The organism is Enhygromyxa salina (genome assembly GCF_000737335.2).
Classification (GTDB): Bacteria; Myxococcota_A; Polyangia; order Nannocystales; family Nannocystaceae; genus Plesiocystis; species Plesiocystis salina_C.
The window spans coordinates 1-57,324 of sequence record NZ_JMCC02000058.1; the positions used below are offsets into that span (position 1 = coordinate 1).

The following is a 57,324-nucleotide window of genomic DNA, read 5'->3' on the forward strand; positions in this document are numbered from 1 at the left end:
AATGATATTATTTGGTATGATCCACACAACGGTGAGATATCGTCGTGGCGGTGGACGGACCAGACCTTCAAGTTTGTTGCTAAAGGGCCCTCTGACACCGGATCGCTGGGTCACGACAAGGGTGTCGAATACATGCCGATCGTCGGGGACTTCAACGGGGACGCGCTGACCGACATCTTCTGGTACTCGGCCGGTGATGGGGCTGACCTCATGTGGTGGTCTCAGGGCGACGCAGACGGAATTTTCTTCGCGGCCTCAAGCGCCCAAGTTGCACATGATTATCGGCCATTTGTCGGCGACTTTGATGCCAACGGGATCGATGACATCCTCTGGTTCGCTGCCTACGCGGAGACCGTACACGTGACGTCGAAAATCTGGTACTTCACCGAAGACGAGACCTACACGTCTCGCGTCTTGTCGACTCACCGGGACTACAGCCCCTATGTAGCCGACTTCGATGACGACGGCTGCTCCGACATTCTATGGTACAAACCCGACGACCCAAACTTGGAGAGCCCGCTGTGGAGGTGCCTGCCCAACGACCTCGATTTCGCGTGCGAGCCACCACTCACCACGCCAGCTGGCACCTATCCCGTCGGTTTCGGGGGAGCGTACTGATGCGGCGTGATGCTCTGATTCTGTTGACGCTTCTGGCGGCGTGTAGCGCCCGCCCAATCGACTCCGACTGTGACGGCATGTGCCAACCCGCCGGGCCCAACTTCCCAGGCGTCGGTGAGTGCAAGGCCGGCGCCTGCACCCCAACCTATGCCGAATGCTCCGTGATGAGTGACATCTCGACCTGCGCCGAGGCTTGCGAGGCGCAAGGGAGCTCGTGTGTCGCCAACGGGTGTGGGGGGTATACGTACCGGCTCTACTACGACATCACGTTGTGCGAGGATCCTGATCGCACCGGACTTCTGTTCGAACGCGAGTGCGACGAGCCTATCGAGTGGCAGCTCAACGACACGGTCAAGTGCTGCTGCGAGCAGGAGTAGGGGCGGATGGTGAGCAGGCAGACGATTGCAGTGTTGAGCCTCCTGGTGGCGGCGTGCAGCGCCCGCCCGATCGACTCCGACTGCGACGGCATGTGCCAACCCGCCGGCCCCAACTTCCCGGGCGTCGGCGAGTGCAAGGCCGGCGCCTGCACCCCAACCTATGCCGAATGTTCCGTGATGAGTGACATCTCGACCTGCGCCGAGGCTTGCGAGGCGCAAGGGAGCTCGTGTGTCGCCAACGGGTGTGGGGGGTATACCTACCGAATTTACTACGATATCTCCCTATGTGAGGATCCAGATCGCACCGGCATCGAGATCGAGCACGAGTGCGACGAGCCCATCGAGTGGCAGTTCAACAGCACGGTCAAGTGCTGCTGCGAGCAGGAGTAGGGCTCAGCGGACCCGCACGCGGTACAGCGGCACCGCTTCGGTCACGCCCTTGAGCGCTCGCAGCTCGCGGTGCAGCTCGCCAAACTCCGTCAGCGAGGCCGCCACCGCCTGATCCTCGCGCACGTCCTCCCAGATCGCTTCGGTCAGGCACAGCTCGTTGCCCGCCGCCTCGTTCTGGACCCGCGCGGCGATGTTCACGGTCTGACCAAAGTAATCGACCATGTCGTTTTGATTGACGACAATGCACGATCCGCGATGCAGCCCCACCTTGGGCTGCAGCTCGCCGTGGTCGTTCAAGATGATCTGCAGCCCGGCCCGGACCCCGTCGGCCGGATGATTGAACGAAGCCATGATCGCGTCGCCCATGGTCTTGACCACGACGCCCCCGCAGCGGGTCACGATCTGCGCCATCGACTCGAACGACTCGGTCACCAGCTCGAACGCGGCGTTGTCACCGATCAGGTCGTACATGGCCGTGGAGCCGCGCAGATCCGTGAACAGCAAGGTGCAGTCCTTGACCGGAATCCCCGTACCCGGGCGCACCACCTCGGTGCCCAAGCAGCGCCGAAACTCGGGGTTGTTGAGCAGCCGGCGCCCGTTGAGGTGCGGCAGGTAGTCAAAGTAGGTCACGATCGGCGTGAAGTACTTCAACACCCGGACCCGCGCTTGGGTTGAATTGCGCAAGGTCAAGCGCACCGGCCCAGGCGCGAGCTCTGGCCGGGGCTCGAACGCGCGATCACGATAGTCGAGGGTGAGCTCGCGGACCTCGGTGGTTGGCGCGCCGAATGTCGTGATCATCGTGCGCGGGTGCCCGACCACCCAGCCTTCTTCGGGAATGTCGAGCTCGAACACTTGCTCGCTGTTGGGCTCGAGCCAGGTCAACACCAGGACTTGCTCGCGCAAGAAGCTGGTCAGCGTCTTGTCGAGCCCGCGGATCACGATGTCGCGCGAGAACCGAAACCGAAAGAAGTAGTCCTCGTGCGAGAGCGAGTCGGGCGCGTGAAACCGCAGCGCCCGGATGCTTGGGACCACCGTGAACGCGATCTCCACGTTCTCGTCGAGGTTGGCCGCCGAGCTGCGCGCGCACGAATCACAGTAAAAGTCGCGATCGAGCTGCGCGAGCCCGCCACGATTGGCCACGAGCTCACCGCAGCCACAGCAGCGCAGGCTCCAGTCGATCTGCATCAGGCCCGCGCGCGCGGCGTGCAAGAACAGCTCGATGCCAAGCTCGGGGGTGTGGCCGCGGGTGGTCGCGTAGCTGACCGGGTTGATCTGAAACACCGCCTCGTCGGTGCCTTCGCGGATCAGCTCGCCCAGCTGCTCGATCAGCCCGGCCGGCCACGCGCGCGCCCCCTCGAGCTGGGAGAGCGCCTCGCTGAGCTGCGTCGTGTCGACCGTGATGGACATGATCTCACGCGACCATATCACCGCTCGCCGACTCGCTCGCGCACCAACTCCGCGAGCGCCGCCACGTGATCATCGGGCCCGCCCATCTCGTTCAGCGCGTCGTGCAGGCGCAGCAGGTACTCGACGTTCGCGCCGCTTGGCCCGACGCTCGCGAGGATCTGCGCGGCGATCTGTTCGAGCGGCGCGTCGCCAAGCCACTCGGGGTTGCTGGGGGTCGCCAGGTACACCAGCACGTCGCGGATCTGCCCGCCCGCGTGGGTCACCGCCACGCGCTCGCGCGCGTAGCCGCCCTGCTCGCGGTGGTCCAAGCCCGCGAGCACCTCGCGCTCACTGCCGGGCTCGACCCGGTACACGGTGCCCCAGCAGCGCTGGTCCGGGGCGGCGGGCAACAGCGTCACGACCCGTCCAGGCGCCCCAGGTACGCCCCGATGGTCCGTCGACCCTTGCCAGAACCGCCGGGCAAAGCCGCGCACGAAGCCCGGGTGGCGCTCGACGTGGGGAAACGCGGGCCGCCAGACCAGCGAGCCGTATCCGAAGATCCAAAGCGGTGCTGCGTCGGCGGACATGGACCAACATCTTAATCTACACTCCGCCCATGCCCCACCGTCGCAGGCCGCCCACGCCGGTGGCGCTGGTCTTGGCCCTCGCTTGTGGCGCGCTGTTCAGTGGCTGCCGCCGCCCGCCCACGACCAGCGAAGAGCCGGATCAGTCCCCAGTCGAGGTCGCGGACGAAAAGATCGACGCGCCCGGGATCTGCTCGGCGGGTTGTCGTCGGCTCGAGCGCTGCGTGCCCGAGCTCGCCAGCGACGTCGACAGCGACCCCACCGAGATCGTCGCGCGCCTCGCCCAGGCCTGCGAGCCAGCGTGCGCGAGCTTTGAAGATCGCAGCTCGAGCCTGGCCCTGCGCGACTGCCTGAAGCTCGACTCGTGCAACGCCTACTGGGGCTGCGTCGGGACCCCCAGCGTGCGCTCGTGGCTGGCCGCGGTCGCGCCGGTTGGCGATCGCAGCTGCACCAACTTGTGCAGCCAGGCCAGCGCCTGCGCGATCGCCAAGGTCTGCGAGTCGGACGCTGGCGCCCGCAAGCCCCGAACCACCAAGCCAGACGGCGGCGAAGAGCTCGCGCTCGATCCCGTGTGCATGCAGGACGAGGCCCACCGCAACGAGCTCGACGAGACCTGCCTGCTGCAGTGCGAGACCACCCCGGAAGCCAGCCAAGCGCGGGCGGAGCTGATCGGTTGCATCGACCACGCCTCGTGCGAGGGCATGCTGAGCTGCCTCAACAGCTGGGCGGAGACCGACTACGGCGATCCCGGCGGGCTGACCCCGGGGATCAGCAAGACCTGCGACGCGTTTTGTACCCGCGCGATCGTCTGCGGCGCCGAGCAAGAGAGCGTGGAGCTCGAGCCCGAGGAGCTCGCCGAGCTCAAGCAGGTCATGACCAGCACCTATGTGGAGTGCGCCGTGCAGTGCGGCAAGGATCTCGACAGCGGCGACGAGCCCGTGCGCGCGTCGTTCGAGACCTGCACGGCCTCCGAGACCTGCGAGGCCTTCACCACCTGCGCGCTCGAAGTTTAGGTCGAGCCCAGGCAAGCCCAGACTGCTGTAGGGCCGCCAGGCGAGCGTTTGGGCTCGCCTGCCAGGTTCGGAGCACGGCCCCCGCGAGCGCTTACGGTACGATGCCGCCAACGATGCAGGTTGAAGCATGGATCGAGCGGCTGTTGGCAGACAGCCCATGCCTGACGCGAGCGCCCCACACCCGCGCGCTCGCCCACGTCGCCGCGCACGCGCTGGCGGCCGTCGACCCGCGCGCCTGCGTGCTGCGCCACACCCATCGGCTGATCAAGCCCCACGGTGAGGCGGCGGTCGTCGGCGAGTTCGTGTTTGATCTGGCCGCCAACCCCAGCGCGCCGGGTGAGGCCGAGCATGGTCGCATCTTCGTGTTCGGCGCGGGCAAGGCGAGCGCGGCGATGACCGAGGCGATCGTCGAGCGCTTTGGTGATCGGGTCGCGGGCGGGGTCGTGATCGTCAAGCACGCCAGCGCCCACCCGAGCGGTCGGATCGGCCCGGTCGAGATCGTGGTTGGAGATCACCCGATCCCCGGCGCCGCCACGGCTGCGGCCACCGCCCGCCTGCGCGCCCAGGCTCGCTTGGTTGGGCCGCGGGATCTGGTCTTGTGTCCGATCTCGGGCGGGGCGTCGGCGCTGCTGAGCGAGCCAACCTTGGCGGGCGCCGACTGGAGCGCGCTGACTCACCACCTGCTGGGCCGCGACGTGTCGATCCAGGCGATCAACAAGCTCCGCCGTCGGTTCGACACGCTCAAGGCCGGCGGGCTCGCGCGGCTGCTGTGTCCGGCGACCGTCGTCAGCCTGATCGTCTCGGATGTCGTTGGCGACGAGCTCGCGCTGATCGGCTCGGGGCCGACGGTCTACGCCGAAGCCGACGACGATCAGGCCCACGCGGCGCTGCTGGTCGAGCTTGGTGATCGGCTGCGGGGCCTGGACGCGCCCCTGCTCGCCGCGCTGCGAGAGCCGCCACCGCTGGCCCCATGGCCCACGACGCCAGCGGGTCGTCCGCAGGGCGTGTACCAGGTGCTCGTCGCCCGCAACGGCGACGCCCGCGAGGCTGCCTGCAGGGCCGCGCGTGCGCAGGGGCTGGACAGCATCGTGCTGCTTCCCATGCTCGGCGGGCCAGCGGCCAACGAGGGCCGAAGGCTCGCGCAGCTGTTGGCCGACACGCCCGCGGATCTTCCAGTCGCGGCGCCGTTTTGTCTGATCACCGGTGGCGAGACCACCGTCGAGCTGAGCACCGCGAACAACTCTGAGACTGGGACTGAGACCGGGGCGGGCGGTCGCAATCAAGAGCTCGCGCTCGCGGCGATCGAGGGCCTCGCGGGCCTGCCGGGGGTCGCCCTGCTCACGCTGGCCACCGACGGCGAAGACGGCCCCACCGACGCCGCAGGTGCGCTGGTCACCGGCGAGTCGCTCGCCCGCGCCCGCGCGGCCGGGTTGGACGTCGCAGCCGCGCTCGCGCGACACGACAGCCACGGCGTGTTCGCGCCGCTCGGTGACCTGGTGCGCACCGGGCCAACCGGCACCAACGTCTGCGATCTGGCGTTCTTGCTCCGCACTTAGGCCGCGGCTGCGCGCCGCTCACTGGCGCCGAAGGGGGTTGCTGGGTATACCCCTGCGCTCCCCCGACGCCATCGAGTAGGGCCCCATGGAAGACGCAAGCCACAACGACCTCTCGGCCGAAGAAGCCGAACTCTACCGAATTCGCCACAGCCTCGCGCATGTGCTCGCGCAGGCGGTGCTCGAGCTGCGTCCGGGGACCACCTTGGGGTTTGGCCCGCCGATCGCCGACGGCTTCTACTACGACTTCGTGCTCAGCGAGCCGCTGACCGAGGCGGAGCTGCCCGAGCTCGAGAAAAAGATGAAGCACATCATCAAGCGCGGGCAAAAATTCGAGCGCGAGGATCTCCCGGCGCAAGAGGCGTTCCGCCTGATCGGCGAGGACATGCAAGAGCCCTACAAGCTCGAGTACGCCCGCGAGCTCGTCGAAAAGAACGGCCTCGAGACCCTGTCTTTCTACAAGAACGGCCCATTCCTCGACATGTGCGAGGGCCCCCACGTCGACAGCACGCGGCAGCTCCCGGCCGGGGCGTTCAAGCTGCGCAGCATCGCCGGCGCCTACTGGCGCGGCAACAGCGACAACGTGCAGATGACCCGGATCTACGCGTGGGCCTACAAGACCCCCGAAGAGCTGCAGGCCCGCATCAAAGAGCACAAGCTCGCGCTCGCCAACGACCACAAAAAGCTGGGCCGCGATCTAGATATTTTTCACATCGACGACGAGATCGGCAAGGGCCTGCCGCTGTGGCTGCCCAACGGCACGGTGATCCGCGATGAGCTCGAGAAGCTGGCCCGCGAGCTCGAGTTCAAAGACGGCTACGAGCGCGTCGTGACCCCACAGTTGGCCAAGGTCGGGCTCTACTACCGCACCGGTCACCTGCCCTACTACGCCAATGGCATGTTTCCCTTCCTCGAGCTCAAAGAGCGCCACGAGGTCGAGGGCGGTGAGGTCGAAGAGGTCGTCGAGCAGTACGCCCTCAAGCCCATGAACTGCCCGCATCACCACAAGATCTTCGCCGCCCGGCCGCGCAGCTATCGCGACCTGCCGCTGCGCCTGGCGGAGTACGGCAATTGTTATCGCTACGAAGAGTCGGGCGCGCTGTCGGGCCTGCTGCGGGTCCGCGGCATGTGCATGAACGACGCCCACATCTATTGTACCGAGGAGCAGATCGGCGACGAGTTCAAGAAGGTCATGGATCTGCATCGTCGGGTCTATGAAATCCTGGGCTTGCAAGACAACTATTGGATGCGGCTCTCGACCTGGGATCCCGACGATCCCAAGGGCAAGGACAAGTACGTCGACATGCCCGAGGCGTGGGAGGCCTCGACCCGGCACATTCGCGCGGCGATGGACGAGATCGGCATGCCCTACCGCGAGGTCAAGGGCGAGGGCGCCTTCTACGGGCCCAAGATCGACGTCCAGTTCCGCACGGTCACCGGCCGCGAAGAGACGGCCAGCACCAACCAGCTGGACTTCTGCGTGCCCGCGCGGCTGGGGCTGGTGTACACCAACGCCAACGATGAAGAGGTCCACCCCTGGGTGCTCCACCGCGCGCCGCTGGGCACCCACGAGCGGTTTGTGGCGTTCTTGATCGAGCACTATGGTGGCGCGTTTCCGACGTGGCTGGCGCCGGAGCAGGTCCGCGTCATGCCGGTCGCCGCGCCGTTCGCCGGCTACGCGCAAAAGCTGGTCGACGAGCTGCGCAGCGATTTCGTGCGGGCCCGCCCGGATCTCTCGGCCGACACGCTCAACAAGCGAATTCGCACCGCCCAGACCAGCAAGATCCCCAACACGCTGGTCGTCGGTGAGCGCGAAGAGCAAGACGGCTCGGTGACCCTGCGCCGCTACGGCAGCCGCGAGCAAGAGTCGATGCCCTTCGAGGAATTCCGGGCCCGGCTGCGCAAGGCGATCGCCACCCGCGCGATGGTTCTGGACTAGTCGCTTCGGTGCGCGAGATGGACCGCCTCACGATCACCCAGCCCGACGACTGGCACCTCCACCTGCGCGATGGGGATCGGCTGATCTCGGTCATCGCCGACACCGCCGCCCGGTTTGGCCGGGCGGTGGTGATGCCCAACCTCAAGCCTCCGGTCGTGAGCGTGGCCATGGCGCTCGCTTACCGCGAGCGGATCTTGGCTGCGCGGCCGGCAGGCTCCGGGTTTGATCCCTTGATGACGCTGTACCTGACCGCGGACACGACCCCCGCGCAGATCCAGCAAGTCGCGGCGACGCCCGAGATCATCGGCGTCAAGCTCTACCCCGCGGGCGCAACCACCAACTCCGAGGCCGGCGTGACCAGCCTCGACGCGCTCGCGCCGGTGTTCGAGGCGATGGCCGAGCACGCGGTCCCGCTGCTGATCCACGGCGAGAGCATTGACCCGGCCGACGACGTGTTCGATCGCGAAGCCCGGTTTGTCGACGGCGCGCTCACGCGGCTGCGCGCCCGCCACGGCGCGCTGAAGATCGTGCTCGAGCACATCACCACCGCCGACGCGGTCGCGTGGGTCAACGAGACCGGGCCGCTGACCGCGGCGACGATCACCGCCCACCACCTGCTGCTCAACCGCAACGCGATCTTCAACGGCGGGCTGCGGCCGCATCACTACTGCCTGCCCGTGCTCAAGCGCGAGCGTCACCGCGAGGCGCTGGTCCAGGCCGCGACCTCGGCCGCCAACACCGGCAAGTTCTTCTTGGGCACCGACAGCGCGCCGCACTCGATCGCGGCCAAGCACAGCGCTTGTGGCTGCGCGGGGATCTACACGGCCCACGCCGCGATCGAGCTCTACGCCGAGGTGTTCGAAGACGCCGGCGCGCTCGACCGGCTCGAGGCCTTCGCTAGTTTTCATGGGCCGGCGTTTTATGGGCTGCCCCGCAACCGCGCGACGCTGACCTTGGTCCGCGAGCCGTGGACGGTGCCGGACACCCTGAGCTTCGGCGACGAGCTGCTGGTCCCGCTGCGCGCCGGTGAGCGGGTTCGCTGGCGGGTCTGATCTCCGCGTCTGCTCCTTGGCGCCTGTCTACAAATGCTCGGCCAGGCTGCGCTCGAGCCCCGCGCCCCCGTCGGCGCGCCCGGCCGCTGCCTCGCGCGCGCGCGCAGCGAGATCCCCCAGCTCGCGGTAGACCCCCAGCGCCTCGATCGCACCGCGGGCCAGCCCCTCGGGCGCTTCGGCCACGAGCTCGAGCAGGTAAGCCCACGCCTCCTCGGTCCGCAACATGGCGATCGCCAGCAGCCCAACCCGACGCGGCTCAAGCAAAGTGGACTCGACGAACGCACGCAACGCCGCCAACGCCCCGGCCGGCCGCTCCTGCCCGAGCGCGAGCGCGGCCGCCTCGACGACCAGCTCATCGCGCCCGCGCAGGTGCTCGACGACAAACCCAAACGTGTCCGCGGCGTCGAGGGCCAGCAGCGCCGCGAAGCAGGCCCCGAGCACCTCTGGCTCTGGATCCCCGGCGCGGATCCGCAGGATCAACAACGGCACCCCCGCCGCCACGTCGCCGCTGGCTGCGACCGCGTCGGCGGCCATCCTTCGGGCCTCGCGCTCGGGATCAGCGAGCAGCCGCGCGAGCTCGATCATCGCCTCGGGGTTGCGGCGGTTGACCAAGGCCATCGCCGCCATCCCACGCAGCGCCACCGCGGAGTCCTGCGAGCCGCCCCAGACCGGCTCCGGTTGCACGTGGCGAACCGCGGCCAAGAACAGCTCGTCCGCGGGTTCGCTCAGCAGGTCCAGCGCCTTGACGACCCCGACCTTGGTCCGGCACCCGGGGTCGGTGCGGACGGGGTCGGTCATCGCCTTGTCAAAGGCCGCGCGCATGCTGGCTTCGAAGCCGCTGAGCTCGTGCTCGCAGATGACCTCGAGCGCGGCCGCGACCACCAGGTTGGAGCGAGCCCCAAGCGCCTTGCTGAGCGCCGCGCGGGCCGCGGGTGCGTGCGGATCCGTCACGGCCTCGGCGAGCCGCTCTAGAGCCTCCAGGGTACGGTCGCGCTTGGCCATGATCTTGGGTTTCTAGGACTCCCGAGACCCCGACCGCCGCTGCTCGTGGGCTTCTTGGTCACGCTCGCTCGGAAACGCTGCGATGTGGGCCATCACGCCAAGGGCGGTCAGCGCGTAGGTCCACTGCATCTCGGCGCCGAGCATCGCCAGCATCAGCCCGAAGATCGTCACCGACTCGGCCGCAGCCAGGCGCACGATCAGCGCGGTGACGTACAGCTGGTCGCGGGTGATCAGCGGCACGGCCAGGGCGCTGCCAAGCGCGACGATCACACCCACGCTGGTCAACACGATCGACAGGGTCTGGAGGTCGCCCGCCCCGGCGTCTTGCCCGTGGGCCACGTGCGCAATGACGAGGAACAAGATGTGACTGACCAACATCGCCCCCCACAGGAGCATCGGGACTTGCAAACCGGGGGGCTTGGACGCGCTCGTCATCCCGCCCAGAGTAGCAAAGCCAACAGCCCGCGCCCGAGCGGAGACCAGGCTCCCCTACCCTTGCCTTCGGGGCCGTGCTTAGATCGGCGCCAATGGGTCCCCTCCGCCCCGTGTTCCCCCTCGCCGCGCTCGCCATGCTCACGCTCGCGTGCCGTACGGTGCCGGCGACGCTGCCCGAGCCCGACACCGGCGCGGCTACCCGCACCAGCAATACCGTGTTCGTCGAGTCGCAGCCCAAGCCCGAGGGCGGCCGCCTGTTCGAGCCGCTGTCGGCCGACGCCATCCAAGTGTTCCGCTGCTGGTTCACCGATCCTTACGAGTACATGTTCACCTACGACGGTGAGCCCTTCGAGTTCAACGACCGGGCCTTCGGCACCTTCATGGCCGGGATCAGCGGCATCCTGTACTACGGCAACCTCAACAATTGCGTGGGCGACATCATTGGCGAGCCCCCGCGCAGCTACAGCGATCTGCAACCGATCGAGCGGTTCGCGGGCGTCAGCGCGACCTTGCCCAACAGCAGTTTGCCGTTTGAGACCGTCAACCCCGAGATCATCCATTGGGCCCGGGCCAAGCTGCTGCCTGCCCCCAATCAGTACATTGATGGGATCCCCGTTCAATTGGCCTATGATCGGGTGTTCCACCGATTCTTTCGCGTGATGGCCGTGAGCCTGTTCGAGCTGCACCAACAATACGCGATCGCAGCGGAGGCCCAGACCTACCTGCGCGACACCTCGAACGGCGACCAGGGGATCGACTGGCTCGAGCGTCGCTACACCCACAGCATGCCCGCGTTCAACGGCAGCTGGGACGGCACGACCATGACCACGCCGATGGCCGCGGGGTTCTGGCTGCGGCGTCAGCTCGATGGCTCGATCGGCCCGTGCTGGCATGGGCTGCGCGACGTGCTGGAACGCTATGATCCGCGGTGGTTGGCCGAGCAGCTGAACCACTACCCCAACGCCCAAGTCGCGCTCGCGCAGCTGCCCGACACCATCGGCGGATCCGCGCCATGACCCACCTGGTCATCGTCCCACCCGAGGTGCCCCGCGAGTGGCTCGCGCGGCTCGACCAAGCCCAGGCCGACTGCGAGGTGATCGTGGGGATCGACGCCGTCCCGAGCCCGCGGCTGCCCGAGGTCGTTGGCTTGCTGTCGCTGCTGACCATGCCTGTCGACCTCGAGCTGCTCGTGCGCCTGCCTGCGCTGCGCGTCGTCAGCAACATGGCCGTTGGCTACGACAACGTGGTGCTGCCAGCTTGCGCCGCGCGGGGCGTGGCGCTGGGCAACACCCCGGGCGTGCTGACCGACGCGACCGCCGACCTCACGATGGCGCTGCTGCTCGCCGCCGCGCGGCGCCTCGATGTCGCCGCGCTCGATGCCCGCGAAGGTCGCTGGCACGCGTGGAGCCCCGATGGTTGGCTGGGCGTCGAGCTGCGCGGGGCCACCCTTGGGGTCGTTGGGCTCGGCAAGATCGGGTTCGCGGTCGCCGAGCGGGCGCGCGGGTTCGGCATGCAGATCTGCTATGTCGGGCGCAGCGATCAGGATCATCCGCAGGCCAAGCAGATCGGCGCGCAGCGGCTGAGCTTGGACGAGCTGCTGGTCCGCGCGGACTTTGTCAGCCTGCACGTGCCGCTCACCGACGAGACCCAAGGTCTGATCAACGCGGCCGCCCTGGAAAAAATGAAGGCCGAGGCGATCCTGATCAACACCTCGCGCGGGGCGATCGTCGATCAAGACGCGCTGCTGGCCGCGCTCACGCAGGGTCGCCTGCGCGGCGCTGCGCTGGACGTGACCTCGCCCGAACCGCTGCCGCCCTCGCACCCATTGTTCGCCGCCCCCGGCTGTCTCATTTTGCCACACATCGGCTCGGCGACTCACACCACGCGCAGGCGCATGGCCGAGCTCGCGTGCCTCAACCTGCTCGCAGGGATTCGCGGCGAGCCGCTGCCCCACCCCGTCACATGCTAGCCTGCCCGCGATGGCTCCTGCGAGAGGTTGGGGTAGTTCGGGCTCGGCCCTGCTGTTTTTGTGCGCGAGCGTTGCGTGCGGATCCGATACAGAGCTCCCCGAGCTGACCTATCATGGCGACCAGATCGCGGTGGGTGTCGATTTCGACGCGCCGATCTGTGCGGGCGACATCGCGGATTTCGACAGAGAGATCCGGCGAATCGACGCGACCTTCGAGCTCCAAAGCAAGGGCGTCACGCAGCTGTATATTCTGGGCAGCCCAACACTTTACGAGCACTACTGCGCGGACGGGAGTGCCGGGTGCGCGAAGTATCGGCCGCCGCGTATATTTTCTCGCCGCAGGTCAAGCTCGATCTGGCACGAACTCGTCCACGATCGCGCCGGTCGAAGCTCGAACGCGAACCTCCGGCACGCGCCAGCGCTGTTCACCGAAGGGTTGGCCGTCGCTATGGGCCGGCCGGTCTGCGAGCCCGTGGTCCCCTGGTCGCTGCCCGATGTCGACAGTCTGCTGGCGGCGCGCGGCGGCGGCGATCTTCCCACGCACGGCTACTTCCTTGGTGGTGAGCTGATCCGATGGCTGCTGAAGTCCCGCGGCCCCCAGCCGATCAAGGACTTCATGGAATCGGTGTATTGGGGCGATTCGCCCGACAAGCTCCGCACCATCTACACCGAGCACTTCGGCAGCTCGATCGACGATGATTTGTTCGCGAGCATCAACTGGGGCAGCGAGGGCTACAGCCCCGCAGAGCTCGGTTGCCGCGGCGAGCACCCGAGCATCGACGCCGAAGGTCGTATTCACCACCTCCAAGCAACCCTCGACTGCAGCTCGCCGCGGGTCCGCTCGCAGTTCCAGGACCGCGATTCCGAAGGCCTCGGTTATGTGGAGTGGTTGCTCGAGGTCGAGGGCAACGACGATGGTCTCGAGCGCTTCGAGGTCGCGGGCGAGATTCCAGCTGGCACCGAGCTGAGCTACGCCCGCTGTGACTGCAGGACGACGATGCCGGAGGAGCAGGGTCCCCACTTCCTCGACCCCACGGACGCGCGGCCGGTCGGCTCGGGCGGCAGGATGTACCTTCGGCCCGGAAGCTATCGCGTGCTCTGGTCTGGCCCGCTCGACGCCGGTCACAGCCTCGACGTCCGTCTGGTCGGTCCGTGTGACTTTGACAAACAAGACTGTCCGAGCGGCGAGCAGTGCACCCTGTGGTCGGAGTGCATTCCCGAGATCCCCGAGCCCGCGCAGTCCGGTGAACCATGCGTACAGATCGACCATGAGCCGGCCGTGTGTGTCGCTGGCAGTGTCTGTCTAGGGGGCGAGGGCGGGGGGCAGGTCGAGGGCTGGTGCACGCCGCAGTGCGAGAGTGGCAGCGACTGCAGCAGCGGACAGGCGTGCAGCGTCTGGGGGTTTTGCGGGGTTCCCTGCGACGTGCTGGCGCAGGATTGTGCGGATGGCTACGGCTGCCATCCACCGCTAGCCGAAGGCGTGCCCGTGTGTCTGCCAAGCGGCCAAGTCGAGCTGCTCGAGAGCTGCGGGCTCGTCTCGTGCGCCCCCGGGTTGCTGTGTGAGCCGGTCGAACAGCTGCCTGGCTGTGCAGCGGGCCTGTTCGGCGGCTGCTGCACGCAGATCTGTGAGCTGGGCCAGTCCGATCAGTGCCCACCCGAGCTGCCCAACTGTGAGCCCGAGTTCTACGGCCTGGGCGAGGCCCAGGGCGTTGGCGTGTGTCTGCCCTGATCTGCCCTGATCTGCCCTGATCAGAACTGCGCTTCCGTCACAGGCAGCCGATCGGCGCCGTCGAGACCACGATGTTGTCGAAGTCGCGGCCCTGATCCTGGGCCGAGCCGTCGTTCCAGTAGTTCTCGAAGAACACCGCGTTGATGCCGTACTCCGTCCACGTGCCGACAAAGTCCATCTCGTCGCGCCGCGCCTCGAGCTCGCCGTTGATCCAAAACTCCTGCACGCCATTTTGCATGCCGGGATCATTGAGCTTCACGTGGGCCTCGACGCAAAACCACTGGCCCGAGAGCGCGGTCGAGAACACCGGCGTCTGGCCAGACAAGTTGCCCAGCCAGCTCATGTTGGCGAAGTCGTTGTAGCCCTGGCACACGACCTGCCCATTCTCGATGCAGCTGACCGGATCGAGCAGCAGGCGCTCGTTGCCGTCGCTCCACAGGTGGGCGATCATGGCTTGCGACCAGTCGTCGGCCGAGCTGAAGATCGTTGCACGCGAGAGCTTGGCCGGGTTGCCGGTCCAGCCGTCGTCGTTGCGCAGGTACATGCGGTACCAGATCTCGCGGAAGTCCTCGTTGGGGCGGATGCCCTTGTTCATGTACCCGTTGGGGTTGCGCCCAAACCCCAGCTTCATGCCGCCGGCTTCGACCTCGCCGGCCTCGAAGTGGGTGCGGATGCCCTGAGAGCCGCCGTAGCCGGCGCCCGGCGTGACGACGACGTCGCCCTCGTCGTCGCCGTACTCGAAGTAGCGGCCGTCGGCGACCATCGGGCCGTCGGACTCGAAGTCGTCGCAGAAGATCCACTCCGGGGCGGGGTCGCTGCACTCGAGCGGATCGCCGTCGCCGTCGCCGTCGCCATCACCCGAGTCGCCGTCGCCGTCGCCGTCACCCGAGTCGCCGTCGCCGTCGCCATCACCCGAGTCGCCGTCGCCGTCGCCGTCGCCAGGATCTCCGTCGCCGTCGCCGTCGCCAGGGTCACCGTCGCCGTCGCCCGTCTCGGCGGTTGTCATGGTGTCGCCCTCAGCCGCGGGTTCGTCCGTACAGCCAAGCCCGAACACGAGGCCCACGCACACGCCGATCCGTGAAAACTTCATTCGTTGCATGTCTGCCGCCGCCGGGCGCACGCAGTGCGCCCAACGACCCAAGCACGGGCGAGAGACCTCGCCCAAGCCCACCACCCAGCTCGCTCACCCTGGCGTGCACTGGGCCGGCCCGATCGTGACATCGTCAATCGACCACTGGCCACTCGTGAAGGCGCCGGCCTGGCCAATGCTGTTACAGAAGCGGACCCGGAAGTTTGCGTTCTTGTAGGCCGTCACGTTGTGGCCCATCTCTGTCCAGCCAACGTCGTTGGTGCACGGGCTGGCGCCGGTCGTGAACACCTGCTGCCAGATGTTGCCGTCGAACACCTGGACCTTCGAGACCATGTACGGCGAGTAGTCGGCGTGAAGGTGGCGCCAGTAGGTCAGCCACACGCTGCCGAGCCCGGCCGTGTTCACGATCGGGCTGGTGATGCAGTAGTCGGCGTGAACTGCCGTTGTCGCGCAGCCGCCAATGACCACGCCCGCGACCCCGTTGTCCCCGCTTGGGGTGTGGTCCGTTGCTGGATCGTTGCCCGGACACGCCGACGCGCAGTTGGAGATCAGCGCCGGGCCGATCTGCCACTCGAGCCCGAGCTGCCAGCCGGCCGAGTTGTCCGAGAAGTCTTCCGCGAACACGTAGCCGGGCGCGTTTGGATCTACGCACGAGCCAATGTTGCAGACCTCGGCGACCGTGCACTGGTTTCCGTCGTTGCAGGGGTTCCCGTCATTCGCCGACTGTTGCACGCACTGGCCGTTGTCCTGGTTGCACAGCCCAACATTGCACGCGTCGCTCAGCTGGCTGCAGTCGAGCGGCATGCCGCCGCCGCAGTCGCCCGCCGAGCACACCTCGCCCGAGGTGCACAGGTTGCCGTCGTCGCAGGCGCCGTTGTTGTTGATCGGCGCCGACTCGCAGACCTTGTCCACGTTGCACACACCCGTCGTGCAGTCACCGTTGAACGCGTCGCAGTCGCCGTCGACCAGGCAGTCTGCGGGCGCGCAGGTGTTGCCGTCGCAGAACTGCGAGAGGCAGTCCAGGTCCATCTCGCACAGCTCGCCCTCGCTGCAGCCGGGGCAGGTGCCGCCGCAGTCGATGTCGGTCTCTTCGCCGTTCATGACGCCGTCGCCACACGCGGGCGGCGAGCACACGCCACCCGAGCACACCCCGCTCAGACAGTCCGCAGCGATCGCGCAGCCAAGGTTGTCCTCGCACGGATCACACGCCGGCCCGCCGCAGTCGACATCGGTCTCATCGCCGTTCTCGACCCCGTCTGAACACGAGGGATCAATGCAGACGTTGCCGACGCAGCTGTCGCTCTGGCAGTCGCTGTTCATCACACACGCGAGGCCGGTCGCGCAGGGATCGCAATTGGGACCGCCGCAGTCGACGTCGGTCTCCATTTGATTCATCTGCGCGTCGTCGCAGGCGGGATCCGGCGGCGAGCTGTCGCCGGTGTCGTCGTCGGGGTGGCCGTCCGTGCCCGTGTCACGGTCGCCGTCGCCGTCGCCGTTGGTCGTGGGATTTTGCGTGGTCAACGTCAAGAAGGGGTCGCCATCGTCGGACTCACCGGTGGCACAGCCCACCGTGAACGCAGCGCAGGTCCCCGTGATGATTACAGCTCGCAACTTGTCAGTTCGCATGAACGTCACCAGGCCCCGATGGTACGCCGCGGACACAACAGCGCCTAGTCCCGACTCGAGCGCTGGGCCCTCGACTCGGGCCTATTGGGTCTTCAAGGGGCTTTCAGCCCCCCCTCGCTGGAGCCCCCTCGCTCACCCTCAAACGCTCGCCTGTCGGCCCTTGTACTCGCCTAAGATCATTCAGCTTTTCCAATTCAGTGCTTGATCTGGGCCTAGCAGCCGCACTGCGAAGCATGTAGGGGCGCTCGCCAATTCGGCAACTATCGATCGGCGGGCGGCTTCGCTACCTGATTCTGCAACCATGAAAGGTTGCCCGGCTCGAGCAGCTGGACCGAGAGCGGCGTGGTGCTGCGCAGGTGCAAGTCCCGTTGTGGAAATGGGATCTCGATCTTGCGCCGGGCAAACTCAGCCCAGATCGCAAAGTAGATCTGCGTTGCGAACACATCGGGTGTATGCAGCATCGTGTCCGAAGGGACCCGCAGCACGAAATTCAGGCTCGAGTCGCCGCAGCCCAAGAACAGGACGTCGGGCTTTTGTCCAGCCGCGAGCGACGGGCTCGCGTTTCCAACCGTGAGCAGCGCCTCGCGGACCTGCTCGACGTCGCTCGAGTACGACACGCCGATCGGGAACCGAAACCTGACCAGGCGATTGCTCAAGCTGAGGTTGGTGACCCGCTGGCTGACAAACTCGGAGTTGGGGACCAGAATGTCAATGCTCTCGTTGGTGCGGATCACGGTTGCGCGAGCGTGGATCCCTACGATCTGACCCTGCACGCCGTCGTTGAGCTGGACCCGATCCCCAACCTTGACCGGGCGCTCGAACAGCAGCACCAGACCGCTGACGAAGTTGTCCGCCAGGTTTTGCAGACCAAGGCCAAGGCCAACGCCGATCGCACCGAGCGCCACCATGATGCTCTTGAACTCGAGCCCCAACCACGGAAGCATCGAGAGCAAGCCGACAATCCAGAGCACGTAAGAGCTGATGCGGGCCGTGGCGTACTGCACCCCAGGGTCGACGTGTGAGCGGCGAAACAGGCGAAACACCAGCTTGCGCTTGATGAACTGGGTGAACCCCGCCAGCACGACCAGGTAGAGCACGATCGACACCAGCGTGCCGACCATGATGTTCTGAGTGCCGAGCGTGAACAGGTGCGTGTTCCACAGCTCATTCATGGTGGCCTCCGCATCCGCGAGTCCCGACGATCTTTACGGTCTGCATGTGATGCTGGTGGCTCATACCATCTCGATGGTGATGCGCCGGGCATAGTACCCGCTGTCGAGCCGTACCGTCGGGATCTCTGGATCGTCGATCGCCATGGTGATCTCGTAGGTCCCGACCGCCGGGGGGCTCCACGCGTAGGACCAGAGCGTCCAGGTGTCGTTGGTGGCGTGAGCCGGGCAGACCTGAACGGGGACCGCCGCGCCGCCATCAAACCGGATCGCCAGCGCGTGGGTGACCTCGGTGCCACCCCACATGATCCCCACGATCTTGTAGATGAGCTGGCCGTCGACCTCCCACTGCTCGACCCGCACGGGCATCGCGGCCTGCTGCATGATCCCCGGCGCGTAGTCGGCCGCCAGCGCGTGGGCTTGGGTCTGATGGGTGCGCGTGGCGAACTCCAACATTTGCGCGGTCGCGGGCTCGGTGTCGTCGACCAGTCGGATCGAGTCGACCCACTTGGCGTTGCAGCAGCCGTACCAGCCCGGGATGATCAGCCGCAGCGGCTGGCCGTGATCTGGCGGCAGCGGCTCGCCGTTCATGTGCGTCGCCAACATCGCCCCGGCCGCCGCCAGCTCCGCGAACCGAAACACCCAGCTGCAGCCCGGCGTCGAGCTGGCCGAGGGCTGCGAGTGCTGATCGAAGCCCTGAATCAACACCGCCGTGGCCTGGGCTTGGATCGAGACCATGTCCAGGATCTCCGACACCAACACGCCGGACCACTCAGCCGCCGAGATCAGACCGAACGCGCGATTATTGCCGTTGCCCGAGCACTCGAGCAGCACCACGCGCGAGGTCTGCGGTAGAGCGGCGAGCGCCTCGAGGCTGAGGTCGAGCTCGGCGTCGACCAGGCCCGAGATCCGCAGGTTCCACGCTTGGCCAAGGTCGAGCTGATCCGGCAGCGCGGTGCGAACGAAGAAGTCTTGGTTGGCCGTGATCAGCGTGTTGGCCTCGAGCGTGCCCAGATCCAGAGCCAGCCGGCCGTCCAATCCCTGACCTTGGGGATCTCCCACCGAGGTCTGGCCCTCGCCCTCGAAGCTGGTCATGACCCCGAGCAGGACGCCGCCAGCGAAGGGATCGGAGCACGCTCCTGGATCGCCGTCGCCGTCGCCGTCGCCGTCGCCGGTTTCACCCGTGTCGGTGCTTCCACCCTCGTCGATGTCAGCGCCGGGGTCCGGCGTACACGCAAACAGCAGCGTCGTCGCCCCGCCCGCGCACAGGTACAGGAACTGTCGACGAGGTTGGGGACGCATCGAAGCCAGGGTACCCGCTCTCGCGCGTTGTTTCCATCCAGCCAGCGCTCACTCGAGACTCGTAGCATTGCACCACGCGGCTGGAGTGCGATGGTCTAGACCGACTCGAGCGCTGCGCGCTCGACTCGGGTCTACTATGTCTTCAAGGGGGCTTTCAAAAGCCCCCTCGCTTCGGCGGCGGAGCCCCCTTCGCTCACCCCAAACGCTCGCCTGTCGGCTCGTACTAGCCCCAAATCATTCATATTTTCCAATTCAGCGCTTAATTTGGGTCTAGATTGACCTGACCGGTTGATGCGCAGCGACTGGGCCGCTCGACCTCGCGCGGCTCCTGAGCGCCCGCGCGGCCGCTGTCCGACGCTTCGATCTGGACGCTTCACCTCACACGGCTAGTTAGATGTACGTGACCGCGCGGAGATCAGCCCAGACAGGCGCTGCTCTGTACACGCGTATCACACCATCATCACGAACCAGATGAGGAGCGAAGAACATGCGAGCGCTACGATGGTACGGCAAACACGACGTCCGCGTCGAGACGGTCCCCGACCCCACGATCGAGCTCCCTGGAGACGTCGTTGTCCGCGTGACCGCCACGGCGATCTGTGGCTCCGACCTTCACCTGTACAATGACCTGTTCCCCACGCTTCACAAAGGGGACATTCTTGGTCATGAGTTCATGGGCGAGGTCGTCGCGGTCGGCCCCAGCGTCACCCGGCTGAAGCTCGGAGATCGCGTGGTCGTGCCATTCGCGATCTCGTGTGGACAATGCTACTTTTGCTCGCGAGAGCTGTATTCGCTGTGCGACAACAGCAATCCCAACGAAGAGCTCGCCCGCAAATTCCTCGGTCAAGCGACCGCGGGGCTGTTTGGCTACGGCCACATCACGGGGGGCTTCTCCGGCGGCCAGGCCGAGTACGTGCGCGTCCCCTACGCTGACGTTGGCCCGCTGGTGGTCCCCGAAGGGCTGTCCGATGAGCAGGTGCTGTTCCTCTCGGACATCCTGCCGACGGGCTTCATGGCCGCTGAGAACGCCCGCATCCAACCTGGCGACACGGTCGCGGTGTGGGGCTGCGGCCCGGTCGGCCAATTCACGATCCAGAGCGCGTGGATGCTCGGCGCGGGACGGGTGATCGCCATTGATCATGTCCCCGAGCGGCTCGCGCTCGCGCGAACCTACGGCCGCGCCGAGACCATCGACAGCTTCGACGCCGACGAGGTCTATGAGCGACTGATGGACATGACCGACGGGCGCGGACCCGCGTCCTGCATCGACGCTGTCGGCATGGAGGCGCACGGCAGCGGGATCGTGTCCGAGACCCTCGACTGGCTCGGAGACGCGCTTGGGATCAGCAAGCGGATCAACCGACCCTACGTGATCCAGCAGATCATCAAGTGCTGCCAAAAGGGCGGGACGCTGTCGATCCCGGGCGTCTATGCCGGCCTGCTCAACGCCGTGCCAATGGGCGCCGCGATGAACAAGGGCCTCACCTGGAAGATGGGACAGACCCACGTGCACAGGTACATGGGGCCCCTGCTCGAGCGCATCATCGCCGGCGAGATTGACCCTACCGCGATCGTCACGCATCGGCTGCCGCTCGAGGACGCAACCACTGGCTATGGGCTGTTTGCCGAGAAGCAGGATAGTTGCGTGAAGGTGGTGCTCAGGCCGTGATCGCAGCGCGCTGATCGGCGGGGACCACCGTCACCGACCGTGTTCTGGCGACGCAGTCGTCATCCTCGACGACGCACCCAGCCTGGGTGCGGTCGTTCGGCAGCGAGATGAACGTGAAGTTGGCGAGCTGCCCCCAGCCGATCTTGTCGGCGATGTAGTTGACCTCGTCCGCGCAGCGCTTGATTCGGGGCTAGCTCGCTTCACTCCAACCGGTAGACCCAATGCCAAAACGTCGAGCGTAGGTTCTGCGTTTGCCGAGCCCATGGGGCGGCCGTAGTTGTCCCAGTGATGAAGGGCCAAGCGCGCGGTCATCTCATTGTCGGAGCGGTGTTGGTGCTGGTCTTGGGTTGCACCGACGATGAACCCGCGAGCTCGGCCGGGGGCACCGCAGAGTCTGGGGGAACCGCAGGACCTGATGAAGCCGAGCCGATCGACCCATTGGACGGCGAGGGCGGCGACCCGCCAGGTGCCCCCGACCCGAGTTCGACCTGGACCGCGCCGACGACGCTCGGGAACGGCCTCGTGCATGATTCTCGCTATGACCTGCGAGCCCGTGACTACAGGACGAGCGTGACCGGCTCACAACTGGCTGCGGGGGTCGATTGGAGCTTTGTCGAGAGCCACCGTGACAAGATCCGAAACGGCTTTAGGCCGACCGCGATCGATGCCCAGGTCTCTCTCACGGCCGCGGGCGAGCTGCGCATCACGGACCGCTCCGTCTATGTTTCGGACGATGACGCGAACTATCGAACGGAGACGAAGACCCACATATATGGCAGCACGATCCTCGAGAGCAGCATCATGCAAAATGGCCCGTCGCGGCACGGCGCGCCACGACCAACATCGATCGACACATTCAGCCTGCCCGGCGGTCAAGTCGGCGAGACGATTGTGTGGACCTACGACAACAACCCGGCGCCCTGGCGGATCACGGCCGGCCTGCAGATCGGCGCGTTCAACATCCTGCTGAAGGCCCTCGAGGACAGCGCATGGCGACCGATCTCAATCTCGAGCAGGCGTCGCGCTGGCGCCAGCGAGTATGCAGCGATCTTCGTCCAGGACGGGGTCTCGGCTTCGGACTGGACGGTCTCGCTTGGCCAGACCGCGGCGACGCTCGCGGACACGATCACCACCCAGTGGGACAACGGGTATTACCCGGTTCGTCGCACGTATGAGGACCGCGCGCACGAGCCGGTGTTCAACATCCTGTGGGTCAAGCGCTCGCCGGAACTGCGCCTGGAGATCCGCGAAAACCTGGATGAGACGCTGTTCAACGAACAAGACATCGGGTGGCGCCAGCAGGGCTATCACCTCGAGAACGCGTGTGCCTACAAAGACGCGGGGGTTGAGCGCTACGTGGGCATGTGGACGCGGAGCGAGCCGTACCTGCGCGTGGCGGTGGGTGACACATTGGACGAGAGCAGCCCGACCTTCGCCGCACGCTATGCGCCCCTGGAGGATCAGATCATCCAAGTCATGACCTTGGCGGGTGACTCCAAAGAAGGTACGTTCTTCCGGCCATCCGGGACGCTGCATGTGTTCGAGGGGGACGATCTCGTGCTCAATCGGGCGTACACCTACGCGCCAGCGAACTATCCAGACACCGAGCTGAACGCTCCGATGGCGCTGGCGAGCGTGAGCAAGTCGATCACAGCGGCGGCGGTCGTGCGGGAGTTGGACATTCAGGGGATCCTGCTGACGGCACCTTTTGCGGGGGCGGCGGGGATCTCGGGGGTCCAGGAGATGGCCACGGTGCCGACGATCGCGGAGGTCCTGCAAAACCTTGGGGGCTTCAACCCTACCCCGGCGTCGTACGGTGATCACACGAAGACGAACCTGCCCTACCCGATCGATGGGCAGGATATGTATGATTACGTCACCAATGGTCACCTGAACGTGATGAAGGATAGCTACTGGAACCTCGCCACATACCAAAAGAGTCAGCTCGGCCTGTTTGTCTACTCGAACCCCGGGTTCTCGATGCTCGGGGAGCTCGTCCGCATCCGGTCCGGCGTTCCCTACGCCAGCTACGTTCGGGATAGTCTGCTGGCGCCGCTCAACCTCGACCAAGAGATCTATCCAGACCCAGGCCACCGCAACGCGGTCAGTGAGCCCACTCAGGCCGGGCTGCGTAGCTACCTGATCAACGACGCGCACCCGTACACCTGCGACCCTCTGACGTGCACGCCAGCCACGCCGCGTCTGGCATCCGAGTCTGTGCCCGGGCCCAGTAGCGGCGACCAGCCGTCTTGGGCCGAAAACGTGGGCCCCATCGACCCGTCCGCGCCCGCCTATTCGGCCGTCAATCGCTATGCCGGTCGCGTCTACATGGGCGGCGCGCCGCTCGCCGCGGGCGGCTGGCACGGAGACGGCGAATCGTTAGGTGTACTCATCCGCACCCTCGTCCAACATGGCTACCTGATGCCAAAAAGCACCGCGGGGCAATTGTGGGATCCTCAGTGGTGGAACATGAAGCAGGACAGGGCCGCGGGGTGGGCGTACGGGCTCGGGTGGTACGTGCGCGGGAACTGGGTCGCCATGGCAGGCGGCAGCGATGGCAGCATGGCCACCGTGTTGCACAATCGCCGGTGGGACTTCACTGTGGTCGTACTCACCAACGTGCGGGGGAATGGTTTCAGCGAGTACGTCAACCCGCTCCTCGAAACTCCAGCGGGGGTGTGGGGCACCAGCATTCTCGGCAAGCAATTTCCGTGTGGCGATGACCTCGCCACGGTCTCGGGCAACGAATGCGCGATCTGGGGCGGCGGATACATCTACTGATGGAGACACGCCATGCGTAGCACACTCAGCCAAACTCTCTCGTTGTTGGCCGTCGGCATTCTGACTACGGCGCCTTCTGCCTGCCGCACCCCGATGCCGTGCCCGAATTGCGGTGACCAGGCCGATGAAGGCGCTCCGGCCGATCTTCCTCCCGAGGTCCCAGTACCGGACCTGCCGTGTGGCGGGGCAGACTTCATGAACGACAGCTACAACTGCGGCAGCTGTGGCAACGAATGCCCATTACACTACGAGGGCACCGCGTGGGAGGCAGGCACCTGCTTCGAGGGAGAGTGTGGGCCGCTCTGGGCGATTTGTGTCGGTAGCGGCGTGTTCAGCACCTGCGGAGAGATCTGCGCCGGCGGCGGAGAAGCCTGCGTTGCGAATGGCTGCTCCGGCCTCACAGCGCTCTTGCTCTACACCCCCGACTTCAACCCTTGCCAAACTCCTGAGCATTTCGAACCCATCGGTGTGATGACGGGTTCGTGTGACGAGCAGATCCCCTGGGAGAGCGACGACTTCAGTTCCACCAACGTCCAGTGCTGCTGCGGCCCGTAGTACGGGCGGGACACGCCATGCGCAGCACACTCAGCAAGACTCTCACGTTGATGGCCGTCGGCATTCTGACCGCGGGGACTTCTGCATGCCGCACCCCGATGCCGTGCCCCAATTGCGGCGACCAGGCCGATGAAGGCGCCCCCGCCGACCTTCCTCCCGAGATCCCAGTACCGGACCTGCCGTGTGGCGGGGCCGATGAAGGCGCCCCCGCCGGTTTGTCCCAACGCTGCTCGCCACGCCAGCCAGCTCAGGCGAGGGCTCGAGCTTCGATCCGCGCGGCCACCCTTCGTCGGCTACAAGACTTTCCTCCTGGGCCGAGATCTGGACCAGGCGTGGGCCCAGCGCGACGCCGGGGTCGGCGATCAGGCCCCCGCGAGGGCCCCCGCGAGACGACGCGATCGGCCAACGCTCGCTGGCCCGGTAGGTGGTTGACCGGCGGGATCCACCAAGCGACCCTCGGAAGGTCCAGGACTTCGGCCGACCCCGAATTCAACCGCCTCGGCCGGGCGTCGATGCGCACTCAGCTCTGAATTCGGGGGGGCCGGCGCGACCCGAAGCCCAGCCGAGTTGTCCTCGTTGGCCCTCCAGAGGCGTCGATCGCGGCGCATCTGGCAACTAAAGTAGCCAATCGAGGCCCTTTCGGCGCGCGGAGGCGGTCAAACGGGCCCTCCCGAGGTCATTTTTGACTGTCGAGCACGAGGGGGCCGCGCTCGTGCGCGCGGTGAGCCCGGCGACGCGGGCCAAGATGGCTCAGATCAAAGTGGGGGGATCAAACCCGGGAAGGTGGTCGAGCAGCGGGCCCAGCTCGAGGCGTCGCTGAGGCGAGATGGCTCGGCGGTCAGCGAGCTCGATCTCCGGGCCGGATACGGCAAGTGGATCACATCGGCGCCAAGCCCATCGAGCAGCACACCCGCGCCGTCCGGATCGCGAGGATCAACCCCGACGCCGCCGAACCAACCCAACCAACCCAACCAGCAACAGCCCGCCGAACCCAACCCCGCGCTGTTCGACCGCGCACCCCTTGCCGTCGCCCGCGTCCGCGGCCGCCGTGTCGCCGCCGCCCGTCTCCCCGCCATCGCCGTCGCCCGTGTCACCGTCGCCGTCTCCGTCACCGTCTCCGGTGTCGCCGTCACCATCCCCTGGCTCCGGGCACCCGCCCCCCAAGCACACTGGAATCTCGGTTGAGACCTCATTGCCGTCCGCATCCGTCGCCGTCACCAACAAGGTCAGCGCGCTCGGCCCAGCTCCAAGATCCAGGCTATTCCAGCGGTAGGGATACTCCGCATCGACGACCGGCGGCGCCCCCAACCCGACAACCTCGAGCTGCGCCGTGATCCCCCCAAAGCCATCGTTGACCTCCACCACCACATCAAAGGGCGACGTCACGTCGGCGCCCGGCTGCGGCTCGATCACGACGATCTCCGGCGGCCCATCGTCCACGCGCGCGCCAAGGTTGGCGATCAAGTCCGCGCTGCTATTTTGCTGCCCCATCTCGCAGCCCTCGTGAGCACAGCTCGAGCCGCCATTGATGTTCGCGCAGGCCTCCCCAAACTTCAGCGCCGAGTTGCTCCACGACGACATCACCTGACCGTTGCCGGCGATGTTCTCCAACCCCCACCCGTAGCCCAGCGCACCCAAAGTGTGAAAGGCGACCCGCTCGGTGTCGAGGTGCAGATCCATCGTCAGGCAGCCCCAGTACGCGAACGCGATCGACACCCCGCTCGCGTCGCCGCAGTCCGACAGCCCAACTTGCACCGAGCACGTCCCGCCGAACGAGCTCATGTGGTCCTCGGCGCTGCCAAACACGACCATGTCGTAGGGCCCCATCGCCGGGCGCTCGAGCGTGTAAATGATGTCGAAGGGCACGCTCACGTCCTTCAGCAGCGCGAGCAGGTCTTGCTTTTGCTCGTCCGTGGCGCCAACCCACCCGTCAAAGTCGGTCTGGGTGTAGCCGTTGACGCTGACGCTGTCGGCCGCCGGATCATTGGTCCCCGCTTCAATCGTGACCGGCTCGGTGTTCACGAACACGACCCGACTCGCCGCAGCGCTCGCTGGCGTCAGCGCGAACACGCCGAGCAACAACGCAGGAACCACGAGAGAACCGATACCAGTTGACCAGGTCAGGGTACGCATGAGCGGTATGGTACAGCCGCGAAGCCAAGCCTGCCTACTCATGACTCGTTGCGGCTTCTCGTAGTTGACACCCTCGCCACAGCTGTGGCCCGATCGACCGGTGACAAGTGACGACGCCGGCGGCAGGCCCCCGAACCACTCGACCATCTCGATTCAGGTCGAGTCCCCAGACGGCGGCGCCAAGGTCAGCAGCCCCTACGAGCCGGCCAGTCGCGGCCCCATGCGGGGCCCCCGCGAGAAGCTACAAGAGATCGGTGAGCACCTGACCGAGGTCGGCACCACGACCCTCACCGATCTCATCGTGACTCCAGCGCTGTGCTTCGCCGAGGCCATGGACTAGAGCGCCAATCAGTTTGAATTCACGACGCCAGGCACATCTGGGACCGCCCCTGCCGTTGTCGGTCGGCGCTCGCAGTATGCCGGATACAGCTTCGGCCTCCCTCCTAGGCAGGAACGGCCCCAGACGCACCTGACGCCGCGACTCCAAACTGATCGGCGCTCTAGCTGCCCGCGTCCAGCCGCCCGACCACGGTGACCATGAAATTCTCGCTCGCGGCCGGGGCCGAGGGCAACCTCTACATCGCCAAGGGCACGGCATCGGGCGCGATCGAGATCACGACGACCTGGGATCGCGCCAAGCCGTGAGCTCGGTCGAGCACATCCAGCGCAGCTGGCCGACGTCCGCGCGGCCGGGCCTGAAGCGAGCCCGAAAAAAACTCTCGAGTTTCTGCAAACGGGCGGGGCGGGGGCCGATAGCCCTGGCATGAGCTCCGTACAGTCCTCCCACGACCTCTCCCCCACCCTCGAAGCGCCCGCGCGGATGCAGCACATCGTCGGGTCGTTCGTCCCGCCGCCCGATGAAGAGCGCGACTGGTGGCGACTCCACCGGCCCGCGGCCCACGAGTGGGTCCGGCGCAACTATCCCAACGACGATCACGAGACAGAGCTCGCCAAATTCGGGGTCTTCACGCTGCTGTCGGCCCCAGCGTTGCGGGCCTGCGGCGAAGCGTTTGGGCTCGAGGGCCGCGAGCCCTTCACGTGGGAGGGAATTGACGCCTACGAGATCCTGTTCGACACGCTGGGCATGGGCGGGATCATGGAAGGTTGGGACCACATGAAGATCATCGCCGCGATCCGGGGCGCCGCCGCTCACTTCGCCAGGCAGGGGCTCATGGACACCGACTTGCACGCGCGCTTGGACGCAGACTTCGATCTGTGGATCCCCCGATTCGACGCCTACATGTCCGGCGCTGACTGGCCGCGTCGCAAGCCGGTCACGAACGCGAAAGCGCGAGCGAGCGCCAGGGCCAAGGCCAAAGCCAAAGCCAAGGCCAAAGCCAAAGCCAAAACCAAGGCCAAAGCTAAAACCAAGGCCAAGGCCAAGGCCAGGCGCCGCGCTCGCTGACCGCAGCGAGTGTCAGTCGCTCGCCAACGTGGGCCCGCTCCGCGTTGGCGTTCACCCCCGCGGCTGGGCGGCGAGGCTCGCCGCCGCCAACCGCTCACTCAGCCCGGGCCCCACCGCGGCCGCCTGGGCAGCGATGAAGTCCAGCACGGGGGCCGGCAAGTACGGATCCAACGAGCGCGCAAACGCCGGCCGCTGCTTGACTCGCTCGTACCATCGCCGCAGCCGCGGGTGCGCCTCGAAGGCCCAGTTCAGCTGCATGTAGTCGAGCATGTAAACGTGGGCCGCCACGCTGAAGTCCGCGAGCGAGATCGCAGCGCCTGCGAGCCACTCGTGCTCGGTCAGCGCCGCTTCGAGCTCGGACAAGGTCCGCGCCCAGGTCGCGAGCGCGACGTCGATCTCTGGCGCCTCGAGGCCCCGCTCAAACAGGCTGCGCTGCGCGGCGGCGCGGGCCCGGTCGGGGGTCGCCGCGAGCAGCTCCTCGCGCTGGGCCTCGCTCAACCCCAGCCACTGCAGCCGACCCAGCGTGGCGAACGGGATCGGGCCGGTCGCCCAGTGCAAGTCCTCGTCGGCGACCTTCATCCACACGCGCATCCGGGCGCACGCGAACGGATCGCTCGGCCGCAGTGAAGGTGCCCCCACCTCGGCGTCCACATAGTCCTCGAGGAACTCGCAGATCACCGCCGACTCGATCACCGCGCGCCCACCCACCACCAGCGTTGGCACCAAGCCTCTTGGGTTGATCGCCAGGTACTCCGGCTGCAGGTTCTGCTTGGCCATCAGATCCAGCAGCCGCCCCTCCCACGCGAGCCCGCGCTCTTCGAGCACAAACCGGACCTTGAGCGCGCTGGGCGAGAACGCGCTGTGATACAGGACGAGCGAGTCCACGCCCGCATGCTACGACCGGGCCCGCCGCAGCGTCCAGCTTTGGGTGCAGCACCTGCTCAGCTAGCGCGCTGGGGCAGCATGCGCACGTCGAAGGTGGGGGTCTCGACCAGGTGCACCGTCATCGACGCCATGCCCACGCGACCCTCGGTCGCATCGAACGCTGCCAGCGCCGCGGTCCACAGGACGTCCTTGGTTCCGCGGCGACGCTTGTGGTCAACGACATAGCGCAGCGTGAATTCGACCCAATTGTCGTTGGCGACCACCGTCACCATCGGATCGATCTGCGCGTCCTCGATCGCGTACTTGGTGACCATCGCTTCCCAGGTGCTTCGCGCTCGCGTCGCGTAGTCGCCCAGGTGTTCGGTCGCGATGTCCTGCAGGATCTTGCGGGCCTCTGCGTAGTCGCTGCCAAATTTGATCGGGACGATGATCTCGTCCCACAGAAACGGAAAATCGCCCGAGTAGTTGAACACCGGCTCCTTGAACACGAAGCTGTTGGCCACGCGCACGATCCGACCCGTGTAGAGGTCGCCCTTCACCCACTCGCCGATCTCCATGATCGTGGTGCGGATCACCCCAATGTCGATGACGTCGCCGCGGATCCCCCCGAGCTGGACCCGATCCCCGATCCGATAGAACCCGCCGAACATCACCGCGACCCAGCCGGCCAAGCTCGCGATCACCTCTTGCAGCGCGAACGCGATGCCGGCACCCGCGACGCCAAACGCGACGGTGAGCCCGCCCAGCTTGTCGCTGAAGATCACGGTGATCACGACCCCCGCGACCAGGTAGCTGACCAGCGCGACCATCTTGCGCGCCCGGTAGCGCGCGGTCGTGTCATGGATCCGCCCGAGCACGCTCGAGCTCAGCGCGATCGCCAGCCCGCGCGCCAAGATCACGGCAACGATCGCCGCGACGATCTTCCCGACCGTGGGATTGAACAACCAGGCCTTCACCGCGGTGACGTCCATGGCGGGACACTACCTCTACTCGCGGCTTGCGCCAGACCCCACTCACGTTTCCCATCGGACTGTCCCGTTCAGACAGCGAAGAACCCAAGCCGCCCCGCTTGGCCGGCGCGCTTGTTATCGTGCCGGCAATGTGGGACCGCGTCGCCGAATCCATGCTGCTCGCGGTCCACGTCCTCGGGGGCGGCGTCTGGGTCGGCGTCATGGTGTTCTCGATCTTCGTGCTGCACCCGGGCGCCGAGCGCTATTTCAAGCGTGACACCGACTTCGAGGACTTCATCTTCACGGTCGTGCACGGCGCCCGCTGGAAGGTCTTCTCCGGCATCGTGGCGATCTTGGCCTCGGGTGTGGCCCTGAGCGTCTGGCCAGGCCACGCGATCGTCCGCGAGCCGGGCTGGCTGGTCATCTACGCCGCCAAGATCGCCCTGTTTTGTGTCAGCGCCGGCTCGTTCGCGTACGTGTCGTGGGTGCTGTGGCCGCGCCGGACCTTCGCAACGCCAGCCGAGCTCCCCGCGATCAAGCTGCTGTTCTGGCGCGTGGGCGTGGTCATGATCGCCGCCAACGCCACCAACGTTGGACTGGGGATCGCCGCCCACGTGTGGCGAGTTGGCTGACGCTCATGACCATCTAGTTGGACGTCCCCAATCGCCAGCGGCTTGGACACGCCCACGCTAGACTCCGGCGTGGGCCAGCTACGACGTCCGGACACGACCATCGCCTTCCAAGTCCGCGGACTTGGCCCAACGGTGTTGATGCTGCAAGGCGTTGGCGCCCGCGCACTGGTGTGGGCCCCGCAAATGGACCCCCTCTCCGATCGCTGGCAGTGCGTCGCCGTCGACAATCGCGGCCTGGGCGACAGCGGTGCGGCCCCCGGCGGCCTGCGGATCGGCCAGATGGTCGACGACGCCATCGCCGTGCTCGATCACCTGGGCATCGCGCGAGCCCACGTCATTGGGCACAGCATGGGCGGGATCCTGGCCCACCAGCTCGCCCTGGATCACCCCGATCGCGTCGCGAGCTTGGGTCTGCTGTGTACCTTCACCACTGGAAAGGAGGCGGTGAGCCTGGGCCCGCGCAGCTTCGCGCTGGGCCTGCGCGCGGCGATCGGGACCCGACGCATGCGGCGGCTGGCGTTCTTGCGCCTGATCGCACCGAGTTCCGCGCTTCAGGGCGACCTCGACGCCACGGCCGAACGCCACGCGCGCGTGTTCGGCCACGACCTCGCTGACCGCCACCCAATTTCGCGGGGCTCGGGGTGCGAGTCCAGGGTGCGGGACCCTACTACGGCTCTCGCCCCAGCTGGGTCCCATTTCGCCGGCTCGGAAATGCAGGACTGATATCCTCGCGGTCATGCAGCCTCGCCGCCTGGTCCTGTCCGCGTTTGGAGTCACGGTGCTCGCCCTCGCCCTCGCTGCACCCGCGCAGGCCAGCGAGCTGCGGTTCTCCGTCACGGCCAAGGGCGGTGTGGTCAGCACTGGCAACACTTTGGGCCTGTCCAAGCAACCGGCCGCCAACGGGCCGGGCGTGGGTGACTCGATCGGCACCTTCTTGAGCCCGGACGCGCAGCAGCTCGACACTTCGCCGGCCAACCTTGGCAACCCCTGGGGTCCGGGCACCACCTCGAGCTGGGCGCTCAACGGGTCTTCGGCCGTGCTCGATCTGCCGCAGAGCTCAACCGGCGTCGAGGTGCTCTACGCCGAGCTGGTCTGGGGTGGCAGCTACAACTACGGGACCGAGAACGTGAGCGCGGACCTCGACGTGCCCGTCACGCTCGCGGCCAACGGCATGACCTTCGACGCGGTGCCCTCACCCCAGACCGCGGTCACCCTGGCCGGGTTCGCGGCCCAGGGCTTCGCGGTCAACTACTACATGCGCTCGGCCGACGTGACCGCGTTCGTGATCGAGCAAGAGTCGGCGACCTACACGGTCACTGGCGTCCCGGCCACGCAGGACTTCTCGATCGAGCAGCTCAACGCGGCCGGGTGGACCCTCGTCGTGGTGTATCGCTCGTCCGACGCGCCAACCCGCAACCTGACCGTGTTCGTGGGCGGGCAGTTCGTCGACGAAGACGCGACCGAGGACTACCCCGTCTCGGGCTTCTGCACGCCCCCAGCGGGCACCGTCGAAGGCGGCGTGGTCATCAGCGCGATCGAGGGCGACGCCAACCGGACCGGCGACACCTTCCAGATCGCCCCAACCGGAAATGGCCCGTTCGCGTCGCTGTCCGGCCCCAACAACCCGGTCGACAACTTCTTTGCTTCGCAGATCAACGGCGTCGACGGCCAGCTCGACACCCAAGGCTCCGCCGGCGACGCCAACCACGACGCGTTCGCGGGCGTCAACGTGGTCGGCGGTCGGCAGGGCTGGGACATCACCAAGCTGCCGCTGTCGTCTGCCGCCAACCAGCTCAGCGCCGGGCAGACCTCGGCGGTGCTGCGGGCGGTCACGACCGGCGACTCGTTCATGCCCGTGCTCGCGGCCTTCGAGATCGACGTGAGCTCGCCCGACTTCCAGGACGGCAACTCGGCCAACGTCTCACCCCAAGAGATCGGCATCGGCGACCAGACCACGATCACCTTCGAGCTGCTCAACGAGGGTGACGTGTCGGCGTCCGATCTCATGTTCACCGCGCCGCTCGGTCAGGGCCTCGAGCTGGTGTCGTTCGCGGTCGACGACATCCCGGGTGACGTCAACCAGCAGGCGGTGACCACCGGGGATCTCGTCAGCGGCGTCGAGCTTGGCAACATCGCAGCGGGCAGCGGGCGCGAGGTCACCATGGTCGTCGAAGCGGTGGGGCAACCGCTCACACCGGACGGCTGGTTCTTGGTCGCGACGTGGGCCTACGACTACGTCAGCTGCGTCGGCGAGGATCCGCTGAACGAGCAGAGCGTGGCGTTCGCCGACATCGACTTCGCTGGCGGCGGCGACGGCGACGGCGACGGCGATCCCGGTGATGGCGACGGCGACACCGCGGACTCAGGCGCGGACGCAGGCACGGGCTCGGACGAGGGTGGGGGCGACGGTGGCACCGACGGTGGCACCGACGGTGCCGACACCAGCACATGGGGCGAGACCGGCGGCGGTCCTGGCTTGGGTGATGGCGACGGTTGCAATTGCCAAGCCGGTCCCAACTCTCCCAATTCGCCAGCGTCCATGCTCGCGCTGCTCGGGCTCCTGGGGTTGCTGCGCAACGGCCATCGGTCTCGACGGTGTGAATGAGCGATCGTGCGCTGACGCGCAGCAATGATTGACTCCACGCCCGCCCGACGGCATTTCACTGCTATGTTTGCCGTTCAGGGTACCGTGCTCAGCCGTGAGCATTGACCAAGCGACGCAGACCGCCGGTCGCTTCGCGCTGAGAGCCTGGGCTTGCTCGTCGCGACCCTCGTCTCGCCATATGGTACCTCGAACAAGCAGGAGCGCGCCCCATGCCCATCGTCAAACGCAAGGTAGAGACAAACCCCGACGGCTATCGCGAGGTGTCTGTTGAATTCCGCGCCGCTCGGGCTGCCCAGCTAGAGGCCCGCGGCGTCCATTTGAGGACCGGGCGGATTCGCTGCCCAATGCTCGACGCCTCGCGCAGCGAGCTCACCTATGGTCACAAAGCGCTGCCAAGGACAGACAAGAAGGCGCTGGCCCGCTGGGCGAGGGCGTTGGGGCTGCCCCCAGTTGGGGTCAAGACGATCGCGTATTTGTCTGGGCCCTGGTACAAGGCTCTGTACAATCTGGTCCGCGGGGATTTCAACGACGACGCGGTCAACACGGGGTTGATCATTCGGCTCAAGCACGGCGTGAACACCGGCGTGCTGAGCACCGGGCAATTCGATCAGATCGCGCTGAACGAGTTTGTCTGGTCCATTCGGCCATCGCTCAAGGGCACGGTGATCAACAATGCGTTCTTGCATACGCCGGACGCCGCGCAGCTCTATGTTGACAGTGACGCGATGCCTGCGGTCATGGCTCACAACCTCATGAACGCGAACAAGCCACGACCCGGCACCGGGCGGGTGTTGAGCAAGTTCGAGATGGAGCAGCTACTGCTTGGGGTGTTGGGGCAGGAGGTCAAGCTCGACATGGCGCGGCCTCACAAGACGAGCCGGGCGCTGCTGGTCAGGGACATGCATGATTTCTATAAATATGGGGTGTTTCCGGTCCCCCGCGAAGAGGGGCTGCAGGCGGCTGGGCTAATCGACGTGCCAAGTGGGATCGAGACCCCGTAGAGCTCGGGCGCTTGCGACCGTCTACGGCCCAAGCACGATGGCTTGGCGCTTCGCTATCAACGCCGCGTGCGCCTGGTAGCGGGCCTCCAAGTCGGGCCGCTTGGCGATCTGGGCCAGCTCGAGCGCCCGCCCGATCGCCTCGGTCGCCGGCTCGAAGCGCCCGGCGGCGGCGAGGCTCGCCGCGAGGGCCTCGAGCACCTCGGGTGAGCGGAACCCCGTCGCGCGCCCGGCCGCTTCGGCCAGCGCGAGCGCCTGGGTGGGGTCTCGCGTGCTTGGATCGGCGTGGGTGGCCAAGAGCCACGCCAGCCCGCGCATCGCCTTGAACGAATTCATGTTGCAGTTCAGGGCGGTCCGATAGGCAGCGAGCGCTTCGTCGTATTGCTGGGCCGCCTCGCTCGCGCGGCCGAGGTTCTCCCAAAACAGCGCGCGCCCAGGCGACAGCTCGGCGGCGCGCCCGAACGCCGTGGCTGCGCGCGCTGGCTGATCGAGCTTCTCGTAGGCGACGCCGAGGTTGTTGTGAGCCTCGACGAGCTCGGGATCGGCAGCGACGGCGCGCTCGTACGATGCGACGGCGGCGGCGAACTGCTCGGCCAGCCGCTGATGATTCCCGCGGACCAGGTGCGCGCGCGCGTGCGTGGGCTCGAGCCGCAAGGCCGCGTCGAGCTCGAGCTCGGCGGCCTCGACTTGGTCGAGCGCCGCCAGCACGATCGCCAGCTCCACGCGGGTGCTCGCGTCGTCGCGCTGGGCCAGCGCAGCCTCGTAGTGCTCGCGGGCTTCGGTGTGGCGGCCGGCGTGCGACAGCATCGCGGCCAAGTTGGCGTGGAGCTCCGGGTCGTCGGGTTGCTTGGCGAGGGCCCGGGCGATCGTCTGGATCTGCACGCGCAGCCACGCCTGCCGCGACGCCTCATCGAGCACGCCGAGCTCGGCCGGATTGACCGGCTCGACCTCGAGGATCAGCTCCGCCATCTCATCTGTGGAGTTGGCCCCAAACACGACGCGCTGCGGCGGCGAGAACGGATTGCGCGGGTTCTGGGCCGAATTGTCGTAGCGGTGATCCATGGTGATCACGGTGCCCTTGGGCAGCGCGATCGGGTGCTGATAGCGGTATTGGTCCTGCCAGTTGAAGTCCCAGTCGTCGATCTTGACCAGCCACTGGCGGCTGCCGTCTGGCAGGGTCGCAAAGCCCTCGAGCTGCTTGCCAACGTAGTGCGCGTGGGGGTAGACGCTCAACACCCGAACATCCACGGGCAGCACGAATGTGTCGTTCACACGAAAGTCGCTGTCGCCGGGGTCAATGTCGATCGCGGTAGAGGACAGCACCATCGCCAGCGCCGGCTTGGTCGGCGGGCCCGGGGCGAAGTGCAGCCCAAGCTTGGGCTGGATCAGCTCCGGCTTTCCGGTTGGGCGCAGGTGGACCTGCACGACGATGTCGGTGCCGCCGGTCAGCTGCCACGATCGCTCGTCGCTGCCCGGATCCGCGGTCCGCCCGGGCGTCCAGCCGATGAAGTGACCGCCGGGCATGGTCGCGCCGCCAAACACCATGCCGTCGAAGCCGGGCTCGGGGTCGGCGGCGTCGAGGCGCTTCGCCTCGCCCTCGACGTCGAGGCGCATGACCGCGTGGTGGACGACCTTGGGTGATCCAGGGGCGAGCTCGACGGCCCGGACAAAGCGCGTTGGCCCCGGCGGAACGGGGATCACGAAGTTGCGATAGATGTCCTTGCCGGCGGCCGGGAGCTCGTAGGCGGCGTCCGCCTGCAGCTCGAGATCGGGCGCGCCAAGCTCCCAGCCGGCTGCGAAGCTGGGAAAGCTGGGCGTGCGCGACAGGTCACCGGGCAGCCGCCCCCCCGCGACCCAGTCGGCCAGCACCTGCTTGTCGGCGGCGCTCAGGTGCCGCTGGCCCACGAAGTTGCCGTAGCCCTCGCGCGGCAGCCACGGGGGCATGTAGCCGCTCGCGGTCACCTCTACGATCTGCTGGGCGTGGTCGCTGACGTCGTCGTAGCTGCGCAGCGTGAACGGACCCGCGCCGCCTTCGTGATGGCAGACCGAGCAGTTGTCATAGATGATCGGCGCGACGTCGGCCGCGAAGGTGGGCGGTCCGCTCGCGGCGGCGGCGGCGGCCTGCTCCTGTCCGGCGTCCCGATCGCGCTGTTCGGCGGTGCAGCCAACCACCGCCAGGGCCAGGGCGAACAAAGCTAGCGAGAGCGAGCGGGCTCCGGTCCTCGACTCGATCACTGCGCCGCACCCTCCCCGACGAGGCAGCGCGGAGACTGGTCACCTTCAAACGGCGGGAGCACGCCAAACCGAAGCCCGGAGGCGTGTTTTTTGTCGTGATAGACCCGATGCGTCGCCGCCACGAAGTCGGCCTCGCGGGCGGTATAGATGTTGTCGACCCACCCCTGCGGGTTGAGATCCACCAGCGGGAACCACGTGCTCTGGACCTGAACCATCACGCGGTGCCCCACCCCGAAGGTGTGAAGAACATCCTGCAGCGGCAGCGTGACCTCGGTTGGTTGATTTGGCTTGAACGGCTTGGGCACCGAAGGGTCCTCGCGGAACCGCCCGCGCATGACCTCGCTGCGCACCATCATTTGATAGCCGCCCATGCTCATGCCCGCGCGCAGGCCCTCGTGATCAGGGGCGTCATCGGGCAGTACGTCGATCAGCTTGACGATCCAGTCTGCGTCGCGCTGATCCGTAGAGACCCACAGCTGCGCGCTCAGTGGCCCGGCGATCGTCAGCGGCTGCGTCAGCGGCTGCGTCTGGTAGACCAACACGTCGCTGCGGCGGGCGGCGAAGCGCTGGTCGTCGCTCATGTATTCGCGGGTCATGCCCTTGGCGATCGCCGTCGTGAACGGGACCGGGTGGTCTGGATCGCTGATGAACGCGTCGAAGCTGCGCTGCCGCTCCACGGGGGCCTGCTCGCCCAGTGACCCATTTGGGCCAAACCACAGGGTCCGCGCCTGGGTGGTCGGGGGCCACTGCTCGAAGCTGCGCCAGCGGTTCTTGCCGGTCTCGAACATGAACGCCTCGGGCAGCGCCGCGCAGCCCTCGTACTCGGCCGCGACCGGGTGCCCGAGCGTGGTCGCAAAGAACCGGCGCTCGATCTCGGCCTGGTACACGGGCGAGGTCGCGGCCCCAAACGAGACGTCGCCCAGCTTCGAGCCGTCGGTTCGCGCCCAACCACCGTGCTGCCACGGGCCCATGACCAAGCTGTTGTGGGCGCTTGGGTCGGCGCGCTCGAGCGCCGCATAAACGTGCAGCGGCCCGTAGAGATCCTCGGCGTCAAACCACCCGCCCACGGTCATGACCGCGGGCCCGAGCGCGCTCACCCGCTCGAGGTGCGGCAACAAATTGCGGCTGGTCCAGAATTCGTCGTAGTTGGGGTGCTGCATGACCGCGTCCCAAAACGCGATCTCATTGTGAAAGTAGCGCTCGTTGGCGTTGCTGACCGGGCCCAGCCGCTTGAAGAACTCGAAGCCGTCGGGCGTGCCGTGGTCGAAGCGCTCGGGCCACTCTTGGGTGTGCCCGTCGCGGGCCCGGCCAAAGCTGGAGATGAAGTTGAACAAGTGCGGCAGCAAGAACGCGCCGTGATGATGAAAATCGTCGTACCACCAGTCCGCGATTGGAGCTTGGGGTGACACGGCGAGCAACGCCGGGTGGGCATCGATCACCCCAGCCGCCGCGTAAAAGCCCGGGTAGCTGATCCCCCACTGCCCGACCTTGCCGTTGTGCCCCTCCACGTTGTCGAGCAGCCACGCGATTGTGTCGTAGGTGTCGCTGCTCTCGTCGATGTGGGTTGGCCCGGTCTTCTCGTCGAGGTGCGGAGTCATGTTGACGAACTCGCCGTCGGACATGAACCGGCCGCGCACGTCCTGGTACACGAAGATGTAGCCGTCGCGCATCATCGCGGGCTGCGGGCCAAGCTTGTCGGGCAGCGCCTCGCCGTAGGGCCCGATCGAGTAGGGCGTGCGAAACAGCATGATCGGCAGCGCGGGCGCGTCGGCCCGCAGCGCCGGGCCGGGCGAGTAGATCGTGGTGAACAAGGTCGCCCCATCCCGCATCGGAATTCGGACCTCGCGCTTGGCGTAGTGCTTGGCGATCCACTTGGCCGTGTCCGCGCTCGGGTCGGGGGTCTCGGGCTCCACCGCCGAAGCCGTCGCCACCTCGGGCGCTTGCACACAGGGCACCGCGCTGGCCTGCGTGCGCTCACACCCAAGCCCCAACGCCAACAGCGGCACCAAGCCGAACAGAATCTCAGGAGCCCGGGTCGGACGATTCACCGCGACATGCTACCCGACCCCCCAACTCACACCCAACCCGCGACCGCGGTGGAACACCCACAAACGCCTGGCGTAGCGTGGCGAACATGTCCAAGCCCAAGCTGACCTACTTCGACTTCGCCGGCAGCCGCGGCGAAGAGGCCCGACTCGCCCTGCACCTCGCTGGCGTCGACTTCGAGGACAACCGCCTCGCAGGCAGCTGGCCCGAGCTGAAGCCAACCACGCCGTTTGGCTCGCTCCCGGTGCTCGAGATCGAGGGTCATCCCCCGCTCGCGCAGATCAACGCGATCTTGGTCTTGATCGGCCGCCAGCACGGCCTGCACCCTCGTGACAATTGGCAGGCCGCCCACCACGAAGCGCTGATGTGCGCCGTGGAGGAGCTGCGCGGGACCGTCAGCGCGGTCCTGAAGATCACCAACCCAGAGGCCAAGCTCGCCGCCCGCACCGAGCTTGCCCAGGGCTACCTGAAGCAATGGGGTGGGTACGTCGAGCGGCAGCTGGGCGACGGGCCCTTCGTCGGAGGAGCGGAGATTGGCGTCGCCGATCTAAAGCTGTACATGGCCGTCAAGTGGTTTACGTCGGGGGCGGTCGACCACGTGCCAAACACAGTGTTCGCCGACTACCCCAAGCTCAACGCCCTCGCCCGGGCGGTCGCCGAGCACCCAAAGGTCGTGCAGTGGTACGCAAAATGAGGGGCCGGGCGCTCGCATCCTGCTTGCTCTGAGCCTGGCAAGTGAGCGAGGCTGCGCTCCATGTCCCGCCACGTCATCCTGCCCTCGACCGCGCTCGCTTTACTTGCCTCACTCACCCTCGTCGCCTGCGACAAGGGTGGTTCCAAAACAACGGAGCCCACCGTCACCGCGCCCGAGCCCGAGCCCGAGCCCGAGCCCGAGCCGGTTGGACCGTCGAACACACCCACCCAAACGTGGACGCAAACCTGGGCGACCCCGAGCGGGCAGCCGACCGCTCTGATCGCAACGGTCGCGGACGCTCGCGTCTACGCCCTCGCCGGCGCGTACATTGACATCGGCACTCCGGGCACGCACTTGGTCGCCCTCGACGTGGACACGGGCAAGCTGCTGTGGACCTACAAGAACAAAGAGACGCTGAGCCTCACCGGCCTCAGCCCCGAGTTCGTCTCGCTCACCACCTCCAGCGGCAAGCCCGTCGTGATCGGCACCGCGGCCGGCAAGGTCAAGAAGGCCAACAAGGCCCAGGCCGAGGCGATCACCGCCCCCGCAACCAACGAAGCGGGCGACTGCACCGCCGAGGGAACGACGCTCACCTGCTCGAGCTGGAACGTGACCGAGGCCGGTGACGTCTCGCAAGTGCGCGTGGCCGACGAGGGTGTGTGCTACGCCGTCGCCGGAGCCCGCGAGATCCGGTGTCGCGCGACCGGCAACGGCGACCTCGTGTTCGTCGTCGCCGTCCCTGCCGTGGCTGACGCCAAGGAGCCCGAGGCCGCAAACTTCAGCTTCGAGCTCGTGGACGGCAGCCTGCTCGTCGCCAACTACGACGGCACGATCTTGGCGTTTGGCTCGGGCACCGACGACACCAGTGACGACGACGCCGCCGCCGCTGCTGACGAAGAAGAGTAGCCACGCGAGCCCCCTCCCAGGGGGCCACACATACGACCGCGAACAAACGGCCCCGAGGACGGCTACGGTCAGCGAAGCACCTGTACACCTCCGCCGAAGCCACGCGAGCCCCCTCCCAGGGGGCCACACATACGGATGCGAACAAACGGCCCCGAGGAGCGAAGCGACCAGACGCGTCAGCGGCTGCAGTCGGCGAAGTCGAAGGTCTCTGTGGGGGTCTAAAAAGGACCAGACGCGTCAGCGGCTGCAGTCGGCGAAGTCTAAGGTCTCTGTGGGGGTCACTAATAGCCCAAGAGGGCCAACTCGTGGGAGTAGGTCCCGCAGACATCCAGGTTCTCTTCGATCCACGCCGTAGCGGCGCCCGATGCTTGGGCCGCGTTGCCATCGAACACCACCCCGTCGTCGATCAACATCGCAAGCCGCTCGACCTCACCGCACATCGACGGCGTGGTCCCGCAGGCAGAAGAAAACGGCGCGATCGCCCAGGGATACTGGGTGACGCCATCAGCGAACAGCGTATCACTGTTGACGTAATAGAGCTCCATCCCGTTCGCGTCGACGCGCACGAACAAGCCCGCTGGCGAGTCCAGCACGGTCACGCTCGCGGCGAGGTTGGGGTTGCCGAGCAGGTCCTCGATTGGCGCGACCTTTGGCTGCACTTCGATGACCAGGCTCGCGAGGTTGCCCGTGCAGCTCTGGACGTTGAGCACGGCCTTGTTGCCCTGATCCACCCCGTTGAGCACACAGATTGAGGTTTCCGGGACCATCGGGGGCTCCGCGAGGTAGCTGGGCACTGCGCTGACCTGCACGGCGTCGTTGACCGGCCCGCACGAGTCGGCGTTTAAGCAATTGCCGAGCACGCAGGCCAACCCGGGATCACAGACCTCGAGCGGCGCGCACGGGCAGTCGAGCTGGCCTGGCTCGCAGTGGTCACCGTCCCCGTCGCCCTCTTGATCGCCGTCGCCATCGCCGTCGCCGTCCCCGTCGCCGTCGCCGTCGCCGTCGCCATCACCGCTGTCCGGGTCGCCGTCACCATCCCCATCCCCATCGCCGACGCTGGTCGCCGTCTCGGAGCCCGCGCTGTCGCTGCCCCCGTCGGCAAAATAGTTGGGGTTGGGCACGCGAACACAACCAACGCCGCCCAAGGCGACCATGACGCCCAAGCTGGACCACGCGCGCGCGTTCACGCCGACCCCTTCCCACACATGCCCCCGCACACAAGCGGCCCCGAGGACCGAAGCGGCCAGACGTGAAGCGGCTGCAGGCGGCGAAGCACGAAGGTCTGTGTGGGGATCATTTACTTTTTCACCAGCTTGAGGCCCGCGGGCTTTTGCATCTCGACCCGATACTGCGCGCCGGGCTCGATCGTGATCCGCCCCGCCCGCTGCCAGTCGTCGTCGCTCGACTGCCGCAGCTGGACGCCGTAGTTGCCCTCGGGCAGCTGGATCCGCGAGCGAGGCTCGAGCGTCAGGACCCGGCCGTGGACCCTGACGTAGACGAAGAAGAACTCGTTGGCGACGAACTCGATCGGCACCAGCTCGCGCTCGGCGTCCGACAAGGGATCACCGGTCTCGGCCGCGGCGCCGTCCTGGGTCCCGCCGGTCTCGCCCGACTCCCCAGTGTCGCCGAGATCATCGACGGCTGGGGTTGTTGGCGGGGCTTCGGGCGCGGCCGTGTCAGCCTTCGACGCGGCCGCGTTGGCGACCGGCTCAACCGGCGGCGCAGGCTCGGGGGCTGCGACCGAGTCCGCCGCGTCGGCGACCGGCGGCTGCGATCGGCTGCTGCGCTGGGGGCCCAGCAGCATGAACGCCGCCCCGATCCCCGCCGCCACCACGACACCGCCAAGCGCGAACGGCCAGCCCTTGCGACGCCGGCGACGAGGCGCCCGAATCGGGATCACGTGGCTGCCCGACAGGACCTCGTGGTCTTCTTCGGCGGTGAGCTCGGACCCGGTCGGCTCCGTCTGGGCCGAGGCGTTGGTGTCGAAGTGCGCGCCCGCGGTGGCCGGGAGCTCGCCACCAGCGGGATGCTCTTGCTCGGGGATGCCCGAGAACGATCCCTCGGGCACGCTCGAGACCATGCTGCCCTCGGGGATCTCGAACAGCGTCGCGGGCTCGACGAAGCGCAGCACCAGCGCGCTCAGATCACTGTTGGACTCGCGGTACTCGGGCCACCGCACCAGCATGCCCAGGGCCTTGCGCGCGGTCTGGATCCGGGTGTTTTCGTCGGCCTCGAGCAGACCGCAGCGGACCACGTCGATCGCGGCCGGCACCGCGCTTGGATCCCGCAAGGCCGGGACCTCGCCGTTCATGACCATTGCCAGCAGCTTGCCCTGATCGAGCTTGCCGCGGAACCGCCGGCCGTCGAGCAGCTCGTGCAAGATCGCCCCGACCGCGTACAGATCCACCGTTGGCTTGCGCGTCTGCTTGCGCAGCTGCTCGGGCGGCATGTACTGCAGCTTGCCCTTCACGAACGCGCCCTGGGTCTCCTCGCTGGCGAACCGGGCGATGCCAAAGTCCATCAGCTTGATCTGCCCGGTCGTGGTCACCATCACGTTTTGCGGTGACACGTCGCGGTGCACGATGGTCGAGCCGGCGTCGGTCCGGACCTGGTGCGCGTAGGACAGCGCGCGCAGCAGCTCGCCGATCACGAAGGCCGAGACCGTCAGCGGCAGCGCCAGGTGGTCACGCGCCAGCGCCCGCTGGAACTGCGACAAGGTCATGCCGGAGATCAACTCCATGACCATGTAGCAGTCCTGATCGTGGGCCATCGCATCGTAGACCTGCACGATGTTGGGATGGCTGAGCATCATCGACAGCCGCGCCTCGGCGAGGAACATCTCGCGGTACTCGTCGCGCTCGGCGAGGTGGGCGGCCAGCAGCTTGATCGCAAAAAAACGATCCTCGCCCGGGCTCGTGCCCTTGATCCGCGCCGACCAGACCTCGGCCATCCCGCCGGACCCGATCTTGCGAAGCAGCTGATATGGCCCGAGTTGGCGCACGATTGTCCGATTTCGCGTTCGCGACGACGCTCGTGGCTGCCACGAGGTCGCATGCGCATGTTGCCGTGCCGAGCCTGCCAAGATCAAGAATCTGTGCAGGCGTGCGGCTCCCGCACCGCAGCCGAACTCCACCAAACCCAACGCGGCCCGCCCGAAACAGTCCGCCTAGCTGAAAACACACCTGATATCTTGCGGCTGTGGCGTCCCCCGTACTCGCTTGCTCGCTCGCGGCCCTGAGCACCGTCACGAGCTTCTCTGTGCCGGCTCCCCAGCTCGCCGCTCCAATCGTCGAGTTTGCGGCCCCCGAGTCGGACGGCGACTACGAGGCAGCCCTGACCGCCGTCGACGAAGCCAACATCGCCGTCAACCGCGATCCCGAGTCCAGCTTGCCGATGCTCGAGGCGGCGCTCGAGCAGCTCGTTGGCTTTGGCCCGCAGATCGCGGCGGACCCCAAGGGCCGCGAAGCGCTGGACCTGTCGCAGCTCAACCTCGCGCGGGCGCTGCTGCTCGCCGACAACGAGGACCGCGCCGCGCGGGTCATGGACGCTGTGCTCTTGACAGCGCGCGACCGCAAGCTGCCGATCAAGCGGTTCGGGCCAACGCTCGTCGCGTTTCACGACGCCCGCCGCAAGCTGCTCGACGAGCGCGGGGCCGGCTCGATCCAGATCCAGTGTCGGCTGGCGTGTCGGATCGTGATTGACGAACAACCCGCGACCGCCAACTCCGGGCTGCTGTACCTCGGCCCCCACCGCGTGTGGGTCGAGGCCGCCGACGGCAGCGCGCCGGCCGAGCGCCACGAGATCGAGCTTGGCGAAGACGGCGTGTCCGAGGTGCTCTACTACCCAGAGATCGCGGACGACGACGAGTGCGAGATCGTGGCCCCGCCACCGGTCGCGGTCGAGCCCCCTCCCCCGCCACCGAAGCGCATCTTGCCGCGCTGGGCCGAGATCAGCGTGGCCGTGATCGGTGTCGGGGCCGTGGCCGCGGGCGGCGTGCTGTTGGGCCTCGACGGCAAGTGCCCGGGTGGCCAAGACCCCGTCGCCGACGCATCGGAGTGCCCCGATCTCTACGAGGGGACCGTCTCGGGCATCGCCGCCGTGGGGATCGGCTCGGCGCTGATCGTGCTGGGCGGGGTCACGCTGGCCGTTGACGAGGTCCGAGTTGGCAAGCAGACCGGGCGCCAGGCCGTGCTGGCTTGGCAGATGCGGTTCTGAGCCGTTCAGGGCAGCCACGCCAGCGGATCTTCGGGCCCCTCGTCGCTGCGCAGCGTGTGCCGCGTCTGCGAAGCGATCGCCGCGCGAGCGTCCTCTGCCAACGCGGGCGGCAGCCGCAGCTTGTGCCGCGCGCCCTCCAGCAGGATCCCGCCGGTCAACAAGTCACGACCCACGCGACGCACGTTGCGAAACGCGAGCCGATCGAGCCGGCCGCGGTGATCACAGACCAAAATTGAGCTGTCCGTCACGACCACGTCGCGCAGGCTGAGCCGCTCACGGATGCCCAACAACGCGGCCGGAGCCAGGGCGGGGACCAGCGGCTTCCACATGTCGGTCCACGGCTGATCCCACAGCTCCGGGGCCAGCATGGTCGCAAACCCGAGCACCAGCAGGCCGGCGATCAGCAACCACAGGATTGGCCGGCGATCGATCCTGGACTTGCGACCCCACCAGATCACGGGCTCGCCCACGCGCAGCTCGGTCGCGAGCTCGAACGGGACCGGCCCCGGCGAGAGCGGAGCGCCCGGGGCCAGTCGCCGAGGCTCGATCAGCGGGGCCTTGCGCGCGGAGGTGGGCTCGCTCGGCTCGCGATCTTCGGGGGCCGGCAGCAGCTGCAGCGGCGCGCGAGGTTGGTTCATGCGCCCCCCGATCCAGGGGTGAACCCGGGCAGCTCGTTCACGCGCACGCCTGCGCGGCGCAGCATCTGATCACACAAGACCAGCGCCGCCATGGCCTCGACCATTGGCACCGCCCGCGGCAACACGCAGGGATCGTGGCGGCCCTTGGCGGGGCTGAACGTGACTTCTTCCCCGGCGCGGGTGACCGTTTGCTGCGGCTTGAAGATTGTCGCGACTGGCTTGAACGCGACCGCCAGCCGGATCGCCTCGCCGTTGCTGATCCCACCCTGGATGCCGCCGCTGTGGTTGGTTCGGGTGCGCACCTGCTGATCGGCCGCCATGTAAAACGGGTCGTTGTGGGTCGAGCCGCGCATGCGTGTGGCCGCGAAGCCCTCGCCAATCTCGAACCCACGGCTGGCTGGCAGGCTCATCATCGCAGCCGCGAGCTCAGCGGTGAGCTTGGCGAACACCGGTTCGCCCCACCCTGGCGGGACGTTACGGATCACGCAGCGAACCACCCCGCCCAGCGTGTCGCCCTGCTTCTTGGCCTGGCGGATCGCGGCCTCGAACTGTGTGGCCGCGCCCGGGTCTGGACAGCGAACGACGCTGTGATCCACTTCGGCGCGGGTGACCGTGTCCTCGTTGACCGGCGGCGACTCGAGCTCGGCGACCTGCTTCACCCACGCGACGATCTGCACCCCGTGCACGGCCGCGAGTAGATCTTCGGCCAGGGCCCCGGCGGCCACGCGGGCCACGGTCTCGCGCGCAGACGAGCGACCGCCCCCCGCGACCGCCCGCAGCCCAAACCGAGCGTCGTAGGTGTAGTCCGCGTGCGAGGGCCGGTAGATCTGGCCGATGTCGGCGTAGTGCCCCGGTCGGTGATCCTTGTTGCGGACCAACATCGCGATGGGGGTGCCAAGCGTCAGCTGCGACTCTGGGTCGACCCCCGCGAGCAGCTCGATCGCGTCGGCTTCGTCGCGCGAGGTCGTGAGCGCGCTCTGTCCGGGCCGCCGCCGACCCAGCTGCGCTGCGATGCGCTCGCGGGGAAACCGATGCCCAGCCGGACACCCGTCGATCACGACCCCGAGCGCCCCGCCGTGAGACTCGCCGAAGGTGGTGACGCGAAAGCGCTCACCAAATGAGTTTCCGGGCATTGCGGAGGCGAATCTAGCACTGCTCGTGCGCGGCACAGTCCGCGCAGCTGCAGGCCTCGTTGTAGGGATCGCACAGCCCGTTGTCGTCACAGCCCTGACAGAAGTTCATGCCGGCGCAGTCGGAGCACACGCAGTCCTCGTTCTGCGTGCACTGACCGTTGTCGTTGCAGCCCTCGCAGTAGCAGGCCACTGCGTCGGCGGCGTCGCACTGGTTGCTGAGGTCCTCGCACATGATCCCGCCGCCCGTGTCACCGTCGCCGTCTCCGTCTCCGTCTCCGTCGCCGTCTCCGTCTCCGTCACCGTCTCCGCCGGGATCACCGTCACCATCGCCGGTGGCGGGACCGCAGACGCCCCCGTCACACATCAAGCCGGGATCGCACGCGCCACCTTGGGTGCATGGGCATCCCTCCAGGCCGATCTGACACGCGTCTTCACACACGCCGCTCTCGCAGGTCAGCCCGGGATCGCACGCGCCCCCGCCGGTGCACGGGCAGCCAGCCTCACCGATCGGGCAGCTCCCATCCGCGTTGGTGTCGGCCGCTTCGGAGCCGGTGTCGCCAGCCGTGCTGGTCCCGCTCTCGCTCTCACTCCCGCTCTCGCTGCCGGACTTGCCACCATCGTCACCGCAGCCGACCGCGGGCGCACAGAAAAACACAGTCAGCGCGACCACCACCAAGCGAGCGTTCATGCCCGCACTCTCGCCCAAATTGCGAGACCCCACAAACCCGGGCTCAGGGCCAGCTGGGCTCGTCATTTTGGTCCGCGTCGCAGACCTCGCGCGCCACGCCGCAGTCGCCCCACAGGCCCGCCTTGGCCGCGATCAGACAGCTGCCGCAGTCAGCAGGCGAGCTCGCGCAGATCTCATCGCAGGCACGATCCGCGCAAGAGTAGAGCGCACCAAGCAAGCGGACCGTCTGCGCGTCGGTCCGCGTGAAGCACTGTCCCGCGCACGTCGAGTCGGGATCCCCACACTCGTTGACGCAAGTGTCGAGCTGCAGACAGGTGTCGAGCTTGATGTCACCCGGGTTGACGCACCAGCACCCGTGCTGGAACGTGGCGGTGGGCGTGCACGTGAAGTTCAAGAGGTTGGCAGATCCACACACCGTCGCGCACGGGTAGGTCAGCAGCTCACCCGTCGCGAGGTCGCAGCTATGCAGCGTGTCCTGGTCCGAACAAAACTCGTCGAGCACGTCGCAGGGCTCGCCTCCGGTCTCCCCCGCGTCACCCGTGTCACCGGTTCCAGCCGTCCCGTCGCCCTCCCCAGACTCGTCCTCGCCGGCTTCGGGCAGGTTCTCGAGCTCCTGGAAAAAATCGCAACCCGTCAGCGCCCCAATGGTGACGGCGAGCACAGTGACGGCAGCAAGCGTGGAGCGCATGCGCGCAGTAGGACACCCGAGCGGTCGGTGGCCAAATAAATGACACTTCTGAGACCAAAGCCCGGGTGTGGCGCGAAGCCGACCATGGTACCGCAGTGATCAGTGAGTCGGATACGCGACTTCCAGGGCCTGCCCGTAGATTCGGTCGACGACGGCTATGAACGCCGGACGCAACGCGGCCGCGGTCTTCGTGCGCGTTTCGCCGCGACCTGCCTCCGCCTCGGCGGCTGGACGGTCGGCGGCGCCCCACCAACCCTAGAAAAATACGTGATCGTGGCGGCCCCGCACACGACCTGGTGGGACGGGTTCTGGATGCTCGCCTTCGCCTGGGTCTGGGGGGTCGACTTGGCCTGGATGGGCAAGGCATCGCTCACCCGCGGGCCGCTTGGGTGGCTGCCCAAAGCATGCGGCGTGATCCCTGTCGACCGCAGCGCGCCCCAAGGTCTCGTCGGCCAGATCGTCGAGCAGTTCGAGTCCCGCAAGTCCCTGCTGCTGGCGATCCCACCAGAGGGCACCCGGGGCAAGCGCGACTACTGGAAGTCGGGCTTCTATCAGATCGCCGTGGGTGCCGAGCTCCCGATCTGCTTGAGCTATCTCGACTACGGCACTCGCGAAGCTGGGTTCGGTCCCATGATCGAGGCCAACGAAGACGTCTGCGCGACCATGGATCAGGTCCGGGCCTTCTACAAGACGTCGTGGGCCAAGCACCCCGAGCTGTTCACGTTGCCGCTACTTCGCGAAGAGCAGATGAGCCCCGTGGTGCCGCTCAAGCCTCGCGCCGAGCCGGCCGACGAGCCGGAAGTTCGCGAAGCGGCGCAAGCTTAGAGCGCGAGCGCTTCGGGTGCCCGGACTCAGGGTGTGCAGCACGAGTCGCCAAGCAGCGCGTTGAGCTGCCCGCCCCGCTCGACGCGGTCGGCCTCGTCGCCGCCTGGAACGGGACCCGGCCAGACCTCGAGCTCCTCGCGTGCCTGCGCTTGGTCCTTGTCCGCCATCTCGCGCAGCGCCGCGGCGTCGCGTTGATCCTGCTGCGCCTGCGCGGCCTTCTCTTCGGCGTCGAGCGATCGGGTCCTCGACGCTGTCGAACTCGGCGATCTGCGCTTGGCCCGTTCGGATGTCGCGGATTTTCAGCTGTACGGCCATCGCGCCCACGATAGCCGGTCTGGGCGCGGACCGCTGGCCCGCGCCCATCTCGATCAGCAGCTCACATCGAGACGTTCATGACCAGGGTGAAGATCGCCCCGCTCGACGAACCGCCGGTGCCAGTGATGCCCTGGTCTTCGCCGCCGATCTCGACGCCAAAGGTCTCGCCAATGTCCGGGTTCACGATCACGAACACGCCCGAGGTCGTGGTCGCCTCGGTCACGAAGTCGTCACCCGCCGCGTTGAGGTAGCGGATCACCGCGTTTGAACTGTTGCCCTTGGTCGGCACGACCACGGCGCCCTCGATGAGATCGCCGGTCGCCACGTCACGGACCAGACCGACGACGCCGCCAGACTCGCCAAGCGGCAGATGGTTGGCGAACTCGGCGTCAGTCATCAAGGCGTCGGACCAGTCCGTCAGCGACTGCGACGGGACCACCCAAATGTCGTGGATCGCGTTGGCCGGGCCGTAGTTGGTGCCGGTGGCCGGGCTCGCGAGGCCGGTCGCGGTGAGGTAGTAGCTGCCACCATCGGCGAGCCCGACGATGCCGAGCGCCGAGGCGATCTGGCCGTCGCTCAGGGTGTCGATGATGCCGTTGGCGTCGCTGGTCCCGGACGCGAGCGGGGCCGCGCCGACCGGGTCGACCGAGGCCTGGATCGCCTGGGCGACGCGCAGGTTGACGTCCGCGACGGTCTGACGCGTGGTGAAGTCCAGGACCCGGCCCATGATGCGGGTCTCACAGACGTCGGTTGGCGACGCCTCTTCGCAGGTGCCTTCAACGGGCGGGACGTCCTGGAACACCTCACACAGCTTCGAGGCGCAATCGCCGTTGGAGAAGCAAGGATCGCCATTGGCCGCGCCGTCGCCGGGGGCGTGGGTCTCTTCGCAGCTCACGCCGTCGCCGTCGCCGTCACCCGTTGGATCGCCGTCGCCATCGCCCGTTGGGTCGCCGTCGCCGTCGCCCGGGTCACCGTCGCCATCGCCGGTGGTGTCGCCGTCGCCGTCGCCGTCGCCGGAAGTGTCTCCGTCAGCGTCGGCCGTGTCGTCGGACTTGCAGCCATTGACCGCCGGGAGGGAGAGCAGCAGGGCCACTCCGCAGATCGAGAGCTTGCCAAGGAGGTCGTTGTTCATGCGTAGCATCATGTTCTCTAGTCGCGTGGATCCGGGGTATCCGGTCCGTGCCGCGGAGGGTAGCAGGGCCGCGACGGCCCAAACAAGCGCCAGCCATGCGCCGCTGGTGAGCCCACGCATGCATTTGGCGCATGGTGGATGCAAACCAAGAGTGCGCTCGCGCCGAGATCCCGGCGGCCACGCAAGTCGCGACAAACCCGAGCACGCGATCGCGTGACTCGGGTTTGGAAGGCGCCTCTGTGGACTACTCTTCGATGGTCTCGACGTAGCCAGCCGGCAGCTTGAAGTCGAACAGCTTGTCGGTGATCCCGACGTTGGTCTTGATCCCCTTGAGCTGAAAATAGTTCGAGGATCCGTCAGTGTTGTAGACCACGAAGCTGTCGACCCGGCCGGTGGTCGCGTGGACCATGAGCACCAGGCCCTTGTAGTGCTTGTTCTTGGCCTTGGGCCGAAGCTCGAGCACATAGTGATCTGCGTCGCCGTAGCGCTGGACCTTGTCCTCCACGGCGTAGCGAACCTCGAACTCGCGGGTCAGCTTCTCGCCGCCAAACAGAAATTTCAGCGCGACGTTGACCTCGGAGTTGCCGTCGGTCGAGGTCTTGATCACCTGCCGGGTGTCGTGCTCGACCATCCACAGCGTGTCGCCGTTGGCGTAGTAGTCGGCGTCTTGCCCATCGCCGTAGTCCCACACCATCTTGCCCGGCTTCTTGAGCTTGAGCTTGCCCGAGGTCTTCTTGGCCTCGCCGTAGGTCGGGTTCCAGTAGGTCTGCTTGAACTTGGCCTCGAGGTCCCCCGTGCCGTCGTAGAAGGCTTGGACCATGACCAGAACTTCAGAGGAGTTGTCGGGGCGCCACGCGGGCGCCATGGGTTTGGAGGTCTTTTCCGGGTTCTGCGCTCGAAACACCTTGGTGATGGTGTCGCGCTCGACGGCGGAGGCGCCGGAGCCAAGCAGAACGGAGAGGCTCAACATTGAAACGAGTACAGCGTGCATGTGGGTTCCTCGAACGGGCGGTCGGCCCGCGTGGTTCTCGGACGGGATCCAGCAGAGCTTATTGTCGGACGCCCGCAAAAGCCACGGGACCCACTGCGCGGGGTATGCGCGAACGCATGATCCAACCCGCTGGCCCCACGTGATTCCCCAGCAACCGCCGGTTCACGCCACGACATCGGCGTCGCGTTGGCGCCCGCGGGCATGGCGTGCGGGCGGAACTCACGCGGCCGAGACGAAGACCTCGCGGGGCTTGCTGCCATTTGGCGGACCGATCGCCCCGTCCTCTTCCATCCGCTCGACGATCTTCGCCGCGCGGTTGTAGCCAACGTTGAGCCGGCGCTGCAGCATCGAGGTCGAGACCTTCTGCGCCTCGGCGACCAGCTGCACGGCCTTGTCGTAGAGCGGATCGTGTGCCCGCTCCTCGTCGGCCTCGTCGGTCTCGACCTCGGCCTTGGTGATCTCCATGTTGTAGGACGCCTTGGCCTGCTTGCGCACGAACTCGACGACCTTCTCGATCTCGGCCTCCGACACGAAGCAGCCGTGGATACGCCGGGGCTCCTTGCCGCGATCCATGTACAGCATGTCGCCCATGCCCAGCAGCTGCTTGGCGCCCTTCTGATCCAGGATCGTGCGCGAGTCGATGTCCGAGGTGACCTGAAACGCGATCCGCGAGGGGAAGTTATTCTTGATCGTCCCCGTGATCACGTCGACCGAGGGCCGCTGCGTGGCCAGGATCAAGTGCACCCCAGCAGCGCGGGCCTTGGCGGCCAGCCGCGCCACGTTGCACTCGACCTCCTTGCTCGCAACCATCATCAGGTCGGCGAACTCGTCGATCACGATCACGATGTAGGGCATCGACTCGGGCCGCGGCGGCAGCTCGACGCCGCCGGTGATCGCCACCGCGTTGCCCTCGGCATCAAACTGCACGCCGCTGAGCCGGCTGCCGTTGACCGCGTCCTCGCCATCGGCCATCGCCTCGGCGGACAGCCCGGCGGCCTCGGCCTCGAGCGCCTTGCTCTCGGCGTCCCACTCGGCCTGCAGCTGCGGCATCTTCTTGTTGTAGCCCTTGATGTCGCGGACCTTGGCGCCCGACAACAAGGCGTAGCGCCGCTCCATCTCGTTGACGGCCCAGCGCAGGGCCAAGTTGGCCTTCTCGGCGTCGGTGATGACCGGCAGCAACAAGTGCGGAATGTCGCGGTAGATGCTGAACTCGAGCATCTTGGGATCGATCAGGATCAGGCGCAGCTGGTCGGGCGTGCACGAGTACAGCAGCGAACACAGCATCGCGTTGACCCCGACCGACTTGCCCGAGCCGGTCGCGCCGGCGACCAGCAAGTGCGGCGACTTGCCAAGATCAATCGAGACCGCCTTGCCAACGATGTCCTTGCCGAGCACCAGCGGCAGGTGCCCGCCGGTCTCTTTGTAGGTGGGGTCGGCCAGGTTCTCTTGCAGGTAGACGGTCTCGCGCTCCTTGTTGGGGACCTCGAGACCGACCGTCGACTTGCCGGGGATCGGCGCGAGGATCCGGATCCGGATCGCCTCGAGCGCCATCGCCAGGTCGTTCTCGAGGTTCTGGATCCGCGAGACCTTGACCCCCGCTTCGGGCTTGAACTCGTAGCGCGTGATGACCGGACCCGGGTGGATCTTGGTGACCTTGCCGCGGATCTTGAAGTGGGCGAAGGCCTCGACGATGCGCCCGGCCTGCTCGTAGATGAAGTCGGTGTCGATCTCGGTCTTGGTCGCCGACTTGTCGATCGCGGCGAACAGGTGCAGGGGCGGGAGCTCGTAGGCACCCTGTAGGTACTGAACGGGCTGTGCGCCATCTCGCCGCGGCGCTGGTTTGGCGTCGTTGGCTGCGCCGACCGCTTCGGTTCGCTTGGCGCGCGCGCGGGCGGCGATCTCGGCTGGGGTCAGCGGCGCCTTCTTGCGACCGGGCTTCCCGTCGGCTTCGGGGCCGTCGTTGGCGGCCGCCTCGGGATCTTCGTCTTGTGCGTCGTCTTCTTCGTCGTCGGCGTCGGGGCCACTGAGTAGATCGGGATCCTCGCTCACGCAGATCTCGGGCCGCTCGTCGCTGCTCGGCGACTTCGATGGAGCGCTCGGCGTCGGCGGCTCGACGGCTTCGAGCTCGTCGGCCTGCGCGATCTGGGGCACCTCGGCTGCCTCGGCGTCGCTGCGCTTGCGGTTCTTGCGAGCGCGCTTGCCCTGCGTCGACTTGCGGGTGGACTTGGACTTTTTCTTGGGGCTCGCGGGCGCCTCGACCTCGGCCTCCTCCCCTGCTTCCTCTTCCTCTTCTTCTTCCTCGTACGCCTCTTCTTCCTCTTCTTCCTCTTCTTCCTCTTCGTACGCCTCTTCCTCTTCCTCGTACGCCTCTTCCTCTTCCTCTTCCTCGTACGCCTCCTCTTCCTCCGCTTCCCCCGTCGCCTCTGCTTCCCACTTCTGCTCCGCGTACTCGCGCTGCGCCTGCGCGATCCCGACGACGCCCGACCACAGGTAGCGCAGCGTCCACAGCCCCCCGCGACCAACCGCCCGCGAGCCCGCGAGCAAGTGGCCAAAGGTCAGCGGCGTCGACGCGATCAGACCCAAGCACATGATCGTGATCGTGAGCAGGTAGGTCCCCGCGTGATCGAACAGACCGATGCTGACCTCGCCCAGCAGCTCGCCAGACAGACCGCCCGCCGTGTACCCGTGCACGCGGTAGCTGGGAAACATCACGTGCAGCAGCACGCAGCCGGCCAAGGTCGCGGACGAAAATCCAATGCCCTCGCCCATGCGCAGCTCCATGCGATGCCCGAGCAGCGCCTTGACGCCGATCCCCACCACGCCGAGCACGACCAGGTACGCGGCCATCCCGAACCCAGCGTAGAGCGCGGCCGCGACCAGCCTGCCGACCGGGCCCATGAGGTTGCCGTCGCCGAACTGATAGGAGATCAGCCCGCCCGCCATCAGCGCGCCGATCGCCAGCAACGCTACGCCCAGGAACTCGCCCCACCCGCGGGGGATCCCAGGATCACTCGGCTCCGGCTCTCGACTGCGCTGCTTCTTCGCCATTTTCTTTAGTGATCTCGTGTGTTTGTGGATCTCGCGGGGCTCCCCAGGTGGTCATAGTAGGATAAAAGCCTACATTTCACCACATTAATCGTTGCGGGGTGTCGCGGGGACCGCCAGGGCGGGTTAGTGTCCGCGCCATGCGACGCGTCGCCATCCTGCTCCCCCTTGTCGCCCTCCTGTTCGGAGGCTGCAAAAAAGATGAACTCGAGGCTGCCCTGGCCAAGGCCGAGGCCGAGCTCGCGCAAACCCGCAAGGATCTCGAAGGCCAGAAGCAGGCCAACGCGACGCTGCAGGCCGAGAACCAGACGCTGCAAGAGCGGATCACCGAGCTCGAGGGCGAGCTCAGCGAGCTCGGCGGGCAGATCACGCAGCTCGAGGGCCAGCTCAAGGATCTCGCCGACAAGGCAGGCATCACCGAGCGCGAGCTCGCCGAGCTGCGCGCCGAGAAGGCGAAGCGCGAGAAGGAGCTCGAGGTCTACCGCAGCTTGTTCGCCAGCCTCAAAAAAATGGTCGATGCCGGCACGATCAAGGTCGGGTTCCGCGAAGGTCGCCTGGTCGTCCAGCTCGACGACGCGATCTTGTTCGACTCGGGCCGCGCCAAGCTCAAGAAGACCGGACAAGAGGCGATCAGCTCGCTGGTCGAGCCGCTCAAGGCCGTCAAGCGCGACTGGATCGTTGGCGGCCACACCGACAACGTGCCGATCAAGACCGCCACCTTCGCCAGCAACTGGGAGCTCAGCTCCGCGCGCGCGCTCGAGGTCACCAACTACTTGATCGAGCAAGGCATGCCGGCCGACCGGATCGGCGCCGCGGGCTACGCCGAGTTTGACCCGGTCGCGGACAACTCCACGCCCGAAGGCCGCGCGCAGAACCGGCGGATCGAGGTCGTGCTGATGCCCACGATCCCGCAGAACCTGCAAGACATGCTCATGAACTAGGCCGCGGCGGCATGCGCTGCACATCGCAGCGAAACCGCCCAGCCAAGACCGACACGGGCCCGAGCGCTTGCAGCTTGGGCTCTGTCGTTTCTGCGTGGGGCGCGGACGCCAGGTCGGCGCACGCGAACTCGCCAGTGAGGGTCATGGACGCGGCGTCAAACTGAATCTCGAGCGCGCAGCTGGGATCGGCGGGCCCGGCTCCGTTGTTGAACGCGTCGTCGCCCTCGTGCCACCAGATCGCAAAGCCTGGATCTGGGCTGCAGTGGCTGCCGTGGGCGCCGGCTGGCATGGGCTCGTAGCGACCGCTGGGCCGCTGGCTCAGCCGACACACATCGATGTCCAAGCGCGGGCCGGCGTCGCCGTCTTGCTCGGGGGTCTGCGCCAAGCGGATCCACAGGTAGTCGCCGCGCTCGGGCTCGGCATACCAGCGACAGAACACGTGGCCCTCCGGGGCGGACCACGAGAGGTCTGACGCAGCGCCGTTGGTGTGTTCGAGGGTGAACGCGCCCTGGGGCCCCGGCGCCTCCACCCGTGGCGCCTGAGCTTCGGGCGCCTGCGGGACCGCACACGCCGCGCACACCACGAGGCCGAGAAGCACTCGCCCGAGCTGAAAACACTGTTGCGCGGTCATCAATTGAGCACGTTCAGATGCAGCGGGTCGCCGTCGAGTTTCAACATCACGCGCAAGTTGGCCTGGCCCGCGACGTGCCACTGATCCCCGGGTGTCGAGGGCTGCAGCTGCAACAACGGCGTCGCAGCCACAGCGGCGGTCGAGATCGCCTCGCCGTCGTAGTCGCGCAGCTGGTACAGCGCAGCGTAGGGCGCGTTGGCGATGGAGCCGTGGATCACCAGCTGCACGTCGACGATGCCCGCGCGTCCCGCAGCCGCGCGCAGCACTTGGCGTGTGCGCCCGGCGTTGGCCCGCAGGTACACGGCCGCGCTCAGATCACGTCGATACACGATCGTTGGCCCAAGCACCGGGTTGCGGTTGAGCTGCAGCTCGACGCGGATCCCCTGCCCCGGGGGATCTTCGGGAGACGCTGGCTGCTCCATCGCTACCCAGCGCAGCCACACCACGAAGGTGTCGCGGGCGAGGTCGAAGGTCAGCGTCGGATACAGGGCCGTCGCCATCGGGCGGAGTGTACACTCCGGCCATGTCATCGGGCCCTGCCATCGAGATCCCCGATCGCCTCAACATGGCCGAATGGTTCCTGGACCGGCGCCTCGACGAGGGTCTGGGCGACAAGACCGCGATCCACTATCACGGCAGCTCGCTCGACCAGCCGCGCCAGCTCAGCTACGCGCAGCTGGTTGGCGAGAGCTGCAAGGTCACCAATTTACTGCGCGAGCTCGGGCTTGGCATCGAGGATCGGGTGCTGATCTTGCTGCCCGACACGCCCGCGTTCGTGGCCTGCTACTTCGGGGTGCTCCGGGCTGGCTGCGTCGCGGTCCCAGCCAACAACTGGCTCAAGGCCAAGGACTACGCCTACTACCTCGAGTACGCCCGGCCCAAGGCCGTGATCGTCGACGCCGAGATCTGGCCAGCCGTCGACGAGGCGCGCCAGACCGAGGGCCGCCACACCAAGCACTACATCGTCCACGACCGGACCTTCGCGGCCACCCCCGAGGGCACCGTCGACATCGCGCAGGCCTGCGGCTCGCTGCCCAGCACCGCGCGCACCGAGCCAACCTACCGCGACGACATCTCGACCTGGCTGAGCTCGAGCGGCTCGACCGGCAACCCCAAGTGCGTGGTCCACATGCACCACGACTTCGTGTGGAACACGATCGCCTACGCCCAGCGCACGCTCAAACTCAAGCGCGACGACATCACGCTGTCCGCCCCCAAGCTGTTTTTTGGCTACGCGCTGGCCAGCAACATGCTGTTCCCGTTCAGCGTGGGGGGCAGCTGCGTGCTGCTGCCCCAACGCGTCAAGCCGGCCGCGTACTTCGAGCTGCTCGAGCGCTACGAGGCCACGCAGTTCGTGACCGTGCCAACGACGATCGCCAAGATGGTCGCCGCCGCCGAGAACGACGGCGCCGCCGACGGCCGTGATCTGTCCAAGCTCCACTCGCTGATCTCGGCCGGCGAGGCGCTTCCACCTCGCATCTATCGGGCCTGGCGCGATCGCTTCAAGGCCGAGATCTACGACGGGATCGGCTCGGCCGAGATGTTCCACGTGTACATCACCAACCGACCCGGCGACGTCAAAGAGGGCAGCCTCGGCAAGCTGGTAGAGGGCTACGAGTACGAGCTGGTCGGCGACGACGGCCGCCCCGTCGCCAAGGGCGAGATCGGGACCGTCGTGATCCGCGGCGGCTCTGCGGGGCTGTGCTACTGGCGGATGCGCGACAAGAGCCGCGAGACCTTTCACGGTGACGCGGTCGTTGGCGGCGACAAGTTCATGGTCGATGCTGACGGCTACTTTTGGTACTGCGGCCGCGGCGACGACATGCTCAAGTGCTCGGGCGTGTTCGTGTCGCCGGTCGAGGTCGAGAACGCCCTGATCGCCCACCCCGCCGTGCGCGAGGCTGGCGTCGTCGGCTTCCGCGACGCCGACGAGCTCGAGAAGACCATGGCCTTCGTGGAGCTCGCGGCTGGGCACGAAGCCAGTGACGAGCTCTCCGAGCAGATCATCGCGCACTGCCGCACGCTGGTCGCCGCGTTCAAGGCCCCGCGCAAGCTCGAGTTCGTGGCTGAGCTGCCGCGCACCGAGACCGGGAAGATCCGGCGGGCTGCGCTGCGCGAGCTGGCGGCCAAGCAGGTCGATGGCGCGGGAGGCCAGGCGTGAGCGCGACGGATCCGGGCGCGGCTGGCCAGGTCTGGGAGCTCGCGCGAATGACCTACGTGGAGGTCGAGGCCGCGCTCGCACGGTCCGAGCCCAAGATCGCGCTGCTGCCAACCGGGAGCACCGAAGCCCACGGGCCTCACCTGCCGCTGGCGACAGACTCGATCATCTCGGTGGAGATGGCCCGGCGCGCGGC

General features: G+C 67.1%; 52 protein-coding genes (1 of these 52 only partly in view). 27 read left to right on the top strand and 25 right to left on the bottom strand.

Annotated elements, in window-relative coordinates:
• The 3 genes from DB30_RS21535 to DB30_RS21545 all read left to right on the top strand — a co-directional run.
• The coding region (locus tag DB30_RS21535; RefSeq protein WP_165703878.1) for an FG-GAP repeat domain-containing protein at positions 1-618 on the top strand (618 nt) is incomplete at its 5' end.
• Positions 619-695: 77 nt separating this feature from the next.
• On the top strand, positions 696-995 hold the full coding sequence (locus DB30_RS21540) for a hypothetical protein (protein ID WP_052551935.1): 300 nt from the start codon (positions 696-698) through the stop codon (positions 993-995).
• Positions 996-1,028: 33 nt separating this feature from the next.
• Entirely contained in the window at positions 1,029-1,385 is a 357-nt protein-coding gene (locus DB30_RS21545) for a hypothetical protein (RefSeq protein ID WP_146659997.1), read from the top strand.
• A gap of 3 nt (positions 1,386-1,388) precedes the next feature.
• On the opposite strand, the gene DB30_RS21550 is transcribed toward DB30_RS21545, so the two are convergent.
• Positions 1,389-2,792, bottom strand: a complete 1,404-nt coding sequence (locus DB30_RS21550) for an adenylate/guanylate cyclase domain-containing protein (RefSeq protein WP_146659999.1) — start codon at positions 2,790-2,792, stop codon at positions 1,389-1,391.
• Between the two features lie 17 nt (positions 2,793-2,809).
• Positions 2,810-3,358, bottom strand: a complete 549-nt coding sequence (locus DB30_RS21555) for a gamma-glutamylcyclotransferase (RefSeq protein WP_052551942.1) — start codon at positions 3,356-3,358, stop codon at positions 2,810-2,812.
• Positions 3,359-3,387: 29 nt separating this feature from the next.
• On the opposite strand from DB30_RS21555, the gene DB30_RS21560 reads away from it, so the two are divergent.
• From DB30_RS21560 to pyrC, 4 genes are all read left to right on the top strand, one after another.
• On the top strand, positions 3,388-4,368 hold the full coding sequence (locus DB30_RS21560; protein WP_146660002.1) for a hypothetical protein: 981 nt from the start codon (positions 3,388-3,390) through the stop codon (positions 4,366-4,368).
• 113 nt (positions 4,369-4,481) lie between these two features.
• Entirely contained in the window at positions 4,482-5,924 is a 1,443-nt protein-coding gene (locus DB30_RS21565) for a glycerate kinase type-2 family protein (protein WP_165703879.1), read from the top strand.
• A gap of 85 nt (positions 5,925-6,009) precedes the next feature.
• Positions 6,010-7,860, top strand: coding sequence for a threonine--tRNA ligase (gene thrS / locus DB30_RS21570; RefSeq protein WP_052551949.1), 1,851 nt, complete (start codon positions 6,010-6,012; stop codon positions 7,858-7,860).
• A 17-nt stretch (positions 7,861-7,877) separates the two neighbouring features.
• Entirely contained in the window at positions 7,878-8,912 is a 1,035-nt protein-coding gene (pyrC, locus tag DB30_RS21575) for a dihydroorotase (protein WP_052551951.1), read from the top strand.
• A 27-nt stretch (positions 8,913-8,939) separates the two neighbouring features.
• On the opposite strand, the gene DB30_RS21580 is transcribed toward pyrC, so the two are convergent.
• Both DB30_RS21580 and DB30_RS21585 read right to left on the bottom strand, forming a co-directional pair.
• Positions 8,940-9,914: a HEAT repeat domain-containing protein gene (locus DB30_RS21580; protein WP_052551953.1), complete on the bottom strand. Its 975-nt coding sequence runs from the start codon at positions 9,912-9,914 to the stop codon at positions 8,940-8,942.
• 12 nt (positions 9,915-9,926) lie between these two features.
• Positions 9,927-10,349 (bottom strand): hypothetical protein, encoded by a 423-nt coding sequence (locus DB30_RS21585; RefSeq protein ID WP_146660004.1) that lies wholly within the window; start codon positions 10,347-10,349, stop codon positions 9,927-9,929.
• Between the two features lie 92 nt (positions 10,350-10,441).
• Here DB30_RS21585 and DB30_RS21590 point away from each other — a divergent pair, with 92 nt between their 5' ends.
• From DB30_RS21590 to DB30_RS21600, 3 genes are read left to right on the top strand one after another with little or no spacing between them, the layout of a single operon-like run.
• Positions 10,442-11,365, top strand: coding sequence for a hypothetical protein (locus DB30_RS21590; protein WP_052551957.1), 924 nt, complete (start codon positions 10,442-10,444; stop codon positions 11,363-11,365).
• Positions 11,362-12,318, top strand: coding sequence for a 2-hydroxyacid dehydrogenase (locus DB30_RS21595; protein ID WP_052551959.1), 957 nt, complete (start codon positions 11,362-11,364; stop codon positions 12,316-12,318). The genes DB30_RS21590 and DB30_RS21595 overlap by 4 nt, the downstream gene beginning before the upstream one ends.
• Before the next feature lie 10 nt (positions 12,319-12,328).
• The gene (locus tag DB30_RS21600; protein ID WP_146660006.1) at positions 12,329-14,047 is read left to right on the top strand and encodes a hypothetical protein; all 1,719 of its coding nucleotides are present in this window, start codon (positions 12,329-12,331) and stop codon (positions 14,045-14,047) included.
• A gap of 37 nt (positions 14,048-14,084) precedes the next feature.
• On the opposite strand, the gene DB30_RS21605 is transcribed toward DB30_RS21600, so the two are convergent.
• From DB30_RS21605 to DB30_RS21620, 4 genes are all read right to left on the bottom strand, one after another.
• Positions 14,085-15,137, bottom strand: coding sequence for a hypothetical protein (locus tag DB30_RS21605; protein WP_052551963.1), 1,053 nt, complete (start codon positions 15,135-15,137; stop codon positions 14,085-14,087).
• A 93-nt stretch (positions 15,138-15,230) separates the two neighbouring features.
• Complete coding sequence (locus tag DB30_RS21610) at positions 15,231-16,763, bottom strand: hypothetical protein (protein ID WP_146660008.1); 1,533 nt, start codon at positions 16,761-16,763, stop codon at positions 15,231-15,233.
• A gap of 260 nt (positions 16,764-17,023) precedes the next feature.
• Entirely contained in the window at positions 17,024-17,935 is a 912-nt protein-coding gene (locus DB30_RS21615; RefSeq protein ID WP_052551967.1) for a mechanosensitive ion channel family protein, read from the bottom strand.
• Positions 17,936-17,995: 60 nt separating this feature from the next.
• Positions 17,996-19,234, bottom strand: coding sequence for a molybdopterin-dependent oxidoreductase (locus DB30_RS21620; protein WP_052551969.1), 1,239 nt, complete (start codon positions 19,232-19,234; stop codon positions 17,996-17,998).
• A gap of 487 nt (positions 19,235-19,721) precedes the next feature.
• Here DB30_RS21620 and DB30_RS21625 point away from each other — a divergent pair, with 487 nt between their 5' ends.
• From DB30_RS21625 to DB30_RS21635, 3 genes are all read left to right on the top strand, one after another.
• Positions 19,722-20,903, top strand: coding sequence for a zinc-dependent alcohol dehydrogenase (locus DB30_RS21625; RefSeq protein ID WP_052551971.1), 1,182 nt, complete (start codon positions 19,722-19,724; stop codon positions 20,901-20,903).
• 570 nt (positions 20,904-21,473) lie between these two features.
• Positions 21,474-23,684 carry a serine hydrolase domain-containing protein gene (locus DB30_RS21630; RefSeq protein ID WP_165703880.1) on the top strand — a complete coding sequence of 737 codons (2,211 nt, stop codon included), beginning with the start codon at positions 21,474-21,476 and terminating at the stop codon, positions 23,682-23,684.
• 12 nt (positions 23,685-23,696) lie between these two features.
• Entirely contained in the window at positions 23,697-24,239 is a 543-nt protein-coding gene (locus DB30_RS21635) for a hypothetical protein (RefSeq protein WP_146660011.1), read from the top strand.
• Positions 24,240-25,172: 933 nt separating this feature from the next.
• Here the strand turns inward: DB30_RS21635 and DB30_RS21640 are convergent.
• A complete protein-coding gene (locus tag DB30_RS21640) occupies positions 25,173-26,333 on the bottom strand; it encodes a hypothetical protein (RefSeq protein WP_146660013.1) in 1,161 nt (386 codons plus the stop codon).
• Between the two features lie 139 nt (positions 26,334-26,472).
• On the opposite strand from DB30_RS21640, the gene DB30_RS21645 reads away from it, so the two are divergent.
• The 3 genes from DB30_RS21645 (at position 26,473) to DB30_RS41565 (ending at position 27,777) form a co-directional block, all read left to right on the top strand.
• Positions 26,473-26,712, top strand: coding sequence for a hypothetical protein (locus DB30_RS21645; RefSeq protein ID WP_052551978.1), 240 nt, complete (start codon positions 26,473-26,475; stop codon positions 26,710-26,712).
• A 164-nt stretch (positions 26,713-26,876) separates the two neighbouring features.
• On the top strand, positions 26,877-27,017 hold the full coding sequence (locus tag DB30_RS42390; RefSeq protein WP_276204370.1) for a CU044_2847 family protein: 141 nt from the start codon (positions 26,877-26,879) through the stop codon (positions 27,015-27,017).
• 118 nt (positions 27,018-27,135) lie between these two features.
• The gene (locus DB30_RS41565; RefSeq protein WP_205633035.1) at positions 27,136-27,777 is read left to right on the top strand and encodes a hypothetical protein; all 642 of its coding nucleotides are present in this window, start codon (positions 27,136-27,138) and stop codon (positions 27,775-27,777) included.
• Positions 27,778-27,828: 51 nt separating this feature from the next.
• Here DB30_RS41565 and DB30_RS21655 read toward each other — a convergent pair whose 3' ends face one another.
• Positions 27,829-28,662 (bottom strand): glutathione S-transferase family protein, encoded by an 834-nt coding sequence (locus tag DB30_RS21655; protein WP_052551981.1) that lies wholly within the window; start codon positions 28,660-28,662, stop codon positions 27,829-27,831.
• A 56-nt stretch (positions 28,663-28,718) separates the two neighbouring features.
• Positions 28,719-29,633 (bottom strand): mechanosensitive ion channel family protein, encoded by a 915-nt coding sequence (locus DB30_RS21660; RefSeq protein WP_052551993.1) that lies wholly within the window; start codon positions 29,631-29,633, stop codon positions 28,719-28,721.
• Between the two features lie 128 nt (positions 29,634-29,761).
• On the opposite strand from DB30_RS21660, the gene DB30_RS21665 reads away from it, so the two are divergent.
• From DB30_RS21665 to DB30_RS21680, 4 genes are all read left to right on the top strand, one after another.
• Positions 29,762-30,244 carry a hypothetical protein gene (locus DB30_RS21665; RefSeq protein ID WP_052551998.1) on the top strand — a complete coding sequence of 161 codons (483 nt, stop codon included), beginning with the start codon at positions 29,762-29,764 and terminating at the stop codon, positions 30,242-30,244.
• Positions 30,245-30,313: 69 nt separating this feature from the next.
• Entirely contained in the window at positions 30,314-30,967 is a 654-nt protein-coding gene (locus DB30_RS21670; RefSeq protein WP_146660015.1) for an alpha/beta fold hydrolase, read from the top strand.
• A gap of 13 nt (positions 30,968-30,980) precedes the next feature.
• On the top strand, positions 30,981-32,849 hold the full coding sequence (locus tag DB30_RS21675) for an MYXO-CTERM sorting domain-containing protein (protein WP_052552004.1): 1,869 nt from the start codon (positions 30,981-30,983) through the stop codon (positions 32,847-32,849).
• Between the two features lie 209 nt (positions 32,850-33,058).
• Positions 33,059-33,850, top strand: a complete 792-nt coding sequence (locus tag DB30_RS21680; protein ID WP_146660017.1) for a hypothetical protein — start codon at positions 33,059-33,061, stop codon at positions 33,848-33,850.
• A gap of 21 nt (positions 33,851-33,871) precedes the next feature.
• Here DB30_RS21680 and DB30_RS21685 read toward each other — a convergent pair whose 3' ends face one another.
• Together DB30_RS21685 and DB30_RS21690 are read right to left on the bottom strand one after the other, a co-directional pair.
• A complete protein-coding gene (locus tag DB30_RS21685; RefSeq protein WP_146660019.1) occupies positions 33,872-36,082 on the bottom strand; it encodes a tetratricopeptide repeat protein in 2,211 nt (736 codons plus the stop codon).
• Positions 36,079-38,130 carry a CocE/NonD family hydrolase gene (locus DB30_RS21690; RefSeq protein WP_240480298.1) on the bottom strand — a complete coding sequence of 684 codons (2,052 nt, stop codon included), beginning with the start codon at positions 38,128-38,130 and terminating at the stop codon, positions 36,079-36,081. The genes DB30_RS21685 and DB30_RS21690 overlap by 4 nt, the downstream gene beginning before the upstream one ends.
• An 86-nt stretch (positions 38,131-38,216) precedes the next feature.
• Between DB30_RS21690 and DB30_RS21695 the strand changes: the two genes are divergently transcribed.
• Both DB30_RS21695 and DB30_RS21700 read left to right on the top strand, forming a co-directional pair.
• The gene (locus DB30_RS21695) at positions 38,217-38,822 is read left to right on the top strand and encodes a glutathione S-transferase family protein (RefSeq protein ID WP_146660021.1); all 606 of its coding nucleotides are present in this window, start codon (positions 38,217-38,219) and stop codon (positions 38,820-38,822) included.
• Between the two features lie 60 nt (positions 38,823-38,882).
• Entirely contained in the window at positions 38,883-39,728 is an 846-nt protein-coding gene (locus tag DB30_RS21700) for a PQQ-binding-like beta-propeller repeat protein (protein ID WP_052552016.1), read from the top strand.
• 281 nt (positions 39,729-40,009) lie between these two features.
• Here DB30_RS21700 and DB30_RS41570 read toward each other — a convergent pair whose 3' ends face one another.
• Positions 40,010-40,915 carry a hypothetical protein gene (locus DB30_RS41570; protein ID WP_146660023.1) on the bottom strand — a complete coding sequence of 302 codons (906 nt, stop codon included), beginning with the start codon at positions 40,913-40,915 and terminating at the stop codon, positions 40,010-40,012.
• A 110-nt stretch (positions 40,916-41,025) separates the two neighbouring features.
• Positions 41,026-42,729 carry a serine/threonine-protein kinase gene (locus DB30_RS21715; RefSeq protein WP_052552022.1) on the bottom strand — a complete coding sequence of 568 codons (1,704 nt, stop codon included), beginning with the start codon at positions 42,727-42,729 and terminating at the stop codon, positions 41,026-41,028.
• 197 nt (positions 42,730-42,926) lie between these two features.
• Here DB30_RS21715 and DB30_RS21720 point away from each other — a divergent pair, with 197 nt between their 5' ends.
• Positions 42,927-43,943, top strand: a complete 1,017-nt coding sequence (locus tag DB30_RS21720) for a hypothetical protein (protein ID WP_146660025.1) — start codon at positions 42,927-42,929, stop codon at positions 43,941-43,943.
• Positions 43,944-43,948: 5 nt separating this feature from the next.
• On the opposite strand, the gene DB30_RS21725 is transcribed toward DB30_RS21720, so the two are convergent.
• From DB30_RS21725 to DB30_RS21745, 4 genes are read right to left on the bottom strand one after another with little or no spacing between them, the layout of a single operon-like run.
• Positions 43,949-44,581, bottom strand: coding sequence for a hypothetical protein (locus tag DB30_RS21725; RefSeq protein ID WP_052552029.1), 633 nt, complete (start codon positions 44,579-44,581; stop codon positions 43,949-43,951).
• Positions 44,578-45,714, bottom strand: a complete 1,137-nt coding sequence (aroC, locus tag DB30_RS21730) for a chorismate synthase (RefSeq protein ID WP_052552032.1) — start codon at positions 45,712-45,714, stop codon at positions 44,578-44,580. The genes DB30_RS21725 and aroC overlap by 4 nt, the downstream gene beginning before the upstream one ends.
• A gap of 13 nt (positions 45,715-45,727) precedes the next feature.
• Positions 45,728-46,402 (bottom strand): hypothetical protein, encoded by a 675-nt coding sequence (locus tag DB30_RS41575; RefSeq protein ID WP_052552035.1) that lies wholly within the window; start codon positions 46,400-46,402, stop codon positions 45,728-45,730.
• Between the two features lie 43 nt (positions 46,403-46,445).
• A complete protein-coding gene (locus DB30_RS21745) occupies positions 46,446-47,090 on the bottom strand; it encodes a hypothetical protein (protein ID WP_146660027.1) in 645 nt (214 codons plus the stop codon).
• A gap of 102 nt (positions 47,091-47,192) precedes the next feature.
• Between DB30_RS21745 and DB30_RS21750 the strand changes: the two genes are divergently transcribed.
• Positions 47,193-47,915 carry a 1-acyl-sn-glycerol-3-phosphate acyltransferase gene (locus tag DB30_RS21750; RefSeq protein ID WP_240480299.1) on the top strand — a complete coding sequence of 241 codons (723 nt, stop codon included), beginning with the start codon at positions 47,193-47,195 and terminating at the stop codon, positions 47,913-47,915.
• Between the two features lie 26 nt (positions 47,916-47,941).
• Here DB30_RS21750 and DB30_RS21755 read toward each other — a convergent pair whose 3' ends face one another.
• The 4 genes from DB30_RS21755 to DB30_RS21770 all read right to left on the bottom strand — a co-directional run bounded on the left by DB30_RS21755 (position 47,942) and on the right by DB30_RS21770 (position 53,401).
• Positions 47,942-48,082: a hypothetical protein gene (locus DB30_RS21755; protein WP_153258382.1), complete on the bottom strand. Its 141-nt coding sequence runs from the start codon at positions 48,080-48,082 to the stop codon at positions 47,942-47,944.
• A 209-nt stretch (positions 48,083-48,291) separates the two neighbouring features.
• Complete coding sequence (locus DB30_RS21760; RefSeq protein ID WP_052552040.1) at positions 48,292-49,362, bottom strand: hypothetical protein; 1,071 nt, start codon at positions 49,360-49,362, stop codon at positions 48,292-48,294.
• Positions 49,363-49,606: 244 nt separating this feature from the next.
• On the bottom strand, positions 49,607-50,332 hold the full coding sequence (locus DB30_RS21765) for a LolA family protein (protein WP_052552043.1): 726 nt from the start codon (positions 50,330-50,332) through the stop codon (positions 49,607-49,609).
• Positions 50,333-50,572: 240 nt separating this feature from the next.
• On the bottom strand, positions 50,573-53,401 hold the full coding sequence (locus tag DB30_RS21770) for an FtsK/SpoIIIE family DNA translocase (RefSeq protein WP_052552046.1): 2,829 nt from the start codon (positions 53,399-53,401) through the stop codon (positions 50,573-50,575).
• Positions 53,402-53,538: 137 nt separating this feature from the next.
• On the opposite strand from DB30_RS21770, the gene DB30_RS21775 reads away from it, so the two are divergent.
• The gene (locus DB30_RS21775) at positions 53,539-54,339 is read left to right on the top strand and encodes an OmpA family protein (RefSeq protein WP_052552049.1); all 801 of its coding nucleotides are present in this window, start codon (positions 53,539-53,541) and stop codon (positions 54,337-54,339) included.
• On the opposite strand, the gene DB30_RS21780 is transcribed toward DB30_RS21775, so the two are convergent.
• A complete protein-coding gene (locus DB30_RS21780) occupies positions 54,329-54,937 on the bottom strand; it encodes a hypothetical protein (RefSeq protein ID WP_146660031.1) in 609 nt (202 codons plus the stop codon). The two genes, DB30_RS21775 and DB30_RS21780, sit on opposite strands and share 11 nt — an antisense overlap.
• A gap of 32 nt (positions 54,938-54,969) precedes the next feature.
• A complete protein-coding gene (locus tag DB30_RS21785) occupies positions 54,970-55,470 on the bottom strand; it encodes a hypothetical protein (protein WP_052552054.1) in 501 nt (166 codons plus the stop codon).
• A gap of 23 nt (positions 55,471-55,493) precedes the next feature.
• Between DB30_RS21785 and DB30_RS21790 the strand changes: the two genes are divergently transcribed.
• Both DB30_RS21790 and DB30_RS21795 read left to right on the top strand, forming a co-directional pair.
• Positions 55,494-57,131 (top strand): benzoate-CoA ligase family protein, encoded by a 1,638-nt coding sequence (locus DB30_RS21790; protein ID WP_052552057.1) that lies wholly within the window; start codon positions 55,494-55,496, stop codon positions 57,129-57,131.
• Positions 57,128-57,324: the 5' end (the start) of a creatininase family protein gene (locus DB30_RS21795; protein ID WP_052552060.1), read on the top strand. It continues 595 nt past the right edge of the window; only the first 197 of its 792 coding nucleotides appear in the window; its start codon is at positions 57,128-57,130; the stop codon falls past the right edge of the window. The genes DB30_RS21790 and DB30_RS21795 overlap by 4 nt, the downstream gene beginning before the upstream one ends.

Excerpts from the sequence above, each read along its gene's own strand:
- DB30_RS21540 (WP_052551935.1), top strand. The coding sequence starts at position 696 with ATGTGCCAACCCGCCGGGCCCAACTTCCCAGGCGTCGGTGAGTGCAAG.
- DB30_RS21550 (WP_146659999.1), bottom strand. The coding sequence starts at position 2,792 with ATGTCCATCACGGTCGACACGACGCAGCTCAGCGAGGCGCTCTCCCAG.
- DB30_RS21555 (WP_052551942.1), bottom strand. The coding sequence starts at position 3,358 with ATGTCCGCCGACGCAGCACCGCTTTGGATCTTCGGATACGGCTCGCTG.
- DB30_RS21560 (WP_146660002.1), top strand. The coding sequence starts at position 3,388 with ATGCCCCACCGTCGCAGGCCGCCCACGCCGGTGGCGCTGGTCTTGGCC.
- DB30_RS21565 (WP_165703879.1), top strand. The coding sequence starts at position 4,482 with ATGCAGGTTGAAGCATGGATCGAGCGGCTGTTGGCAGACAGCCCATGC.
- thrS (WP_052551949.1), top strand. The coding sequence starts at position 6,010 with ATGGAAGACGCAAGCCACAACGACCTCTCGGCCGAAGAAGCCGAACTC.
- pyrC (WP_052551951.1), top strand. The coding sequence starts at position 7,878 with ATGGACCGCCTCACGATCACCCAGCCCGACGACTGGCACCTCCACCTG.
- DB30_RS21580 (WP_052551953.1), bottom strand. The coding sequence starts at position 9,914 with ATGGCCAAGCGCGACCGTACCCTGGAGGCTCTAGAGCGGCTCGCCGAG.
- DB30_RS21585 (WP_146660004.1), bottom strand. The coding sequence starts at position 10,349 with ATGACGAGCGCGTCCAAGCCCCCCGGTTTGCAAGTCCCGATGCTCCTG.
- DB30_RS21590 (WP_052551957.1), top strand. The coding sequence starts at position 10,442 with ATGGGTCCCCTCCGCCCCGTGTTCCCCCTCGCCGCGCTCGCCATGCTC.
- DB30_RS21595 (WP_052551959.1), top strand. The coding sequence starts at position 11,362 with ATGACCCACCTGGTCATCGTCCCACCCGAGGTGCCCCGCGAGTGGCTC.
- DB30_RS21600 (WP_146660006.1), top strand. The coding sequence starts at position 12,329 with ATGGCTCCTGCGAGAGGTTGGGGTAGTTCGGGCTCGGCCCTGCTGTTT.
- DB30_RS21605 (WP_052551963.1), bottom strand. The coding sequence starts at position 15,137 with ATGAAGTTTTCACGGATCGGCGTGTGCGTGGGCCTCGTGTTCGGGCTT.
- DB30_RS21610 (WP_146660008.1), bottom strand. The coding sequence starts at position 16,763 with ATGCGAACTGACAAGTTGCGAGCTGTAATCATCACGGGGACCTGCGCT.
- DB30_RS21615 (WP_052551967.1), bottom strand. The coding sequence starts at position 17,935 with ATGAATGAGCTGTGGAACACGCACCTGTTCACGCTCGGCACTCAGAAC.
- DB30_RS21620 (WP_052551969.1), bottom strand. The coding sequence starts at position 19,234 with ATGCGTCCCCAACCTCGTCGACAGTTCCTGTACCTGTGCGCGGGCGGG.
- DB30_RS21625 (WP_052551971.1), top strand. The coding sequence starts at position 19,722 with ATGCGAGCGCTACGATGGTACGGCAAACACGACGTCCGCGTCGAGACG.
- DB30_RS21635 (WP_146660011.1), top strand. The coding sequence starts at position 23,697 with ATGCGTAGCACACTCAGCCAAACTCTCTCGTTGTTGGCCGTCGGCATT.
- DB30_RS41565 (WP_205633035.1), top strand. The coding sequence starts at position 27,136 with ATGAGCTCCGTACAGTCCTCCCACGACCTCTCCCCCACCCTCGAAGCG.
- DB30_RS21660 (WP_052551993.1), bottom strand. The coding sequence starts at position 29,633 with ATGGACGTCACCGCGGTGAAGGCCTGGTTGTTCAATCCCACGGTCGGG.
- DB30_RS21665 (WP_052551998.1), top strand. The coding sequence starts at position 29,762 with ATGTGGGACCGCGTCGCCGAATCCATGCTGCTCGCGGTCCACGTCCTC.
- DB30_RS21675 (WP_052552004.1), top strand. The coding sequence starts at position 30,981 with ATGCAGCCTCGCCGCCTGGTCCTGTCCGCGTTTGGAGTCACGGTGCTC.
- DB30_RS21680 (WP_146660017.1), top strand. The coding sequence starts at position 33,059 with ATGCCCATCGTCAAACGCAAGGTAGAGACAAACCCCGACGGCTATCGC.
- DB30_RS21695 (WP_146660021.1), top strand. The coding sequence starts at position 38,217 with ATGTCCAAGCCCAAGCTGACCTACTTCGACTTCGCCGGCAGCCGCGGC.
- DB30_RS21700 (WP_052552016.1), top strand. The coding sequence starts at position 38,883 with ATGTCCCGCCACGTCATCCTGCCCTCGACCGCGCTCGCTTTACTTGCC.
- DB30_RS21725 (WP_052552029.1), bottom strand. The coding sequence starts at position 44,581 with ATGAACCAACCTCGCGCGCCGCTGCAGCTGCTGCCGGCCCCCGAAGAT.
- aroC (WP_052552032.1), bottom strand. The coding sequence starts at position 45,714 with ATGCCCGGAAACTCATTTGGTGAGCGCTTTCGCGTCACCACCTTCGGC.
- DB30_RS41575 (WP_052552035.1), bottom strand. The coding sequence starts at position 46,402 with ATGAACGCTCGCTTGGTGGTGGTCGCGCTGACTGTGTTTTTCTGTGCG.
- DB30_RS21745 (WP_146660027.1), bottom strand. The coding sequence starts at position 47,090 with ATGCGCTCCACGCTTGCTGCCGTCACTGTGCTCGCCGTCACCATTGGG.
- DB30_RS21755 (WP_153258382.1), bottom strand. The coding sequence starts at position 48,082 with ATGGCGGACAAGGACCAAGCGCAGGCACGCGAGGAGCTCGAGGTCTGG.
- DB30_RS21760 (WP_052552040.1), bottom strand. The coding sequence starts at position 49,362 with ATGAACAACGACCTCCTTGGCAAGCTCTCGATCTGCGGAGTGGCCCTG.
- DB30_RS21765 (WP_052552043.1), bottom strand. The coding sequence starts at position 50,332 with ATGTTGAGCCTCTCCGTTCTGCTTGGCTCCGGCGCCTCCGCCGTCGAG.
- DB30_RS21770 (WP_052552046.1), bottom strand. The coding sequence starts at position 53,401 with ATGGCGAAGAAGCAGCGCAGTCGAGAGCCGGAGCCGAGTGATCCTGGG.
- DB30_RS21775 (WP_052552049.1), top strand. The coding sequence starts at position 53,539 with ATGCGACGCGTCGCCATCCTGCTCCCCCTTGTCGCCCTCCTGTTCGGA.
- DB30_RS21785 (WP_052552054.1), bottom strand. The coding sequence starts at position 55,470 with ATGGCGACGGCCCTGTATCCGACGCTGACCTTCGACCTCGCCCGCGAC.
- DB30_RS21790 (WP_052552057.1), top strand. The coding sequence starts at position 55,494 with ATGTCATCGGGCCCTGCCATCGAGATCCCCGATCGCCTCAACATGGCC.